This is a genomic window from Cellulomonas phragmiteti, assembly GCF_016862775.1.
GTDB lineage: Bacteria > Actinomycetota > Actinomycetes > Actinomycetales > Cellulomonadaceae > Cellulomonas > Cellulomonas phragmiteti.
Genome location: NZ_BONP01000027.1, coordinates 1 through 48,221, shown reverse-complemented (window position 1 = coordinate 48,221; position 48,221 = coordinate 1). Strand labels below are relative to the sequence as shown.

Annotated in this window: 41 protein-coding genes; 5 read left to right on the top strand and 36 right to left on the bottom strand. The window is 74.7% G+C overall.

From position 1 onward, the window contains the following. Positions 1-549: 549 nt before the first annotated feature. The 3 genes from Cph01nite_RS16580 to Cph01nite_RS16570 form a co-directional block, all read right to left on the bottom strand. Positions 550-1,482, bottom strand: a complete 933-nt coding sequence (locus Cph01nite_RS16580; RefSeq protein ID WP_203675797.1) for a tetratricopeptide repeat protein — start codon at positions 1,480-1,482, stop codon at positions 550-552. A 142-nt stretch (positions 1,483-1,624) separates the two neighbouring features. Continuing rightward, complete coding sequence (locus Cph01nite_RS16575; RefSeq protein ID WP_239069325.1) at positions 1,625-2,686, bottom strand: DUF8094 domain-containing protein; 1,062 nt, start codon at positions 2,684-2,686, stop codon at positions 1,625-1,627. Beyond that, entirely contained in the window at positions 2,683-4,701 is a 2,019-nt protein-coding gene (locus Cph01nite_RS16570; RefSeq protein WP_203675796.1) for a hypothetical protein, read from the bottom strand. The genes Cph01nite_RS16575 and Cph01nite_RS16570 overlap by 4 nt, the downstream gene beginning before the upstream one ends. A gap of 331 nt (positions 4,702-5,032) precedes the next feature. On the opposite strand from Cph01nite_RS16570, the gene Cph01nite_RS16565 reads away from it, so the two are divergent. Then, positions 5,033-7,318 carry a coiled-coil domain-containing protein gene (locus Cph01nite_RS16565; protein ID WP_203675795.1) on the top strand — a complete coding sequence of 762 codons (2,286 nt, stop codon included), beginning with the start codon at positions 5,033-5,035 and terminating at the stop codon, positions 7,316-7,318. 3 nt (positions 7,319-7,321) lie between these two features. Further along, positions 7,322-7,801 carry a hypothetical protein gene (locus Cph01nite_RS16560; protein ID WP_203675794.1) on the top strand — a complete coding sequence of 160 codons (480 nt, stop codon included), beginning with the start codon at positions 7,322-7,324 and terminating at the stop codon, positions 7,799-7,801. A gap of 27 nt (positions 7,802-7,828) precedes the next feature. Here the strand turns inward: Cph01nite_RS16560 and Cph01nite_RS16555 are convergent, their stop codons facing one another. The 6 genes from Cph01nite_RS16555 to Cph01nite_RS16530 form a co-directional block, all read right to left on the bottom strand. After that, the gene (locus tag Cph01nite_RS16555; RefSeq protein ID WP_203675793.1) at positions 7,829-8,581 is read right to left on the bottom strand and encodes an alpha/beta fold hydrolase; all 753 of its coding nucleotides are present in this window, start codon (positions 8,579-8,581) and stop codon (positions 7,829-7,831) included. A 68-nt stretch (positions 8,582-8,649) separates the two neighbouring features. Continuing rightward, positions 8,650-9,522, bottom strand: coding sequence for an HAD family hydrolase (locus Cph01nite_RS16550; RefSeq protein WP_203675792.1), 873 nt, complete (start codon positions 9,520-9,522; stop codon positions 8,650-8,652). Between the two features lie 5 nt (positions 9,523-9,527). Then, positions 9,528-9,833, bottom strand: a complete 306-nt coding sequence (locus tag Cph01nite_RS16545) for an Rv1322 family protein (RefSeq protein ID WP_203675791.1) — start codon at positions 9,831-9,833, stop codon at positions 9,528-9,530. Positions 9,834-9,937: 104 nt separating this feature from the next. Further along, entirely contained in the window at positions 9,938-11,386 is a 1,449-nt protein-coding gene (locus Cph01nite_RS16540; RefSeq protein ID WP_203675790.1) for a GH1 family beta-glucosidase, read from the bottom strand. Between the two features lie 168 nt (positions 11,387-11,554). Next, entirely contained in the window at positions 11,555-13,828 is a 2,274-nt protein-coding gene (gene yicI, locus Cph01nite_RS16535; RefSeq protein ID WP_203675789.1) for an alpha-xylosidase, read from the bottom strand. Beyond that, positions 13,825-15,864: a beta-galactosidase gene (locus Cph01nite_RS16530; RefSeq protein ID WP_203675788.1), complete on the bottom strand. Its 2,040-nt coding sequence runs from the start codon at positions 15,862-15,864 to the stop codon at positions 13,825-13,827. The genes yicI and Cph01nite_RS16530 overlap by 4 nt, the downstream gene beginning before the upstream one ends. A gap of 281 nt (positions 15,865-16,145) precedes the next feature. Here Cph01nite_RS16530 and Cph01nite_RS16525 point away from each other — a divergent pair, with 281 nt between their 5' ends. Next, positions 16,146-17,153, top strand: coding sequence for a LacI family DNA-binding transcriptional regulator (locus Cph01nite_RS16525; protein ID WP_203675787.1), 1,008 nt, complete (start codon positions 16,146-16,148; stop codon positions 17,151-17,153). Between the two features lie 32 nt (positions 17,154-17,185). Here the strand turns inward: Cph01nite_RS16525 and Cph01nite_RS16520 are convergent, their stop codons facing one another. The 3 genes from Cph01nite_RS16520 to Cph01nite_RS16510 all read right to left on the bottom strand — a co-directional run bounded on the left by Cph01nite_RS16520 (position 17,186) and on the right by Cph01nite_RS16510 (position 20,882). Next, positions 17,186-18,196: a carbohydrate ABC transporter permease gene (locus tag Cph01nite_RS16520; RefSeq protein WP_203675786.1), complete on the bottom strand. Its 1,011-nt coding sequence runs from the start codon at positions 18,194-18,196 to the stop codon at positions 17,186-17,188. Then, the gene (locus Cph01nite_RS16515) at positions 18,193-19,113 is read right to left on the bottom strand and encodes an ABC transporter permease (protein ID WP_239069324.1); all 921 of its coding nucleotides are present in this window, start codon (positions 19,111-19,113) and stop codon (positions 18,193-18,195) included. Before Cph01nite_RS16515 ends, Cph01nite_RS16520 begins: the two co-directional genes overlap by 4 nt. Positions 19,114-19,223: 110 nt before the next feature. Further along, positions 19,224-20,882, bottom strand: a complete 1,659-nt coding sequence (locus Cph01nite_RS16510) for an extracellular solute-binding protein (RefSeq protein WP_203675785.1) — start codon at positions 20,880-20,882, stop codon at positions 19,224-19,226. Between the two features lie 336 nt (positions 20,883-21,218). On the opposite strand from Cph01nite_RS16510, the gene Cph01nite_RS16505 reads away from it, so the two are divergent. Next, positions 21,219-24,119, top strand: a complete 2,901-nt coding sequence (locus Cph01nite_RS16505; RefSeq protein WP_203675784.1) for a glycoside hydrolase family 3 C-terminal domain-containing protein — start codon at positions 21,219-21,221, stop codon at positions 24,117-24,119. Positions 24,120-24,153: 34 nt separating this feature from the next. On the opposite strand, the gene Cph01nite_RS16500 is transcribed toward Cph01nite_RS16505, so the two are convergent. The 23 genes from Cph01nite_RS16500 to Cph01nite_RS16390 form a co-directional block, all read right to left on the bottom strand. Continuing rightward, on the bottom strand, positions 24,154-25,401 hold the full coding sequence (locus Cph01nite_RS16500) for an N-acetylglucosamine-6-phosphate deacetylase (protein ID WP_203675783.1): 1,248 nt from the start codon (positions 25,399-25,401) through the stop codon (positions 24,154-24,156). Positions 25,402-25,480: 79 nt separating this feature from the next. Beyond that, positions 25,481-25,924 carry a hypothetical protein gene (locus Cph01nite_RS16495; protein ID WP_203675782.1) on the bottom strand — a complete coding sequence of 148 codons (444 nt, stop codon included), beginning with the start codon at positions 25,922-25,924 and terminating at the stop codon, positions 25,481-25,483. Positions 25,925-25,984: 60 nt separating this feature from the next. Next, positions 25,985-26,680: an endonuclease NucS gene (gene nucS / locus Cph01nite_RS16490; protein ID WP_203675781.1), complete on the bottom strand. Its 696-nt coding sequence runs from the start codon at positions 26,678-26,680 to the stop codon at positions 25,985-25,987. Between the two features lie 28 nt (positions 26,681-26,708). Further along, the gene (locus tag Cph01nite_RS16485; protein WP_203675780.1) at positions 26,709-27,158 is read right to left on the bottom strand and encodes a DUF2550 family protein; all 450 of its coding nucleotides are present in this window, start codon (positions 27,156-27,158) and stop codon (positions 26,709-26,711) included. A gap of 30 nt (positions 27,159-27,188) precedes the next feature. After that, entirely contained in the window at positions 27,189-27,476 is a 288-nt protein-coding gene (locus Cph01nite_RS16480) for a F0F1 ATP synthase subunit epsilon (protein WP_203675779.1), read from the bottom strand. A 47-nt stretch (positions 27,477-27,523) separates the two neighbouring features. Continuing rightward, positions 27,524-29,008: a F0F1 ATP synthase subunit beta gene (gene atpD, locus Cph01nite_RS16475; protein ID WP_203675778.1), complete on the bottom strand. Its 1,485-nt coding sequence runs from the start codon at positions 29,006-29,008 to the stop codon at positions 27,524-27,526. Positions 29,009-29,078: 70 nt separating this feature from the next. Then, on the bottom strand, positions 29,079-29,975 hold the full coding sequence (locus tag Cph01nite_RS16470) for a F0F1 ATP synthase subunit gamma (protein ID WP_203675777.1): 897 nt from the start codon (positions 29,973-29,975) through the stop codon (positions 29,079-29,081). Between the two features lie 2 nt (positions 29,976-29,977). Continuing rightward, entirely contained in the window at positions 29,978-31,606 is a 1,629-nt protein-coding gene (gene atpA / locus Cph01nite_RS16465) for a F0F1 ATP synthase subunit alpha (RefSeq protein WP_203675776.1), read from the bottom strand. Positions 31,607-31,670: 64 nt separating this feature from the next. Continuing rightward, positions 31,671-32,486: a F0F1 ATP synthase subunit delta gene (locus tag Cph01nite_RS16460; RefSeq protein ID WP_203675775.1), complete on the bottom strand. Its 816-nt coding sequence runs from the start codon at positions 32,484-32,486 to the stop codon at positions 31,671-31,673. Continuing rightward, positions 32,486-33,070, bottom strand: coding sequence for a F0F1 ATP synthase subunit B (locus Cph01nite_RS16455; protein WP_203675774.1), 585 nt, complete (start codon positions 33,068-33,070; stop codon positions 32,486-32,488). The genes Cph01nite_RS16460 and Cph01nite_RS16455 overlap by 1 nt, the downstream gene beginning before the upstream one ends. 4 nt (positions 33,071-33,074) lie before the next feature. Then, positions 33,075-33,284 carry an ATP synthase F0 subunit C gene (gene atpE / locus Cph01nite_RS16450; RefSeq protein ID WP_264158687.1) on the bottom strand — a complete coding sequence of 70 codons (210 nt, stop codon included), beginning with the start codon at positions 33,282-33,284 and terminating at the stop codon, positions 33,075-33,077. A gap of 92 nt (positions 33,285-33,376) precedes the next feature. Further along, a complete protein-coding gene (gene atpB / locus Cph01nite_RS16445) occupies positions 33,377-34,096 on the bottom strand; it encodes a F0F1 ATP synthase subunit A (protein ID WP_308439450.1) in 720 nt (239 codons plus the stop codon). A gap of 183 nt (positions 34,097-34,279) precedes the next feature. Continuing rightward, entirely contained in the window at positions 34,280-34,780 is a 501-nt protein-coding gene (locus tag Cph01nite_RS16440; protein WP_203675773.1) for a Cg1360 family ATP-synthase-associated protein, read from the bottom strand. Positions 34,781-34,803: 23 nt separating this feature from the next. Then, on the bottom strand, positions 34,804-35,934 hold the full coding sequence (locus Cph01nite_RS16435) for an MraY family glycosyltransferase (RefSeq protein WP_203675772.1): 1,131 nt from the start codon (positions 35,932-35,934) through the stop codon (positions 34,804-34,806). Next, complete coding sequence (locus tag Cph01nite_RS16430) at positions 35,931-36,674, bottom strand: L-threonylcarbamoyladenylate synthase (RefSeq protein WP_203675771.1); 744 nt, start codon at positions 36,672-36,674, stop codon at positions 35,931-35,933. The genes Cph01nite_RS16435 and Cph01nite_RS16430 overlap by 4 nt, the downstream gene beginning before the upstream one ends. Continuing rightward, positions 36,671-37,591 (bottom strand): peptide chain release factor N(5)-glutamine methyltransferase, encoded by a 921-nt coding sequence (gene prmC / locus Cph01nite_RS16425; RefSeq protein WP_203675770.1) that lies wholly within the window; start codon positions 37,589-37,591, stop codon positions 36,671-36,673. Before prmC ends, Cph01nite_RS16430 begins: the two co-directional genes overlap by 4 nt. After that, entirely contained in the window at positions 37,588-38,652 is a 1,065-nt protein-coding gene (prfA, locus tag Cph01nite_RS16420) for a peptide chain release factor 1 (RefSeq protein ID WP_203675799.1), read from the bottom strand. Before prfA ends, prmC begins: the two co-directional genes overlap by 4 nt. Positions 38,653-38,805: 153 nt before the next feature. Continuing rightward, positions 38,806-39,021, bottom strand: a complete 216-nt coding sequence (rpmE, locus tag Cph01nite_RS16415; RefSeq protein WP_203675769.1) for a 50S ribosomal protein L31 — start codon at positions 39,019-39,021, stop codon at positions 38,806-38,808. 134 nt (positions 39,022-39,155) lie between these two features. Beyond that, positions 39,156-39,641 carry a type II toxin-antitoxin system PemK/MazF family toxin gene (locus Cph01nite_RS16410; protein WP_203675768.1) on the bottom strand — a complete coding sequence of 162 codons (486 nt, stop codon included), beginning with the start codon at positions 39,639-39,641 and terminating at the stop codon, positions 39,156-39,158. A gap of 108 nt (positions 39,642-39,749) precedes the next feature. Then, on the bottom strand, positions 39,750-41,756 hold the full coding sequence (gene rho, locus Cph01nite_RS16405; protein ID WP_203675767.1) for a transcription termination factor Rho: 2,007 nt from the start codon (positions 41,754-41,756) through the stop codon (positions 39,750-39,752). A gap of 348 nt (positions 41,757-42,104) precedes the next feature. Continuing rightward, complete coding sequence (gene thrB / locus Cph01nite_RS16400) at positions 42,105-43,073, bottom strand: homoserine kinase (protein WP_203675766.1); 969 nt, start codon at positions 43,071-43,073, stop codon at positions 42,105-42,107. A 6-nt stretch (positions 43,074-43,079) separates the two neighbouring features. After that, positions 43,080-44,171, bottom strand: coding sequence for a threonine synthase (gene thrC, locus Cph01nite_RS16395; protein ID WP_203675765.1), 1,092 nt, complete (start codon positions 44,169-44,171; stop codon positions 43,080-43,082). A 35-nt stretch (positions 44,172-44,206) separates the two neighbouring features. Next, the gene (locus Cph01nite_RS16390; RefSeq protein WP_203675764.1) at positions 44,207-45,523 is read right to left on the bottom strand and encodes a homoserine dehydrogenase; all 1,317 of its coding nucleotides are present in this window, start codon (positions 45,521-45,523) and stop codon (positions 44,207-44,209) included. A 257-nt stretch (positions 45,524-45,780) separates the two neighbouring features. On the opposite strand from Cph01nite_RS16390, the gene Cph01nite_RS16385 reads away from it, so the two are divergent. Further along, positions 45,781-46,455, top strand: a complete 675-nt coding sequence (locus Cph01nite_RS16385; RefSeq protein ID WP_239069323.1) for a biliverdin-producing heme oxygenase — start codon at positions 45,781-45,783, stop codon at positions 46,453-46,455. A gap of 63 nt (positions 46,456-46,518) precedes the next feature. Here Cph01nite_RS16385 and Cph01nite_RS16380 read toward each other — a convergent pair. After that, positions 46,519-48,221, bottom strand: a 1,703-nt coding sequence (locus Cph01nite_RS16380; protein WP_203675763.1) for an HtaA domain-containing protein, incomplete at its 5' end; no start/stop codon positions are given.

Sequence of the window (48,221 nt, the reverse complement as noted above, 5' to 3'; positions counted from 1 at the left end):
GCTGGACCCTTTCGGGCCTGTCTGGAGGCAACCGTTCAAACTTAGCCGATCCGGTTCTCCCGGTCAAGTCCGCCTCATCGGCGACCTGACTGTTCGTACCCCGGGCGCTGCGATCATGTCCAGCCACCCGCTCGCCGGCCCCGAAGGGCTTCAGCGGCTGGATGACCGTACCTGATCGCTCGACCTGGTTCGACCTGCTGCTCGGGCCCCGTGGGGCTTCGCCAGCTGGGCGACCGTACCCGATCGTTCGACCTGGTGCGGACCCGTCCTCGCCACCCCGGAGGGCCGGCGACTGGAGGACCGTACCCGATCTGCTGACCGGATCGATCTGTCCTCGTGCCGTCGTCCGTCCGAGCGCAGAGCGCTGTCCGGAGACGTTCACGGGGGGTGCCGTCCCGGGGGACCGACCACCGAGTCGTGCTCGGTGTCCGTTCCTCCCTGCCGGGCGGCCGGGAGTACGTTACGCAGCCGACGGCGTCGGTGCAAGTCCGCGCTCGGCAGCCGCTCGCAGCACACCGTGCCGCCGCACTTCCCGCCCCGCGGTGCGCCTCAGTACAGGGCCGAGGCCAGGGCACGACGCGCGGCGACGACACGGGGATCGTCGGTCCCGAGCACCTCGAACAGGTCCACCAGCCGCAGCCGGACCCGCTCCCGCTCGTCGCCCGCGGTGCGCCGCACGAGGTCGACGAGCCGCGCGAACGCGTCCTCGACCGCTCCGGCGAACACGTCGAGGTCTGCCACCGCGAGCTGGGCGTCGACGTCGTCGGGGTCCGCCGCCCCGGCCTCCCGCACCGCGCGCGGGTCGAGGGCGGACGTCCGCTCCATCAGACCGACCTGCGCCAGCCCCGCACGGGCCATGGCGTCACGCGGGTTCTCCCGCAGCGCCTGCTCGTAGGCGAGACGGGCGGCCGGCAGGTCGTCGCGCTCGATCGCGTCGAACGCTGCCTGGTGCAGCGGCGGGAGGGCGGGCTCCGGCTCCTCCTCCACGGGCTCCGCGGCGGCGACCCGGCCGGTGATCCCGTTCGCCTCGGCGGCGGCGAGCAGCTGGTCCAGCACGGCACGGACCTGCTCCCGGGGATACGCACCCTGGAACAGCGGCAGCGGCTGACCGCCGAGGACGGCGACGACCGTGGGGACCGACTGCGCCTGGAAGGCCGCCGCTACCTGCGGGTTGGCCTCCGCGTCGATCCGCGCGAGCAGCCAGCGCCCCGCGTCCTCCTCCGCGAGGGCCGCGAGGTCACCGGCGACCTGCTGGCTGACCTCGCTCCACGGGGCCCACAGCACCACCACCACGGGATGCTGGGCGGAGGACTGCACGACGTCCGCGAACGTCGACTGGTCGACGTCGCGGACGTAGGCCGCCGCGGTCTCGAGCCCGCCCGGGCTGCCCGGCGGGGGCGTCGCCGGACGGGCGAGTGCGGACAGGTCGACCGCGCCGCGCGCGTCGAGGCGGGGGCGGGGCTGCTGCGACGGCTGCGACATCACGAGCTCCTCGGGGTCGTCGTGCTGGGGTGGGAGGCGACGTCGTGCCGGGCGGTCGTGCCCCGGGACGTGACGTCGGGCCGATTCTCCCTCGCCGGAGGACCGCTGCGCGGCACCGTCCGTCGGACCGGGCGCTCGGCCGTCACGACGCCGACGCGCCGGTGACCGACTGCTCCCCGGCGAGGATCTGGATCTGCGCCCCGCTGTCGGCGGGCGGGACGTACATGACCACGACGCCGGAGAAGATGCGCGTCAGGCTCGTGCCCGCGGTGGTCGCGCCGCCGGCCAGCGCCGAGTAGAACGGCTCGACGGTGATGCTGCCCCCCGTCTCGGGCAGGGTCACCGTCGACGTCGTGGCGATCTCGCTCACGACGATGGCACCGCCGTCGACGGTGCCGAGGCTGACGACAGGCTCCCCCACCGGCGCGTAGGTCTGCGTCAGCGTGGCCGCGTCCCCGAGCTGGGTGACGACGCCCGCCCGCTCACCCTCGATCGCCGCGCGGAACGCGTCGGGCGCGAAGCTCGCCACGTAGGGCGACGCGTCCCCGTTCGCCAGCACGTCGGCGTACTGCGCGACGGCGTCGAGCGGTGTCGCGAGCAGACCCTCCGCGTCGGCGGGCAGCGTCGGGCTGCCCTCCTCGGGTGCCGCCGTGGCCGGCGTCTGCACCGACGGCAGCAGCCGCGCCCAGCCCCACAGCCGGTACGGCTCGCGCGGCGTCGCCTGCCGCAGCACCAGCACGCGCGGCGCCTGCAGGTCGGCCGGCTGCTCCGTGACGACCAGCTGGGTGCGCGGCCAGGAGTCGGTCTCTGGCACGAGGAGCGCCTGCTCGTCGAACGGCAGCACGGTCGGCGGCCTGGCGCCCGCGTTCGTCACGTTCCGCACGTACTCGGCCGTCCGGATCGCGAGCGCCGGACCCTCGAGCCGCGCCGCGAGCCCCGCAGCGTCGTTGACCGCGTCGCCGGCCGCGACCACCTCCGCCACCGCGTCGAGGACCCGCTGCGCCTGCGCGACCGACACCGCCGGTGGCGCGACCGCCGGGACCGGCTCGGGCGACGGGGAGGGGAGCGGCGCCGAGCACCCGCCCAGGACCAGCAGCGGCAGCAGGACGGCCGCCGCGTGCCGGCGGCCTGCGCCGCGCGGCCGGACGGCGGATCCGCGAGCGGCCCGGCGACCGGCGGGCGAGGTCGGGTTCGTGTCGTTCATCGGCCCTCCTCGGAGGTGGGGTCGTCGGTCGGGTCCAGGCCCCACGCGCGGCGCCACGCGTCCGCGCGTGACCCGGCCTGCGGCTCGGCCGGCCCGGCGGCCCGCGGTCCGTCCGGGACCGGGGCGTCCCGCAGCCAGGCGGGCCGCGGTGCGGCCGGTGAGCCCGCACCCGGCGGTGGGCCTGCGGGGGCCGGGCGGCGGGCACCGTCGGGTCCGCCCCCGCGACCGGCGACGGCACCCGGAGCAGGAGGCACCGGGGTCCAGCCGGGACGTGCCGCGCTCCCGGCGGGACCCGGCGCGGGTGCCGCCGTCACGGGAGCGGCGGGCACGGGTGCGGCCGGGCCACGGCGGCCGGGCGCCGCAGTAGGCGCCGCCGGGCCACGGCGGCCGGGCGCCGCGGTGGGTGCCGCGGGAGGCGCCGCGGGCCGCGTCTGCGGCCGGAACGCGTCCGGCGAGCCCGGCGCGCCGGGGGCGGGCGGCGCTGACCCGGGCCGGTCGGCGGGGCTCGGTCCGAGCCAGGCGGGCCGCGCGTGCGGCTGCCCCGGGGCGGGCGCGGACCCGGCGCCGCCCGGGGTGCCGGGCGTGGTGGGCGTCGTGGGTGAGGTGGGTGCTCCGCCCCAGGGGGACGGTCCGGCACCGCCGACCGTCCACCGCGGCGCACCCGTGGGACGCGCCCGCGCCGGGTCACCCGGAGCGCCCGGAGCTGCCGGGGTCGATCCCGCACCTCCGGCCGCGGGGCGCCCGGCAGGCGGACCTGCAGGCGGCACCGGGGTGGTCGACGGCGACCCGGGTGCCTCGCGCCACCGTGGTCGGTCCGCACGGTCGGGCTGCGGGGAGCCGACGGACGCCGCGGGTGCGGCCGGTCGGGACGGCTGATCGGCGGTCGCTGCCGGCTCCTGCTCACCGCGACCCGACCCACCGAGGGACGTCACGGCTCGCAGGGCACGACGGCCGGCCGGTGCGACCCCCGCGAGCGCACCCGCCCCGCGGGGGGTGGTGCCCTCGTCGCGGCCGGACGCTGCACCTGCACCTGCACCTGCACCAGCGGCGGCGGCGGCGGCGGGTGCCGCGGGTGCGGCAGGGACCGGGTCCGCCTCCCGGGGGGAGTCGTCGCGGGGCGCGCGCACACCGGTCTCGGTGACGGCGTGGTGCGCGGCCAGCTCGCGGAGCTGCCGGCGGGTCAGCTGGACCGGTGCGCCGTCCTCACCCACGACCGGCAGCGGCCCCGTGAGCACCGGCGTCCAGTCGGCGTCCGCGCCACGACGTCCGCGGCGGACGTCCCGCAGCAGCAGCGCGAGGGAGACGAGCACGAGCAGCGCGCCGACGGCCACGCCCGGCCACAGCCAGGGCGTCGTGACGACCTGGGGCCACGCGAGCGAGAACCGCAGCGGGCTCCCGTCGGTGCTCGCCGCCAGCACGCTCCAACGGCCGGGCTGCGCCGTCCACGTGATCTCGGCCTCGCCGTCACCGGTCTGCTCGACGACCCACAGGTCGGATCCCGTCGGGTCCGGCACGACCGCGGCGACCTCGCCCTCGACCGGGGCCTCCCCCTCGACGGTTGCCTCACCCTCGACGGGCGCCTCGCCCTCGACCGGGGCCTCCCCCTCGACGGGCGCCTCACCCTCGACCGGGGCCTCCCCCTCGACCGGGGCCTCCCCCTCGGCGGGGGCCGTGGCCTCCGCGGTCGGAGCGGGCGCGGACACCTGCTCCGCGGCCAGGTCGTGCCAGCCGGCCAGGCCCGTGACGCGCTCGTGGGCGTCCTCGCCGACCCAGCCGGCGACGTCCGTGTCCCGGCCGATCGCCAGCACCACCGGGCCGTCGGCCTCGACGCGGATCGTCACCTGGGAGGCGGCGAGCTCAAGCACGCCGGGGTCGGTGACGACGAGCGGCTCGTCGGACCGGACGTCGGCCAGGAGCACGTCGTCAGCACGCCAGAGGGTCGCCGAGGCGACCCCGAGGGCGATGACCACGACGCCCAGGAGTCCCACCAGGGCGACGACCAGTCGCTTGCGCACGCACAGTCCTCTCCGCAGACGAACGACCCAGGATAGGCAGACCGGTCGCAGCAGGCCGAACCGGGACGGGCGACGACCTCGATCGACACGCCACCTCCACGCGTCGGCCACGACGGCCGGCCCAGGTGGGACGAACCGGTGCGAACCGGGCGCGGCACCCGCGTCCCACCCCCCGCCGACACCGGGCAGGACGTCACCGCGACCGCGCCCACGAGACGAACACCCCTGGTCACGGCAGGTCGGCGGCGTATCCTGGGCCAGGGGCACCGGCCCGTCGAGGAGGACCTCGACCACCGCCGCCCGCCGGGCCCCTCTCCCAGGAGGATCACCCGTGCCCGAAGCCCGGAACCCGTTCCCCGTCGTCAACTTCCGCGGCTACGACCGCGACGCGGTCGACGAGACGCTCACCTCGCTCGAGAAGGCCCTGGCCGACGCGCGCGCGCAGGTCGAGGCGCTCGACGCGGAGAAGCTGAAGGTGGCGGGCGAGCTCTCCGAGGCGCACCGGCAGCTCCGTGAGGCGGAGCGGCCGACCTACGCCGGCCTCGGCTCGCGCATCGAGCAGCTGCTGCGGTCGGCGGAGGAGCAGTCCTCCGACGTCATGAGCCAGGCCAACGCCCAGGCCGCCGACGCGCTGGCGCGCGCCAAGCTCGCCGCCGGGCAGCTGCGCGCCCGCGCCGAGAACGAGGTCGCCGAGCTGCTCGCGACCGCACGGCGCGAGGCCGAGGAGATCCGGGCGACCGCCGCGGCGGAGACGGAGAGCTCGGTGCTCGCCGCGCAGCGCCGGGCCGAGGAGCTGGTCGGGTCGGCCGAGCGCGAGGCCGCCCGCATCCAGAGCGCCGTCGCCACGGAGGAGAGCGACCGCCGCACGTCGCTCGAGCGCGAGCTCGGGACCCTGCGCGCCCGCGTCGAGCACGAGGCCACGCAGCTGCGGATCGCGACGGAGCGCACGGCGACCGAGCTGCGCACCCGCACGGAGGCCGAGACGACCGCGCTGCGTGAGGAGACCGAGCGCTACGCGCAGGACCTGCGGCAGAGCGCGGACCAGGACACCACCGAGCTGCGGCAGCGCACGGAGGCCGAGGTCGCGGCGCTGCGGGGCGAGGCCGAGCGCTACGCCGCCCGCGTGCGCTCGGACGTCAACGCCGAGGTCGCCGCGTGGCGGCAGGCCGCCGCCGAGGAGACCACCGCGCTGCGCGCGTCGGCCGCCGAGTACGCCGACGCGACCCGCGCCGCCGCCGACCGTGACGCCACGGCCCTCCAGCAGCGGGTCGCGGCCGAGGTCGCGGCCCTGCGCACCGAGGCGGAGCAGTACGCCGCGTACGTGCGGGCCACGGCGGAGCGCGAGGCCAGCGAGCTGCGCGCCTCGACCGGCGACGAGATCGCCCAGGCGCGCGCCGAGGCCGAGGACGCCGTCGCGACCCTGCGCACCGAGTCCGAGCAGTACGCCGCCCAGCTGCGCGCGCTCGCCGACCGCGAGACGACCGAGCAGCGCGAGCGCTCCGGCTACGAGGTCGCGCACCTGCGCGAGACCGCGCAGCGCGAGACCGAGGAGCTGCGGGCGACCACCGACCGCGAGACTGCCGAGGCGCGCGCCGCGGCGGACCGGGAGACCACCGAGCTGCGCGAGCGGACGCGCCTCGAGGTCGAGCGCCTGCAGACGGAGGCGCGCCGGGCCATCACGGAGGCCACGACGCAGGCGCGCACCCGCGCGGACGAGCTCGTCCGACGGGCCGAGCAGCAGCTGGCCGACGCCGAGCTCGCGATCGCGGCCCAGCACGAGGCGGCGGAGCGTCACGACGCCGAGCGCCACGAGGCGGCCCGCGCCGAGACCGAGCGCCTGGTCGCGGACGCCGAGGCGCACGCGTCCGAGGCGGAGGAGCGGGTCGCCAAGGCGCTCGCCCACGCCGAGAAGGTCCGCGTCGACTCGGAGAGGCAGGCCGCCGAGCTGCTCGCGAACGCGCGGCGCAACGCCGACCGTGCGGTCGCCGAGGCACGCGAGCACGCGGAGAAGCAGATCTCGGACGCGATGACCGAGTCCGAGCGCGAGCGCAGCACCGCGATGCGTCAGGTCGAGGACCTGCACCGCCAGCGCGAGTCGATCACCTCCTACCTCGACGAGCTGCGCCACCTGCTCGGCTCCAACCCGGACCGCGCCGCCCTGGAGAAGGCCGGGCGGATCGAGGAGAAGATCGCCCAGGAGCTGACCTCGGCACCATCGGGGTCCGACGACGGCGCGGCGCCCGCGTCCGCGACGTCCGACGCGCCCGTCGGTGGCGACGGACCGGACGCCCGCCAGGAGGCGCCGCAGGACACCGCTGCGGTCACCCCGGCGGACGACGCCGCGGACACCGCTGCCGGGCGGGCGGAGCAGCCGGCCGCCGCGCAGCCGACGGGCAATGCACCGGGTGCGGGCGACCGCCCGTCCGCCGACGCCCCGGCCCGTGGGAACGGCACGCCCGACACCCCGGCCCGTCCGGCGCGTCCCGCCCGGCCGGCCCGGTCGTCCAAGGCACGCCCCGCCCCGGTGTCGGCCGCCATCCCCGTGGTGCCGTCACCCGCGGTCCGGGAGCAGCAGGCGGACGAGGCGTCGCGCGACGCCGCGTCGGGCTCCCGCTGAGCCGTGCCCGTCCAGCAGCCCGGACCGGGCGGTCCCGGCGACCGCCCGGCACCCGGCGACGGTCCCGACGCGGCGGCGCTCTGGCGCGCGCAGCGACGTGAGGCGGCGGGCGCCCACGCGGAGGCGCTCGCCGCACGTCAGCGGGCCGAGTCGGCACGGGCCCGCGCGATGATCGAGCAGTTCCTCGTCGACGCACGTGCGCGGGGCGTCGACCCGGTGCCGCTGCACGTGCGCTCGTACGACGGGGGCGCGCGCTACCGCACACCGCTGACCGGGTGGTACCTGCGACGCGACGAGACGGTCGGCATCGACTCCTCCGGCGAGTTCTACGTGCTGACCACCCCGTCGAGCCTGGTCGCCCGGATCCGCGGCGTGCAGCCCACGCCGCAGGACCCGCCGCTGGTCATCGGCGCGGGCGGCAAGGACGGGGAGTCGATCGACCTGCCGGACGCGCTCGCCCGCGTGCTCGCCGGCGAGGTCTGAGCGGGGCGACGCCCCGGGTCGGCGGACTCAGGCCGTCGTGCCGTCGGCGCGTCGTGCGAGCTCGACCAGCGCCGTGCGGACGGCGGCGGGGTCCTCGACCGCCGACAGGTGCCCGGCGCGCGGGACGACGACCAGCAGCGCCTGCGTGACCGCCGCCGCCATGTGCTCGGCGGCATCCGTCCCCGTCACGGAGTCCTCGTCCCCGACGACGACCGTCACCGGCCCGTCGAAGGCCTGGAGCACCGCGGTCCGGTCCGGGCGCGCCGCCATCGCCCGCTGGGACCAGGCGACCCGTGCGGGGTCCTGCTCGCCGATCCACGCGCTCACGCGCTCGACGACCTCGGGCCGGGCGGTACGCGTCGTCTCCCCCAGCAGCACCTCGACCATGCCCCGCACGGGGTCGACGGTGCCGGCGGCCTGCACCTCGTCGGCGACGCGCAGCCGCTTCGCTGCGGCGTCGGGGGCGTCGGCGGTCGACTTGGTGTCGACCAGCGCGAGCCCGGCCACGAGGTCGGGGTGCCGCTCGAGCAGCGCCAGCGCCACGTAGCCCCCCATGGAGAGGCCGGCGACCACGGCCGGGCCGCCGCCCGCCGCGCGGATCGCGTGCGCGACGTGGTCGGCCGCGGACTCGAGCGACGGCTCGGGCAGGTCCTCGCCCGCGGGGACCGGCAGGTCGGGGGTGAGCACGTCGCGCGTCCCTGCGAGGTCCGCCGCGACGTCGTCCCACATCCGGTGGTCCAGGGGGAAGGCGTGGAGCAGGACGATCGGGGTCGCGGTCATGCGTCCTCCAGGGTGCGGTCGGGATCCGGGAGCGGCGTGCTCGTCACCGGTGCGCGTCACCGTCGACCCTAGCGAGCGTCGTCCTCGCCCGCGGCCCGGGAGCGCGCCGCGGCGGCGGCACGCTCCAGCAGCACCGCGACACCGTCCTCGGCGTTGGACGGCAGCGCGTGGTGCGCCGCGGCCCGGACGGCCGGGTGGGCGTTGGCGACCGCGAACGCCCGGCCGGCCCACCCGAGCATCGGCAGGTCGTTCGGGGCGTCGCCGACCGCCCACACCTGGGCCGGCGTGATGCCCCGGGCGGCCGACCACGCCGCGAGCGTGGCCGCCTTGGTGACGCCCGGCGCCGCGATCTCGCCCAGCGCTCCCGCCGCCGACGACGTCACGTGCGCGAGGTCCCCGATCACGGCCTGCGCGTCGGCGACGAACGTGTCGGCGTCCTGCGCCCGCCCGGGCGCGCGCAGCAGCAGCTTGAGCGTCGTGGCCGGCAAGACGTCCTCGATGCGCGCCGCGCTCGGGCTGCCGGGCGGCACGTCGTGCTCCGTGACGAACCCGTGCTCGGAGGCGAACCCGTCGGCGCTCTCGGCGGCGAGGTGGACGGCGTCGTCACCCCACGCGGCGCGCAGCCGGGCCGCGACGGCCGCGACGCGGTGCGTGTCCATGCCGTGCTCCTGCAGGACCCGCAGGCCGGCGACGTCGACGACCGACGCCCCGTTGGCGCAGATCGCCACACCGTGACCGGCGACGTGGGGGGCGAGGTCGGCGAGCCAGCGGTGCGGCCGCGCGGTGACGAAGACGACGACCACGCCGGCGGCCTCCGCGTCCGCGAGCGCCCGGGCGGTGCGCGCCGACACGGTCCCGTCCGGGCGCAGGAGCGTGCCGTCGAGGTCGCTCGCGACGAGGCGCACGTCGTCGTCGGGACCTGCCGGGCGCGGACGGGGCACGGCGGTCACCGACGCGTCGGCCCGCGTCGCGTGCGGGCCCCCCAGCAGGCGGTGTGCCAGTGCCGCCGCTCCTCGACGCCGTCGCCGCGCCACGAGTCGGTGCGCCAGGCGACGACGTGACCGCTGCCCGCGGGGACCAGCTGGTCGCAGCCGGGGCAGCGGTACTCGCGGTCCGAGCCGCGCACCTGCTGCACGACCCACTCGCCGTCGGGTCCCGTCTCGGCGCGCCGGCCCCCGCTCGCGCGCTCGACGTCGAGCGGCACGTACGGCGCACCGTACGGTCGGCGCTCGGAGCGGCGGGAACGTGGCACGGCCCCATCCTCCCCGCGGGACGACCACCGCACCAACGGCGCCGCCCGGGACCTGCGGCCGGCGCGCGCACGCGCCGGCCGGCGAGGTCCCGGGCGGCGGGGTGTCACAGGGTCGCGGCAGACTCCGGCGTGGGGACCGCGCCCGTGCGCACCAGCTCGCGGTACCAGCGGGCGGAGTCCTTCAGCGTGCGGACCTGCGTGTCGTAGTCGACGTGCACGACGCCGAAGCGGCGGTCGTAGCCGTAGGCCCACTCGAAGTTGTCGAACAGCGACCAGACGAAGTAGCCACGCACGTCGACGCCCTTGTCCCGGGCCTCGCCGACGGCGTCGATGTGGTCGTGCAGGTAGGCGACGCGCTCGACGTCGTGGACACGGCCGTCCTGCGTGACCGTGTCGTAGAACGCGGCGCCGTTCTCGGTGATCGCGAGCGGGAGCTCGGGGTACCGCTCGTGCAGCTCGAGCAGCAGGTCGACGAGCCCCTGCGGCTCGATGTTCCAGCCCATCGCGGTGTACGGCCCGGGCTGCTTGAGCCACTCGGAGCGGTCCGCACCGACCCACGGGCTGACGACGGACGAGCGGTGGCCGTCCGGGCCGGGCTTGCCGTCACCGACGGGGGGCGTGCCGTCCTGCACCCGACCCGTCGAGTAGTAGTTGACGCCCAGCAGGTCGATCGGGACGCGGATGAGCTCGAGGTCGCCGTCCTGCACGAACGACCAGTCGGTGACCGCGGCCGTGTCCGCGAACACCTGCTCGGGGTAGGCCCCCTCGAGGATCGGACCGAGGAAGACCTCGTTGGCGACCGTGTCGATGCGGCGCTTGGCCTCCACGTCGGCGGGCGCGGGCGAGGCCGCGCGCGTGACGTGCAGGTTGAGGGTGATGGAGACCGGGGTGTCGGCGCCGAGCTCGTCGCGGATGGCGGTGGCGGCCAGGCCGTGCGCGAGGTTGAGGTGGTGGACGGCCGCGAGCGCGGCGGCCGGGTCGGTCACGCCGGGGGCGTGCACGCCGGACCCGTACCCGAGGAAGGCCGAGCACCACGGCTCGTTGAGCGTCGTCCACAGGTGGATGCGGCCGCCCAGGGCGCGGGCGACGACGCGCGCGTACTCGGCGAACGCCACGGAGGTCGCGCGGTTGGTCCAGCCGCCCTCGTCCTCGAGCGCCTGCGGCAGGTCCCAGTGGTACAGGGTGACGACGGGCTTGATGCCCGCGGCGATCAGCCGGTCGACGAGGTCGGAGTAGAAGTCGAGCCCCGCCTGGTTGACCTCGCCGGTGCCGGTGGGCAGCACCCGGGACCAGGCGATCGAGAAGCGGTAGGCCTGCAGGCCGAGGTCCTGCATGATCGCGACGTCCTGCGGCACCCGGTGGTAGTGGTCGACGGCGACGTCGCCGGTGTCACCGTTGAGGACCTTGCCCGGCGTGTGGGAGAACGTGTCCCAGATCGAGGGGCCGCGGCCGTCCTCGTGGGCGGCGCCCTCGATCTGGTAGGACGCGGTCGCCGAGCCCCAGAGGAAGTCGGCGGGGAACTGGCGGCCGGACGGCCTCGTCGTGCTGGTCATGGCTGGGCCTCCGGGAGGTGCGCGGGTGGTCGTGCCGGCGGACCCGTCGGGTCTCGCGCCGCCTGGCGCGGCATCGGTGCCACGCAGATCGAATCGATACGATACACGGGGTGGGACCGCTCCCGCATCCCCCGGCGTCGTCCCACCCCGCGCGCCGGCGCGCTCGGCTCACAGCGTGAGCTCCACCTCCCCGGTCCCGGCGGGGACCTCGACCCGCTGTCCGCCGTCCGGGTGGACCGCCCACGCGCCCGGCGCACCCAGCGCCCGCACGCGGACCCGCGACCCCTCACGCCGCACCTCGAACGTCGCCTCCCCGTCGCCGCTGGGCACCCGCGACGTGGAGCGGTGACCGTCGGGCAGCTCGAACAGGTGCAACGTCACGCCGTCCGCGTGGTCGCGGTCCGGGCGGTCGGCGCGGGCCCCCACGGGCAGCACGGTGCCGGGCCGCACGTAGAGCGGCACCGAGTCGAACCCGTGGCGCTCGTGGACCCACCGTGGCCCCGTCACCTTCTCCCCCGTGAGCAGCGACGTCCACGTGCCGTCGGGCACGTACACGTCCACGTCGCCGCCGGCGGAGAACACCGGGGCGACCAGGAGCGACTCCCCGAGCATGTACTGCGTGTCGACGGTCGCGGCGCCGCGATCCTCCGGGAACTCCAGCACCATCGGCCGCATCACCGGCAGGCCCTCCTCGTGGGCGACACGCCCCGCCTGCGACAGGTACGGCATGAGGGACATCTTCAGACGGGTGAAGCGCCGCGTGACGTCGACGGCCTCCTCGTCGAAGGCCCACGGCACCCGGTAGGAGTCGGAGCCGTGCAGCCGGCTGTGGGAGGACAGCAGGCCGAACGGCAGCCACCGCTTGAAGACCGCGGCGTCGGGCGTCCCCTCGAAGCCGCCGATGTCGTGGCTCCAGAAGCCGAAGCCGGACAGCGCCAGGGACAGGCCGCCGCGCAACGACTCGGCCATCGACACGAACGTCGACTCGCAGTCCCCTCCCCAGTGGACGGGGAACTGCTGCCCGCCCGCGGTCGCCGAGCGCGCGAACAGCACGGCCTCGCCCGGGCCGCGCTCGGCCACGAGCAGGTCGAACACCGACCGGTTGTACAGGTGCGTGTAGTAGTTGTGCATGCGCTGCGGGTCCGAGCCGTCGTGCCACACGACGTCCGTCGGGATGCGCTCCCCGAAGTCGGTCTTGAAGCAGTCGACGCCCTGGTCGAGCAGACCACGCAGCTTGCCCTGGTACCAGGCCGTCGCCTCGGGGTTCGTGAAGTCGACCAGCGCCATGCCCGCCTGCCACATGTTCCACTGCCAGACCGAGCCGTCCGGGTTCTTCACCAGGTAGCCGCGCTCCTTGCCCTCGGCGAACAGGACCGAGCGCTGCGCGATGTACGGGTTGATCCACACGCAGATCCGCAGCCCCCGCTCCTTGAGACGGCTCAGCATGCCGGCAGGGTCGGGGAACGTCGCGGGGTCCCAGATGAAGTCGCTCCAGTGGAACTGCCGCATCCAGAAGCAGTCGAAGTGGAACACGCTCAGCGGCAGGTCACGCTCCGCCATGCCGTCGACGAAGTGCGTGACCGTCGCCTCGTCGTAGCTCGTGGTGAACGACGTGGACAGCCACAGCCCGTACGACCAGTCCGGCACGCGCGCCGGGCGTCCGGTCAGCGCCGTGTAGCGGCGCAGGACGTCCTTGGGCGTCGGGCCCGCGACGACGTAGTACGTCAGCGACTGCCCCTCGACGGAGAACTGCGCGCGCGACACGACCTCCGTCCCGATCTCGAACGACACCCGCTCGGGCTGGTCGACGAACACGCCGTACCCGGCGTCGGACAGGTAGAAGGGCACGTTCTTGTACGCCTGGTCGCTGGCGGTCCCCCCGTCGGCGTTCCAGATGTCGACGGTCTGACCGTTCTTCACCAGGGAGCCGAACCGCTCCCCGAGGCCGTACACGTGCTCCCCGACGCCGAGCGTCAGCTGCTCCCGCACGAAGTGCCGCCCGTCGGCGTCGGTGAGGACGCCCACGCTGCGGGCCATCGAGGACGTCAGCACGCGCCCGTCCGCGACGAACTCGACCGACCAGTCGCCCTCGGTCGCGACGCGCGCCTCCAGCGGACCCGACCGCAGCGTCGCCACCGGCGCGCCGTTGAGCTGCGGCGTCGTGATCTTCACGTCACCGACGCTGCGGTGCAGCTCGAAGCGGGGACCCCGGCCCAGACCGCCCTGGAAGTGCTCGACGGTCACGCCCACCACGCCGTCCATCGGCGAGTGGAACGACACGGTCACGAGGGGCCGGTTCAGGGTGTCGCCGCGCGTGGTGATCGGCGCGGTGGACGCGTAGACGGTGAGGGTGTCCTCGCCGGCCACGACCTCGTCGACGTGCCGCGGGCGCAGCTCGGTGACCCCGGGCAGCAGCTGCCAGTAGCCGTCGGTGAACTTCATGACGTCCTCTCGATCAGAGCCAGTGCACCGTGCGCCGCCAGCGGCACCCGGTCGGCGACGTCCGCGCCGCTCAGCAGGTCGTGCCAGGTGCCGGCGGCACCGTCGAGCTCCACGGCACGCGGCCCGTCGCTCGCGTTAAGGCAGAAGACCACGTCGCCGCGCCGGACGACCTCCACGTCGGGACCGGCGTGGACGCCGGCAGGTCCGGCGACGCCGGCCGCGGCGAGGCACGCAGCCACGACGGCGTCCACGCCGTCCTGCGCGAGCAGCGCCCCGACGTACCAGCCCTCGCCACCGCCGTCGTGGCGCCGGCGCAGCACCAGCGGGCAGCCGTCGAGGTCGCCTCCCTCGACGGTCGCCAGCGCCTCGCCGTCGTCGACCCGCAGCCGCTCCGCCCAGTCGTGCACCGCGACGTCGCCCAGCAGCTCGGACCGCACCCGCACGCCCGCGGGGGGCAGCGGCACCTGCTCCTCGCCCGAGCCGCCGACGAGATCGGCGAACGGGACCGGGAACCGGCCGCGGCGCACGTGCCCGTCGCGGTCGACGACGCCCGAGAACGGCCCGACCAGCAGGACGCCGCCACGCTCGACCACCCGCCGCAGGCCAGGCACGTGGGCGTCGTCGACGAGGAAGAGCTGGGGCGCGACGACGAGGTCGTACGCGTCGAGGTCCGCGCCCGGGGGCACGACGTCGACGCCCACGCCGCGGGACCACAGCGGCCGGTAGTACGCCAGCACCTGCGGCAGCACCCGCAACCGGGTCGAGGGCCCGCCGGGCTCCTCGGCCGCCCACCAGCTCGACCAGTCGAACACCAGCGCGACCCGTGCGGCCACGCGCGTGCCGACGACCTCCCGCAGGCGCACCAGCTCCGCGCCGTGCGCCGCGACGGCGCGGTGCAGCGCGGTGTCCGGGCCTGCGTGCGGCACGAGGGCCGAGTGGAACCGCTCGGCGCCGACGACCGACGCGCGCCACTGGAAGAAGCAGGACCCGTCCGCCCCGCGGGCGATCGCCCGCAACGAGTCCAGCCGCAGCTGGGCCGTCGTCTTGGGGACGTTGTGCGGACGCCAGCTGACCGCGCCGGCCGCCTGCTCCATGACCATCCAGGGGCCGCCGCCCGCGAGGCCGCGCGCCAGGTCGTGGCTCAGGGCGACGCGCACGACGTCCTCGGGCTCGGCGGGGTCCCCGTAGACGTCGTCGGCGACCACGTCGAGGTGGGGGGCCCAGCGCCAGTAGTCCGTGGGCCGGTGGAAGCCCATGAGGTTGGTGGTGACGGGGACGCCCGGCGCGTGCTCCGCGATCACGTCGCGCTGCTCGAGGTACAGGGCGAGCAGCTGGTCCGACGCGAACCGCCGGTGGTCGAGGGTCTGGGTGGGGTTGACGAGATAGGGCGCGGCGCGCGGCGGGACGACGTGCGCCCACTCGTCGTACCGCTGGCTCCAGAAGGCGGTGCCCCAGGCCCGGTTGAGCTCCTCCAGGCCGCCGTACCGCGCCCGCAGCCACCGGCGGAACGCGTGCGCGCAGTGCTCGCACCAGCACACCTGGCCGTACTCGTTGCCGACGTGCCACATGCGGACCCCCGGGTGCGCGCCGTACCGGGCGGCCAGGACCCGCACCACGGACAGGGCACGCTCGCGGTAGTGCGGCGAGGAGGGGCAGAAGTGGTTGCGGGACCCGTGGGACATCCGCACGCCCTCGGCCGTGACCGCCCGGGCGCTGGGCCAGAGCACCCCGAGCCAGGGCGGCGGGGAGGCGGTGGGGGTCGCGAGGTCGACGAGGATGCCGTGCTCGGTGGCGAGGTCGATCACGCGGTCGAGCCAGTCGAGCTCGAACCGGCCCGGGCGCGGCTCGAGCGTCGCCCAGGAGAAGACGCCGACCGTCACCACGTTCACCCCGGCGTCGCGCATGAGGGCGACGTCGTCGTGCCACACCTCGGGGTGCCACTGCTCGGGGTTCCAGTCGGCGCCGTACAGGAGGCCGACGGTGTCGCTGAGGGCGGCCAGCGGCGCACGCGCTCGCGAGGCACGCAGCGTCGTCATCGTGCGGACCCCTTCCCGTCGTGGCGCCGGATGCCACGGTCGAAGCGCTTCGCCAGCCTAGGGCGAGTATCCGTCGTCCAAATGGGCACAAGAACCCCACCCGGACCCGGACAGGTGACCAGGAGGCGGGCGAAGCGCTTGCGTCGCCGGACCCGTCGCGCCACCTGCCCCTGCACCCCGTCGTCCGCCACCGACGGCCCCGGCCTGCACGCTAGGGTGAGCCGGATCGCGCGGTAGGGGCGCTCGTCGTCGAGCGCGCAGCACGTGACGGACGGAGCGACGTGGCGACCACCATCGACGATGTGGCACGGGCAGCGGGGGTCTCGACCTCCACCGTCTCCTACGTGCTGTCCGGCAAGCGGCCGATCTCCGCGCCCACCCGGCAGCGGGTCGAGCGGGCCATCCGGGAGCTCGGCTACCGGCCGCACGCCGGAGCCCGCGCACTCGCGTCCAGCCGCACCAACGTGCTCGCTCTCATGGCTCCCCTGCGCGTCGACGTCAACGTCTCGGTCATCATGCAGTTCGTCACCGGAGTCGTCACGGCCGCGCGCACCTTCGACCACGACGTGCTGCTGCTCACCGCCGACGAGATCGCCGGCATGGAGCGCGTCGCGTCCGGGTCGATGGTCGACGCCCTGGTCATGATGGACATCGAGGCCGACGACCCCCGCGTGCCCGTGCTCGCCGGGCTCAGCCAGCCCGCCGTCCTCATCGGCCTGCCGCGCGACCCCGAGGGGCTGTCGTGCGTCGACCTGGACTTCGACGCCGCCGGCCAGCTCGCCGTGCGGCACCTCGCGCGCCTCGGGCACCGGCAGATCGCGCTCGTCGGGTCGCCGCGTGCCGTGCTCGAACGTCACACCTCGTACGCCGAGCGCATGATCCGCGGCTTCACGCAGGGCGTGGCCGAGGCCGGCGTCGAGGGCCTCGTCGAGCCGTGCGAGTCGTCCTCGACCGGCGCGGTCGACGCCGTCGACCGCGTGCTGACACGGATGCCCGACGTCACCGCGCTCGTCGTGCACAACGAGGTCGCCCTGCCCTGGGTGCTCTCCACGCTGCGCGACCGCGGTCGGCACGTCCCGGACGACGTCTCCGTGGTCGCGGTCTGCCCGCCGGACGTGGCCGTCGGCCAGCCCCTGCCGCTGACGAACATCGACATCCCCGCGCACACGATCGGCAAGGTCGCGGTCGAGATGGCCATGGCGCGCGTCGAGCGCGACGAGCCCGCCGAGACGCGGCTGCTCGCCCCGCAGCTCGTCGAGCGCGCCAGCACCGTCGCCGCGCTGCGCTGAGGGCCGCTCGGCCCCGGGGTGCCCCACGTCCGTCAGCCCTTGATGGCGCCGAAGATGACGCCCTTGGTGAAGTGCCGCTGGACGAACGGGTAGACCACGAGGATCGGCACGATCGCGAGCACCATGACGGCCATCTTCACCGGCAGACCGGTCACGGCTCCTGTCGCGACGTCCACCTGCCCGACGCCCGAGCCCGGGAGCGTCACCCCCTGCAGGACGTACGAGCGCAGGACCAGCTGCAGCGGCCACTTGGCGTTGTCGTTGATGTACAGGATCGCGTTGAAGAACGCGTTCCAGTAGCCCACGCCGTAGAACAGCGCGACCACCGCCACCACGGCCCGGGACATCGGCAGCACGACGCGCGCGAGGATCCGCCAGTCCCCCGCGCCGTCGATGCGCGCGGCGTCCAGGACGGCAGGCTCGAGCCCCATGAAGAAGTTGCGCAGGATGAGCACGTTGAACGCCGAGACCGCGCCGGGCAGGATCAGCGCCCAGTAGGTGTCGATCAGCCCGAGGTTGCTCACCAGCAGGTACGTCGGGATCATCCCGGCACCGAAGAACATGGTGACGAGGAAGACGAACAGCAGCGGGCGGTGCCACAACGAGGACGGACGCGACAGCCCGTACGCGGCCAGCACCGAGACGACGGTCGACAGCACCGTGCCGACCGCGGTGATCCCCGTGCTCACCAGCGTCGCGCGCAGCACGATGCCGCCCGACAGGATCTGCCGGTACGCGTTGAACGTCAGCTCACCGGGGACGGTGACCAGCCCGCCCACGCGGATCGTCTCGGCCTGCGTCGACAGGCTGGTGAGGACCACCGTCCACAGCGGGATCAGGACGGCGAGCACGACGCCCGCCAGGACCAGGAACTTGACGACCGCACCGAGCGGGCTCGCCGGCTCCTCCCAGGGCGCGCGGTGCCGCGAGCGGCGCCGGCGCCGGGCGGCCGCCGCGCGGCCGTCGGCCGTCTGCGCGAGGTCGCGCGGGACGAGCGCGCCGCCGGCGTCGATCTGCGGTGCGTGACCGCTTCCGGTGCTCATGACTTCTGGTACACCCCCGACTCGCCGAAGACGTGCGCGAGCTTGTTGGCGCCGAGGACCAGCGCCAGGCTGACGACGCCCTTGACGAGGCCGGCCGCGGCCGCGAAGCCCCAGTCCCCGTAGATGACGCCCTGGTAGTAGACGAACGTGTCGATGACCTCCGCGACGTCCGCGCCGACGGCGCCGCGCTGCAGGATGAGCTGCTCGAACCCGACGGTGAGCGCGTCGCCCAGGCGCAGGATGAGCAGCAGCACGATCACGGGCCGCAGCGCCGGCAGCGTGATGTGCCACATGCGGCGCCACCGGTTCGCCCCGTCGACCGCCGCGGCCTCGTACTGCTCGGGCGAGACCGTGGACAGGGCGGCGAGGAAGATGATGATCCCCCAGCCCGCGTCCTTCCAGACCGACTGCATGGTCAGCAGGACGAGGAACGTGTCGGGGTTGGTCATGAGGTCGAAGCCCGACCCGAGCCCGGCGTCGCGCAGCGTCTGGTTGATCAGGCCGGCACCACCGAAGATCTGCTGGAAGATCGTGACGACCAGCACCCACGAGAAGAAGTGGGGCAGGTAGACGATCGACTGGATCGTCGTGCGGATCTGCGGCGTGATCACGCTGTGGAGCAGCAGCGCCAGGACGATGGGGACCGGGAAGAAGAACACGAGCTGGAACGCGGTGATGAGCAGCGTGTTCTGCACCGCGTCGATGAACAACGGGTTCGAGAAGACGCGCTCGAAGTTGGCCCAGCCGACGAACGGGCTGCCCAGGAACCCCGTGTACGGCGAGTAGCTCTGCCACGCGATGACGTTGCCGAGCATCGGGACGTACGCGAAGACGCCCAGCAGCAGCACGGCCGGCAGCACCATCACCAGCAGCGCGCCGTCGCGCCGCAGGCGCGTGCGCAGGGAGAGACGACGCACGGGTGGCGACCCGCGGCGGGACCGCGCGGACGTGCCCGCGGGATCCCGGACAGGGTCCGGCGCCGCGGCGGCTCCTGCGCCGCCGCGGCGCACGATCTGACCGATGCTCGTCACTGCGCGTCCAGGATCTCCTGGTAGAACGTCCGCAGCTCCTCGCCGCCGGACGCGCGCCAGGTCTCGACGGCGGCGTCGAGGTCGGCGAGGGACTTGCGGCCGCGCGAGATGTCCTTCTCGAGGTCGGCGAACGGCTGCCCGATCGACGCGTACTGCGAGGGCTCGACGATCTGCTGGGCGTAGAACAACGGGTCCGCAATGTACTCCGCGGCCTTCTGCTGCCAGGTCGACGACGCCTCGACGAACCCGGGGTACTGCACGCGGGTGTTCGCGATCGGGCCGTCCACGAGGAAGATGTAGGTCGGCTGCAGCTCCGTCGCGGCGAGCGCCGTGGGTACCGGCAGGCCGTCGTCGCCCCGGGTGTAGTGGACGCCCTCGACACCGTTCTGCACGAGGTCGAACTCCGTCGTGCCGAAGGGCGCCGCGAGCACGTTCGCGAGCGCCAGCAGCTCGGTGATCCGCGCCGCGTCGTCGCTCTTCTTGAGGAACGAGAAGATGTTGGCCGGGTTGCCCTTCCACAGCACGGGCGTCCCGCCGTCCGCGGCGAACGGGTCGAAAGGCTGCTGCCAGTAGCCGGGGTTGCTCGCGAGGTTGTCCCGCAGCGCCTCGTGCCACGCCCCGAGGCCGTCGCTCATGATCAAGGACGACCCGGACTGGAAGCGCGTCTTGGCCTCGCCGCTGTTGTCCGCGACGGCGTCGGGGTGGACCGAGCCCGACGCGAACAGCTCGGCGTTCCACGCCAGCGCCGCGCGGTACTCCTCGGTCTCGACGCGGTGTACGAGCCGGTCGCCCTCGAGCCGCCACTTCGGCGGCACGGCGTGCATGGCGGCGGCGGTGACCCACAGGTCCTCGGCGCCCCACCGGCCGCCGCCGGTGAGCTCCGCGGCGAGGTCCAGGAGGTCCTGGCCGGTCCGCACGTCCGGTGCGATACCGAGCTCCTCGAGGACGTCCTGCCGGTAGAACGTCGCGTCGGTGATGATCTCGCCGGGGAACGGCAGCCCGTACAGGCGTCCGTTGAAGACGCAGAACTTCCAGGCGTCCGTCGGGATGTTCGCGAGGTTCGGGTAGTCCTTGACGCGGTCGCCGCCGAGGTGGTCGGTCAGGTCCTGGAAGAGGTTGGGCACGATCTCCGAGCCGAAGCGCGGCGGGATGTTCCAGGTCGGGATGCACACCCAGTCCGGGACGTCCTTGGCGGAGGCGAGCACGGTGGCGAGCTTGTCGCCGTAGGTGTTGCCGTCCGTGATCTGGAACTCGATGCTCGCGCCCAGCATCTCGTTGACGGCCTCGTAGTACTGGTTGCCGTCACGCGGCGGGATCGTGCCCCACAGGGGCGTCATGGCCGTGAACGTGGAGCCGCTGCCCGGGGGCTCGGGGACCGACTGCACGAGCTCCGTGGGCAGCGTCGCGAACCCGGGGGTCGAGCCGTTGACGCCCGGGAAGTCGGGTTCGACGTAGTCGACGGGGACGTACGTCGGCAGGACTCCGGCGGCCGGTGCGGCGCCCGGGGCGACGGCAGGGGGCGCGTCGCCCGAGCTGCACGCGGTGAGCAGCGACGGGACCCCGGCGACGGCGGCGCCCGCGGCGACCATGCCGAGGAACGACCGGCGACGGACCGGCAGGTCCCCGACCCGCCCGGCAGTGGTGGTGGTGTTCATCAGCGCCCTTCACTCCCTCGTGGATGTGGACGTGCTGTGGTGCTGCGGCGGAGCATCGGGCTCGTGACGGGTCCTCGGTGACCCGGCCGGCACTCCCGCAGTCGAAGCGGTTCGATTTCGTTCGCCTTCGAGAATCTAGGGCATGGCCGCCGAATCAGGCAAGACACCCGCGACAACGCACGGAAGGTTGTCAACGCGGGACGATTCGACCACCATGTCTGACCGAGGGACTCGTGTCGATGCGTCGAAACGGTTCGACCTCGATCGACCTGGATCGACGCCGACCACCCACGACACGAGCCCGCACGCCCCCGGACGACGACGACGAGGAGCGACGTGGCCCACGACGTCCCCGGCACCACCCCTGCGCCCACCCCCGCACCCGCCTCGGCACCCGCGGCCTCCGCGGCACGGCCCTGGCTCGACACCGGCGCCCCGGTCGCCCAGCGCGCCGCCGCCCTGCTGGCGGCGCTGACGCTGCCCGAGAAGCTCTCCCTGCTGCACCAGCACGCACCGGCCGTCGACCGGCTCGGCCTGCCGGCGTTCCGCACCGGGGCCGAGGTGCTCCACGGCGTCGCCTGGCTCGGCACCGCCACTGTCTTCCCGCAACCGGTCGGGCTCGCCGCGACCTGGGACCCCGACCTGCTCGAGCGCGTCGGGGCGGCCGTCGGCACCGAGCTGCGCGCCAAGCACGCCGCCGACCCGAGCGTCTCGCTCAACGTGTGGGCACCCGTCGTCGACCCGCTGCGGCACCCCGCCTGGGGGCGCAACGAGGAGGGCTGGTCGAGCGACCCTCACGTCACGGCGTGGCTGGCCACCGCGTACGCCCGCGGGCTGCGCGGCGACCACCCCGTCTACTGGCGCACCGTCCCGACGCTCAAGCACTTCCTCGGCTACGACAACGAGACGGACCGCGCCGTCACGAGCACCCAGCTGCGCCCGCGCGTGCTGCACGAGTACGAGCTGCCCGCCTTCCGCGGGCCGGTCCGGGCCGGCGTCGTCGGTGCCGTCATGCCGTCGTACAACCTCGTCAACGGACGCCCGGCCCACCTGTGCGGCGAGCTGCTGGACGAGCTGCGCTCGTGGACCGACGCGTCGCTGCTCGTGGTCTCCGACGCCGCCGCACCGGGCAACGTCGTGACCTTCCAGCGGTACCACGCCGACCACGTCACCTCGCACGCCGCGCTGCTGCGCGCCGGCGTCGACTCGTTCACCGACAACGACTCCGACGCGGGTCCCACGCTCACCCGCCTCACCGCCGCCCTCGAGCGCGGCCTGCTCGCCGAGGCGGACGTCGACCGCGCGGTGCTCCGCCAGCTCGAGCTGCGGCTGCGCACCGGCGAGCTGGATCCCGACCTGGACCCCTGGCGCGTCGGCCCCGACGCGATCGACCTGCCCGAGCACCGCGCGCTGGCCCGCGAGTCCGCCGCGCGCGCCGTCGTCGTGCTGGAGAACGACGGCGTCCTGCCGCTGGCCCCCGACGCGTCCGTCGCGGTGGTCGGACCGCACGCCGAGCGCGTGCTGCACGACTGGTACTCGGGCACCCCGCCGTACCTCGTCGGGCTGGCGACGGCCCTCCGGGAGCGGCTCGGCGAGCGGCAGGTGCTCGTCGCCGACGGCGCCGACCGTGTCGCCCTGACGTCCACCTCGACCGGCCGGGGGGTGCGCGCGCTGGCCGACGGCACCCTGGTCGCCGACGCCGACGCCGACGCCGACGCGCCCGCGGCGCACGACGTCACCGACTGGGGCGACGGCCTGCTCACGCTGCGGGACGTCGCCCGGGACCTGCTCTGGAACGGCGGCGCCTGGGTGGTGCGTGCCGACGCGACGCGCGTCGGCGGGTGGGTCGCGCAGGAGTCGTTCCGACGCCGGCAGCACGGCGACGGCACGTGGTCCCTGCAGCACGTGGCCTCCGGACGCTGGGTGCGCGTGCAGCACGACGAGGCCGGCACGCTGGTCGCCGAGGCCCACGACGTCGCCCACGCCGAGCGCTTCGCGGTCGACGTCCTGCGCGACGGCGCCCAGGACGTCGCACGCGCCGCGGCCGCGGCCGACGTCGTCGTCGTCACCGCGGGCAACGAGCCGCACCTGCATGGCCGGGAGACCGAGGACCGCCCGCACCTGCACCTGCCCGCGCCCCAGCTCGCGCTGTGGCGCGCCGCACGCACGGCACACGCGCGCGCCGTCCTGCTCGTCGTCTCGTCCTACCCCTACGTGCTCGACGACGCGGTGCAGGACGCGCCCGCCGTCGTCTGGTCCGCGCACGGCGGGCAGGAGCAGGGGCACGGGCTCGCGGACGTGCTGCTCGGCGACACCGAGCCGACGGGCAGGCTCGCGCAGGAGTGGCCCGCGGACGCCGAGCAGGCCGGGGACCTGCTCGACTACGACATCCTCGCGACGCGGACGACCCCCTGGTACGCCCCGTCGCCGCCGCGGTACGGGCTGGGACACGGCCTGACGTACGGCGACGTCGAGTACGTCGGGCTGCGGCTCGACGCCGGCCCGGGCCCCGTGGGGCCCGACGACGAGGTCCTCGCGCACGTCACCCTGGCGCACTGGGCCGGCCGCCGGGCGCACGAGCTGGTGCAGCTCTACGTCAGCGCGCCGACGCACCGGCTGCCGTACCCCCACCGGCTCCTCGCGCACACGCGCACGGTCGTGGATCCCGGGCAGCAGGTCGAGGTCGCCCTGCCGGTCCGCGTCGCGGACCTCGCCGTGTGGGACGTCACGCGCGACCGCTGGGTCGTGGAGCCCGGCCGGTACACGCTCAGCGCGGGACCGTCGAGCGCGCGCGACGCGCTGCGGGTCGGGCTCGACGTCCAGGCGGACCCCGTCCCGCCGCGCGACCTGCGGTCCGTGCCCGTGCGGGCGGCGGACGCCGACGAGCTCACCGGGGTCGACCTCGCGGAGACCACCCCGGCCACGGGCACGTGCGTCCAGGTGCGACGGGGCCGGGCCGCGGGTGACGTGCTGCTGCGGGACTGTGCGGTCGCCGGCGCCGTCGAGCTGGAGGTCACCGTCGCCCGCACCCGCGCGGGCGCCGCGTCCGTGGAGGTCCTCGACGGACCGGCGGGTGCGGTGATCGCGCGCGCGCAGGTTCCCGCCGGCGGCGGCCGCCACGACTGGTGCACGGTCCGCGTCCCGTGGGCGGCGCCCGGCGGCGCGGCCGGGAGCGTGCAGGACGTCCGGCTGCGGCTCGTCGGCGCGGCGCGGCTGGCGACGGTCCGGCTCGTCTGAGCGGGCCCCGGCCCGGTCGGTCGACCCAGGCCGGTCAGGCGACCCAGGCCCCCGCGCGCGCGACCCGGACAGGCCGCAGGTCCCCGCTGGTGACGAGGAGGTCCGCACGACGCCCGGGCACGAGCGCGCCCACGTCGGGCCGGCCGAGGACCTGCGCCGGGGTCGCCGACGCCGCCCGGACGGCGTCGACCACCCGGACACCCGCGGCGACGGTCGCGCGCACGACGTCGAGCAGGTGGGCGACGCCGCCGGCGATCGCCCCGACGTGCACGGTGCCGTCCGGGGCGTGGGCCAGCAGGCGGGCGACGCCGTCGGCCACACGCACCGCCTTCGGCCCCAGCCGGTAGTCGCCGTCCGGCATGCCGGCCGCCGCCATGGCGTCCGTCACGAGCACGGCACCGTCCGGCCCGACGAGGTCCATCACCGCCCGCACGGTGCCGGGTGCGAGGTGCGTGCCGTCGGCCACGAGCTCGACGACGAGCTCGCCGCGGGCCGCCGCCGCGAGGCAGGCCGCCACCGGGCCCGGGTCGCGGTGGTGCAGCGGCCGCATCCCGTTGAACAGGTGCGTCGCCGTCGGACGGGGGCCGCGCGCCCGGGGCGACGTCGCGAGCAGGTCGAACGCCCGCACCACCGCCGCCTCCACCTGCTCGGCCGACGCGTCCGTGTGCCCCACCGATGGCAGCGCACCCGCCTCGACCAGCGCGCCGAGCACGTCGTCGCCGCCGTCGGCGACCCCCGGGACCTCGGGCGCGAGCGTCATCGTCCGCAGGTGCCCCCGTGCCGCCGCGGCGATCTCCCGCACCAGGTCGGCATCACCCGCCAGCATGTCGTCCGGGCTCTGCGCGCCGCACCGCGCGCGGGACAGGAACGGGCCCTCGAGGTGCAGGCCCGCCACCACGCCCGCGTCGGCGGCATCGGCCAGCAGCGCGGCACGGGCCAGCAGGACCTCGCGCGGGGCCGTGACCAGCGACGCGACGAGCGTCGTCGTGCCGTGCCGCAGGTGCTCCGCCGCGGCCCGGCGGACGTCGTCGGGGCCGGTCGCGTCGGGGAAGCTCGCGCCGCCGCCGCCGTGGCAGTGCAGGTCCACCAGGCCCGGCAGCACGTGCGTGCCCGGCGGGGGTGCGGGGGGCAGCGCCGCGGCCGGCACGTCGCCCGCGGCGCCGACCCAGACGACGAGCCCGTCCCGGACCGCCACGACGCCGTCGAGCACCACGGCCGTCGGGGTGACGACGTCACCGCGGACGAGCAGAGCACCGCTGAGATCGGGCAGGTCGCTCACCATGCGCACATCATCGCGCAGGAGCCACGACGCGCACCGGGACCTGCCGGCCCGACGGCGTCCGGCTCAGCGGTCGTCCGGCTCAGCGGTCGTCCGGACGCCCGGGCACGTCGCGCGCGTCGCGCCGCCGGGCGACGAGACCCGCGACCGTGCCGCCCACGATCCCGCCGACCGTCGGCAGCCCGACCATCTCCCACGCGAGCGCCGGACCCAGCTGCCACGGCCACGCCGCGAGCAGCACACCCGTCAGCGCCGTGCCGACCGCCGCGCCCCCCACGAGCCCGAGGGCGGTGTAGAGCCCGGGCGAGGAGCCGAACCGGGCGAGGACGGCGCGCGCCAGGACCACCAGGGGCACGGCGCAGAGCACCGCCGGGCCCGCCGCGTACAGCAGCCACAGGGACGGGACGGTGACGACCGGCGAGCCGGGCCCCTGCGCGAGCAGGATGCCCACGGCGCGGACCAGCCACACCGTCAGCACGGCCGCCACGACGCCGGCCACGGCCGGTGCCGTCCAGAGCCGGATCACGCGCGCCCGCCGCGGACGGGCCGACCGCGCGTCCCCGCGACGGTGCTGGGCACGGCGCCCTCAGAACAGGCGCGAGTCGACGTCGTCGACCCCGCGCATCGCGTCGTAGTCGAGCACCAGGCAGGAGATGCCGCGGTCGACCGCGAGCACGCGCGCCTGCGGCTTGATCTCCTGGGCCGCGAAGACCCCGCGCACCGGCCGCAGCAGCGGGTCCCGGTTGAGGAGGTCGAGGTAGCGGGTCAGCTGCTCGACACCGTCGATGTCACCGCGCCGCTTGATCTCCACCGCGACCGTGCCGCCGTCGGGCGCCTTGGCGAGGATGTCGACCGGCCCGATGGCGGTCGGGTACTCGCGCCGCACCAGCGTGTGCCCGGAGCCCAGCAGGGCGATCTGCGCCGCGAGCAACTCCTGCAGGTGCGCCTCGACGCCGTCCTTCACCAGGCCCGGATCGACCCCCAGCTCGTGGGCCGAGTCGTGGTGCACGTCGAACAGGTCGATGACGAGGCGGTCGTCGGACTTGGCGTGCTGCACCGTCCACACCTGGGTCACACCGGCGGCGGCCTGGTCCGCGTCGGGCTCCGCCACCGCCAGCGAGCAGGGCGGGCTCATCCAGTTCAGCGGCTTGTACGAGCCGCCGTCGGAGTGCAGCAGCACCGACCCGTCGGCCTTGACCACGACCAGCCGGCGCGCGCGCGGCAGGTGCGCCGACAACCGACCCGTGTACCGCGCGGCGCACTCCGCCACCACCAGGCGCATGTGCGCTCCTCCCGATCTGCTGCGGACCTCAGATGACCTTGCCGACCCGGGACGGCGTGGCCTCCAGCCACGACGTGAAGCCGGCGTAGGCGTCTGCGGACATCTGCAGCCGGATCTCGCGGGGACCACCCCCGGACGACGGGACGACCCGGCAGTGTGCCACGACCGCCTGGGGGCGCCCCGGGACCGGCGGCAGGACGGTGCGCTCCAGCACGACGATGCTGCTGCGCGACCACGTCCGCGCCGGCCGCGGCATGATCGACGACCGCCGCCACCAGTAGAGGGTCACCGCCCCGTACTGGCCGACACCGCGCGCCGACGACGCGGCGCCCGCGGCGTCACCCTCGACGAGGAGGCACGAGAACGACCCCACGCGACGCGACAGCGCCCGGGTCCGCGAGAGCCAGACGGCCCCGACGACGCCGACGAGGAGGACCGACGACGCCACGAGGACGGCGAACCACGCCGCACCGCTCACGCCGCGACCTCCACGTCGCCGTCCGCCGCGTCAGTGCCCGGTCGCGGCAGCCGTGGTCGCCTTCGCGACCGAGTCGACCACCACCGTGACCTGGTCGGAGTCGACGGACATGAAGCCGCCGTCGACGTGCCAGGACAACGTCGCGCCACCATCGACCGGGACCACACGGACCGCGCCGGGGCGCAGCACCGACAGCAGCGGCGTGTGCCCCGCGAGGATGCCGACGTCACCGTCCGCCGCCGGTGCCGACACCTGGCGCGCGGACCCGGACCACACCTTGCCGTCCGCCGCGACGACGTCGACCTCGAGCTGTGCCACCGTGCTGCCTCCTGTGTGCGTGGGGTAGGTCGTCCGTGCCCGAGGGCTCAGACGCCGTACTCCTTCTGGATGCGGGCCCAGTTGCGCTCGAGGTCCTCGAGGCCGCCGATGTTGAAGAAGGCCTGCTCGGAGATGTGGTCGAACTCCCCGTCGGCGATCTTCTTGAACGCCTCGACGGTCTCGCTCACGGGCACCGTCGAGCCGACGACGCCGGTGAACTTCTCCGCCATGTAGGTGTTCTGGGAGAGGAACTGCTGGATGCGGCGCGCGCGCGCGACGATCGTCTTGTCCTCCTCCGACAGCTCGTCGACGCCGAGGATCGCGATGATGTCCTGGAGCTCCTTGTTGCGCTGCAGGATCGACTTGACCCGCGTCGCGACGTCGTAGTGCTCCTGGCCGACGTACCGCGGGTCGAGGATCCGGCTGGTCGAGGCCAGCGGGTCGACGGCCGGGTACAGACCGCGCGAGGCGATCTCACGGCTCAGCTCCGTGGTCGCGTCGAGGTGCGCGAAGGTCGTCGCCGGCGCGGGGTCGGTGTAGTCGTCGGCCGGCACGTAGATGGCCTGCAGCGACGTGATCGAGTGACCGCGCGTCGAGGTGATGCGCTCCTGGAGCTGGCCCATCTCGTCCGCGAGGTTGGGCTGGTAGCCCACCGCGGACGGCATGCGGCCGAGCAGCGTGGAGACCTCGGAGCCCGCCTGCGTGAAGCGGAAGATGTTGTCGATGAACAGCAGCACGTCCTGCTTCTGGACGTCGCGGAAGTACTCCGCCATCGTCAGCGCGGACAGGGCGACGCGCAGACGCGTGCCCGGCGGCTCGTCCATCTGGCCGAAGACGAGGGCCGTCTTGTCGAAGACGCCCGCCTCCTCCATCTCGACGATGAGGTCGTTGCCCTCACGCGTGCGCTCGCCGACACCGGCGAACACCGAGACACCGCCGTGGTCCTGCGCGACGCGCTGGATCATCTCCTGGATGAGGACCGTCTTGCCGACGCCGGCACCGCCGAACAGGCCGATCTTGCCGCCCAGCACGTACGGGGTGAGCAGGTCGATGACCTTGATGCCCGTCTCGAACATCTGCGTCTTGGACTCGAGCTGGTCGAACGCCGGGGGCTTGCGGTGGATCGGCCAGCGCTCGGTGATCTCGAGCTTCTCGCCCTCGGCGAGGTTGAGCACCTCGCCGATGACGTTGAAGACGTGCCCCTTGGTGACGTCCCCGACGGGCACGGAGATCGGCTGACCCGTGTCGCGCACCTGCGCACCACGGACCAGGCCGTCGGTCGGCTTGAGCGCGATCGCCCGGACCAGGGAGTCGCCGAGGTGCTGCTCGACCTCCAGGGTCATGGTGAAGCCACCGGCGGCCTCCCCCTCGCCCTGCGTCGAGAGGTCGATGTCGACCTCGAGCGCGTTGTAGATCTCCGGGATCTGGTCCGGCGGGAACTCGATGTCCACGACGGGCCCGATGACCCGCGCGACCCGGCCGACGCCGGGCGTGCCGGTGGCGGCCGTCGCGTCGACGGTGGTGGCGGTCATGTCTGCCTCGCTTCGCTCGTCCGGGCCGCTGGGCCGCCCGGCTGGGGTCGGTGTCGTGCTGTCGTGCGTGTCAGGAGGACGCGAGCGCGTCGGCTCCCGACACGATCTCGCTGATCTCCTGCGTGATCTCGCCCTGGCGCGCCTGGTTGGCCAGTCGCGTGTAGGTGCGGATGAGGTCCTCGGCGTTGTCGGTCGCGGTGTGCATCGCCCGCTGGCGCGCGGCGAGCTCGGAGGCCGCCGCCTGCAGGAGGTTCGCGTAGATGCGCGTGCGCACGTAGCGCGGCAGCAGCGCGTCCAGCACCTCCTCCGGGCTGGGCTCGAACTCGTACAGCGGCAGCGCGTCGTGCTCGCCGACGGCGGCGACGCCCTCCACGACCTCGAGCGGGAGCATCCGGATCACGCGCGGGCGCTGCGTCACCATGTTCACGAACTGCGTGAACACGACGTGCACCTCGCCCACGCCGCCCTCCTCGACCGGCGCGGTGAACGCCGCGAGCAGGGCGTCGGCGATCTCGTCGGCGATCTGCGGCGTCGGGGCGTCCGAGAAGCCCGTCCACTGCCCCGCCAGCTCGCGCTGCCGGAACCGGTAGAACGCCACGGCGCGCCGTCCGGCGACGTAGAGCGCGACCTGCTTGCCCTCGCCCTCGAGCCGCTGGACGAGGCGCTCGGTCTCCCGGATGACGCTCGCGGAGTACGCGCCCGCCATGCCGCGGTCCGACGCGACGAGCAGCACGGCCACCCGCGGCACGTCGTCCCGCTCCACGAGGAACGGGTGCGACACGTCGGAGTGGGTCGCCACGGCCGACACCGCACGCGTGATCGCACGGGCGTACGGCGTCGCCATGGCCACGCGGTCGCGCGCCTTGCCGATCCGGGACGCCGCGATCAGCTCCTGCGCACGGAACATCTTCTTGAGCGACTGGGTGCTCTTGATCCGCGCCTTGTAGATGCGCTGCTTGCCCGCCATGCTCAGCCTCGCTTCTGGCGGACGATCTGCTCCTGCTCGACCTCCACGTGCTCGTCCTCGACCGCCCCGCCCACGAGCGGGGTGCCGTCGAACGTGAGGAACCCGTTGCGGAAGTCCTCGATCGCGTCGCCGAGGGCCGACTCCGTGGCCTCGTCGAGCTTGCCGGTGCTCGCGATCGTGGACAGCACGTCGGTCTTGCGACGCAGGTGGTCGAGCATCTCGGACTCGAACCGGCGGACGTCCTCGATCGCGACGTCGTCGAGCCGGCCCTTGGTGCCGGCCCAGATCGCGGCGACCTGGTCCTCGACCGGGTACGGCGAGTACTGGCCCTGCTTGAGCAGCTCCATGAGGCGCGCCCCACGGGTCAGCTGGGCGCGGGAGGCCGCGTCCAGGTCGGACGCGAACATCGCGAACGCCTCGAGCGAGCGGTACTGCGCCAGGTCGAGCTTGAGCGTGCCGGAGACCTGCTTCATCGCCTTGACCTGCGCGGCGCCACCGACGCGGGACACCGAGATGCCGACGTCGACGGCGGGGCGCTGGTCGGCGTTGAAGAGGTCCGACTGCAGGAAGATCTGGCCGTCGGTGATCGAGATGACGTTGGTCGGGATGTACGCCGACACGTCGTTCGCCTTGGTCTCGATGACCGGCAGGCCCGTCATCGAGCCCGCGCCCAGCTCGTCCGAGAGCTTCGCGCAGCGCTCCAGCAGGCGGGAGTGCAGGTAGAAGACGTCACCGGGGTACGCCTCGCGGCCCGGCGGGCGCCGCAGCAGCAGCGACACGGCACGGTAGGCCTCGGCCTGCTTGGACAGGTCGTCGAAGACGATGAGGACGTGCTTGCCCTGGTACATCCAGTGCTGGCCGATGGCCGAGCCGGTGTAGGGGGCGAGGTACTTGAAGCCGGCCGGGTCCGAGGCGGGAGCCGCGACGATCGTCGTGTACTCGAGCGCCCCGGCCTCCTCGAGCGCGCCGCGCACGGCGGCGATCGTCGAGCCCTTCTGGCCGATCGCGACGTAGATGCACCGGACCTGCTTGGTCGGGTCGCCCGAGTCCCAGTTGGCCTTCTGGTTGATGATCGTGTCGATCGCGATCGCCGTCTTGCCCGTCTGGCGGTCGCCGATGATGAGCTGGCGCTGGCCGCGGCCGATCGGGATCATCGAGTCGATGGCCTTGAGACCGGTCTGCAGCGGCTCGTGGACCGACTTGCGCGCCATGACACCGGGGGCCTGCAGCTCCAGCGCGCGGCGCGCGTCCGTCGCGACGTCGCCCAGACCGTCGATCGGCGCGCCGAGCGGGTCCACGACGCGACCGAGGTAGCCGTCACCGACGGCGACCGACAGGACCTCGCCGGTGCGTCGGACCTCCTGGCCCTCCTCGATGCCGGCGAACTCGCCGAGCACCACGACGCCGATCTCCCGCACGTCGAGGTTCAGCGCCAGGCCGAGCGTGCCGTCCTCGAAGCGCAGCAGCTCGTTGGCCATGGCCCCGGGAAGGCCCTCGACCTGCGCGATGCCGTCGGCGGCGAGCGTCACGCGCCCGACCTCCTCGGCGACCGCGTCGGTCGGCTGGTAGGACTTCACGAAGCTGTCCAGCGCGGCGCGGATCTCCTCCGGCCGGATCGTCAGCTCAGACATCAGCGGTAACTCCTGTCGTGTCCGCCCGGTGCGGACCGGCGGGTGGGTGAGTCGTGAGTGGGCGTCAGCCGGCGAGCCGGCGGCGGGCGTCGTCCAGGCGTGCGCGAACGGTCGTGTCGATGACGTCGGCGCCCACCTGGATCCGCAGCCCGCCCAGGGCTGCGGGGTCGACGGAGACGTTGAGCTGGACCTGACGCCCGTAGCGGCGGGTCAGGAAGGTCTCGACCCGGGCACGCTGGGCGGTGGTCAGCACGCTCGCGGCGGTGACCTTGGCCACGAGACGACGGCGACGTGCGGCCGCCACCCGCCCGAGCTCGATGATCGCTGCGGTCAGCGACCGCTTGCGGGGCACGGCCACGGCGCGCGAGACCAGGGTGAGCGTGGCGGGTGCCACCTTGTCGGCGAGCAGGTCCCGCACGAGAGCCAGGCGACGCGACACGTCGGTCCTGCGGTCGGCCAGCGCCGCCCGGACCTCACGGTTGGCCACGAGCAGCCGGTCGACCCGGAACAGCTCGTCCTCGACGCGCTCGAGGTCCCCACCCGCCTGCGCGGCTGCGAGGACCGCGACCGCGGCGAGGTGCGCGACGGCGTCGAGCAGGTCGAGCTCGCTGGACCAGCGTCCTCGCACCATGCCGGCGAGGAGGTCCACGACCTTCCCGTCGACCCGGCCCCCGAGCACGCCGGTCACCAGGGCGGCCTTCGCCTCACCCGTGGCGCCCGGATCCGTGAGCGCGCGGCGCAGGGACGAGTGCGCCTCGAGCAGGTCGACCACCGCGAAGAGCTGGTCGCCGACCGTCGCCGCACCGGGCCCCAGGGCGGCGAGCACCGGCTCGAACCGGTCCTCCGCCGCCGTCAGGGCCTGCTCGCTCGCGCCACGCATCAACGGCCCCTGACGCTGTCCGCGCCCGGTGCCTCGACAGGCGCGCCGAGGTTCTCGTCGAGCTCGTCGAGGAACCTGTCCACCACGCGGGCGGCACGGGCGTCCTCGGAGAGCGACTCGCCGAGGATCCGCGCTGCGAGATCGGTCGCCAGCGTGCCGACGTCCGTGCGCAGCGAGATCTCCGCGGCCTTGCGCTCCGCCTCGATCTGCCGGTGGGCGTTCTGCACGATCCGCTCGGCGTCGGCCGCAGCCTTCGCCCGCAGCTCCGCCAGGATCGTCTGGCCCTCGGCGCGCGCCTCCTCACGGACGCGCGCAGCCTCCAGACGCGCCTCGTCGAGCTGGGCGCGGTACTGCTCGATCAGCGCGGCAGCCTCCTCCTGGGCGACCTCGGCGCGCTTCAGCCCGCCCTCGATGAGCTCGGTGCGCTCGTCGAGGATGCGCGTGAAGACCGGCAGCACCTTCTTCCAGAAGACGTAGCCGATGATCGCCGCACAGACCGCCGACCACAGGACGTCGTAGAACGGCGGGAGGAGCAGCGAGCCGCTGCCCTCCTCTGCCGCCAGGACGAGAGTCGTCGCGATCATCGGATCAGAAGACGAATCCGGCGGCGAAGCCGATCAGACCGAGCGCCTCGATGGCCGCCAGGGCGATGAACATGTTGGTGCGCAGCAGGCCGGCCACCTCGGGCTGGCGTGCGGTCGCCTCCTGCGTCTTGGCGACCATGATGCCCAGGCCGATGCCGGGGCCGAGCGCGGCCAGGCCGAAACCGATCGTTGCGATGTTGCCCGTGATCTCCACGAGTGTTCTTCCTTCCGGTTGGCGGGGCCGGACCCTCGTCCGGTTCCTCCGACGTCCTGGGTCGACGGCCCGGCGGGCCGTCGACGCGGGGGCTAGTGCGCCTCCTGCGAGATGCTGATGTACACCGCCGTCAGCAGCGTGAAGATGTACGCCTGCAGCGCGGCGATGAAGATCTCGAAGAGCGTGAAGGCCAGACCTGCGGCGAGCGTGACCACGCCGATCGCCTTGAGCGCGCCCGCCGCCTCGAAGAAGAGGAAGTGGGTGGCGGCGAAGCACAGCACGAGCAGCAGGTGCCCGGCGACCATGTTGACGAGCAGACGGATCGTGAGCGTCGCCGGCCGCAGGATGAAGGTCGAGATGAGCTCGATCGGCGTGAGGATGATGTACACCGGCCACGGCACGCCCGAGGGGAACAGCGTCGTGCGCAGGTACCCGAGGGCCCCGTGGGACCGGATCCCGACGACGATGAACGCGACGAAGGCGATGACCGCCATGACGAGCGGGAAGCCGATGAGCGACGAGCTCGCGATGTTCAGGCCCGGGATGACGCCCGTGATGTTCATCGCGAGCACGGCGAAGAAGATGGTCGTCAGCAGCGGGATGTACCGGCGTGCGGTCGCCTTGCCGATGATCTCCTCGGCGATGTTGACCCGCACGAAGTCGAGGGCGAGCTCGGCCACGTTCTGGCCGCGGCCGGGCACGAGGCGCGCGCGCCGGGCTGCCACCAGGAAGAGGGTGACGAGCACCACGGTCGACAGGATGCGCACGAGGATGATGCGGTTCAGCTCGAACGCGGTGCCCTCGAAGAGCACGGCGGGCGGGAAGAACTCCGCGATCGTCGGCGCGTGGAACCCGCCGTCCTGCGACGCGGCGAACGGCAGGATCGTCGAGAGGCTGGACAGAACGAACTCCTGTGGTCGTGTGGTCTGCCGACGCGAACGCGGATGCGAGCGCGGCCCGGCACCTGGACGTCGTGGATTCGGGGGAAGCGTAACCTATCCCGGGCCGTCACCATGACCCGCGTCCGCGGTCCCGGGCTCTTGGTCCCGCCTCGTCGTGACCGGTACCACGTACGGTGTCCGGCTGGCCCCGACCGCGCGGTAGTCCGCGAACGCGGAGCCGACGACGCCGAGGGTGAGCACCACCACGAGGACGCCCGGGTGGTAGAAGTCCATCCCCCGCAGCACGGCGAGCACGACCACCAGCACGACGACCTTCACGAGCCACGCGCCCATGACCAGCGCCGACATCTGCCCGAGCCCGGAGCGGACGGTGCGCAGCATCGACCAGATGGTCGTCCCGGAGAACAGCAGGGCCAGCGCGGCCCCCACGAGCGCTCCCCAGACGCCGGCCACGCCGGCGACCAGTCCGCCGACGACCACCCCCAGCACGACGAGCACGGCAAGCAGGACGAGCAGGTCGCGCAGCGCCCGGTGGAGCACCGCGCGGATCGCGGCCTGCGCCTCGGGGGCCAGGGGGTCGGCCGGGCTGGTCACGGTGGTCTCCGATCGGTCGGTGATCAGGTGCGGGTCGCGTGCTCGGCCTCGTCGGGGACGGGCGCACGGCCCGAGCCACGCAGGGGGCCGAGGGTCAGGGCGGTCGCGACCACCACGCCGACACCGGTCGCGACGAGCACCGTGGTGGTCGACAGCACGGCCAGCGCCGCGACGCCGAACGCCAGGACGGCGGTCCACACGTACATGATGAGCACGGCGCGCCGGTGGCTGTGGCCGAGAGCCAGCAGCCGGTGGTGCAGGTGCAGGCGGTCGGGGTGGAACGGGCTCTTGCCCTGCAGCACCCGCCGCAGGATCGCCAGCCCCATGTCCAGCAGCGGGAGCACGAGGACCGCGACCGGCAGCAGGATCGGCACGTACGCGGGGAACCGCACGCGGTCGACGACCGCCGCCGGGTCGATCTGCCCGGTCACCACGATCGCGGCGGCCGCCATGACGAACCCGAGCAGCATCGAGCCGGAGTCCCCCATGAAGATGCGGGCCGGGTACAGGTTGTGCGGGAGGAACCCGACGCACACCCCCACCATGACCCCCACCACGAGCGTCGCGAGGTTCGAGTAGTCGTCCCGGCTCGTGTTCTGCGTCAGCAGGTACGCGTACAGGAAGAACGCCGCGCCGCCGATCGCCAGGACGCCGGCGGCCAGCCCGTCCAGGCCGTCGACGAAGTTCACGGCGTTCATCGCCACCACCACGGACACCACGGTGACGAACACCGCCGTGCGCGCCGAGCCGCTGAGCACGCCCCCGATGGGCAGCGTGTAGAGCAGCACGCCCTGCCACGCGAGGAACCCCGCGGCGAGCACCTGCCCCATGAGCTTGGTGAGCCAGTCGAGGTCCCAGATGTCGTCCGCCACACCGAGGGCGCACACCAGCGCGGCGCCGCCGACGATGCCGAAGATCGGCCGCGGGTTGGCGTACACCGGCTCGAGGAACGCCAGCTGCGAGCCCATGAGCAGCGCGACCAGGAGGCCGGCGAACATCGCCATGCCCCCCAGGCGCGGCGTCGGGATGGCGTGGACGTCACGGTCGCGCACGGCGGTGATGGCACCCCAGCGCAGGGCGCACCACCGCGCGAGCGGCGTCGTCAGGTAGGTCACCACGGCGGCGATGACCGCGACCAGCAGGTAGGTCCTCACGGCGCGGGGGCCTCCGGCGGGGCGTCGTCGGCCGGCGCGTCGTCGGTCGGGGCGTCGTCCGGCTGCGCGGGCGGGACCGCGTCGGCTGCGGGCCGCGGGGCCATGACGGGCGCCACGGCGGCCAGCGCCGCGAGGTCGATCGCTCCGAGGCGCACGACGCGCAGGACGTCGCCCGTCGCGTCGACGATCGTCGAGGCGACCCCGCCGGGCGCGGTCCCGCCGTCGAGGAACACCGGCACCTTGGCCCCCAGCTGCCGGTACGCCTCGGCGGCGGTGGTGGCCGCCGGACGGCCCGTGAGGTTCGCGCTGGACACGGCGAGCGGTCCCGTGCGGCGCAGCAGCGCGAGCGCGACCGGGTGGTCCGGCATGCGCAGGGCGACGGTGCCGCGCGTCTCCCCCAGGTCCCACGCGAGCGAGGGCTGGGCCCGCAGGATGACGGTGAGGCCGCCGGGCCAGAACGCCTCCGCGAGCGCACGGACCGCGTCCGGCACGTCGGTGGCCAGCCCGTCGAGCGTCCGCACGTCCGGGATGAGCACGGGCGGGGGCATCTGCCGACCGCGGCCCTTGGCGTCGAGGAGACCCTGCACGGCGCGCGGGTCGAACGCGTCGGCGCCGATCCCGTAGACCGTGTCGGTGGGCAGGACGACCAGCTCGCCACGGCCGACGGCGTTGACCGCCTCGTCGATCGCCGGGCCCCAGGTCGCCGGGTCGGTCGCGTCCTTGATCCGGATGAGGCTCACGCGGGCGAGTCTCCCACGACCGGGTGCGCGACCCGCCGCGCGACGAGCGTGCGGGGCCGACCGGTGAGGTCCGGCACCGTGCGCACGTCCTCGAAGGCGCCGGTCGCGGCCGCTGCCGCACGCGCTGCCGCGTCCTGGACCTCCGCGTGCTCCATGACCAGCAGACCGCCCGGTGCGAGCAGCCGCGCCGCGGCGGCGATGACCGCCCGCGGCACGTCGAGCCCGTCGGCGCCCCCGCCGTAGAGGGCCACGTCGGGGTCGTGGTCCCGCACCTCGGGGTCCAGCGGCACCGCGTCGGGCGGGATGTACGGCGGGTTGGAGACGACGACGTCCACCGTCCCGTCGAGGTCGGCGAGCAGCCGGGGGTCGCAGGCGTCGCCCTGGACCACGCGCAGCCGAGGGCTCGCGATCGCGCCCGCGTTGGCCCGCGCCAGCCCCACGGCCGCGTCCGCCAGGTCCACCGCGACGACGCGGCTGCCCGCCACCTCGGTGTCGACGGAGATCGCGATCGCGCCGGTGCCGGTGCACAGGTCGACGACGAGCGGCTCCGCGCCGCGCGCCGCGCGCGCGGCGGCCTCGTCGATCGCGATCTGCGCCACCGTCTCCGTCTCGGGTCGCGGGACGAACACGCCCGGCTCGACGCGCAGCGTCACGTACCGGAACACGGTGTACCCGACGACGTGCTGCAGGGGCTCGCGCGCCCGCCGTCGCTCGACGAGCTCGGCGTACTCCGCCGCGAAGCCGTCGGGCAACGGCGGCGGGAGCGCGAGCTCGACGCGGGGCAGCCCGAGGGCGAACGCCGCGAGCGCGAGGGCGTCGTGCCGGGGGGACGGGACGCCGGCCTCGGTGAGGACCGTCGTCGCCCCGTCGACGAGGGCCCGCAGACCGGGGACGGTGGGCGCGACCCCGCCGCTCACGCGGCGCCACCGCCCGCCGCGGCGAGGCGCGCTGCGTCGTCCGCGTCGACCGCGGACGCGATGACGGCGCCGAGGTCGCCGTCGAGCACCTGGTCCAGGTTGTACGACTTGTAGCCGGTGCGGTGGTCCACGATGCGGTTCTCGGGGAAGTTGTACGTCCGGATCCGCTCCGAGCGGTCCACCGTGCGCACCTGGGAGCGCCGCGCCTCGCTCGCCGCGGCGGCGGCCTCCTCCTGGCGCGCGGCGAGCAGACGTGCGCGGAGCACGCGCATCGCCTGCTCGCGGTTCTGCAGCTGGGACTTCTCGTTCTGCATCGAGACGACGATGCCCGTGGGCAGGTGCGTGATGCGCACGGCCGAGTCGGTCGTGTTGACGGACTGCCCGCCCGGACCCGACGAGCGGTACACGTCGATGCGCAGGTCGTTCTGGTCCACCTCGACGTCGCCGTCGTCGTCCGCCTCGGGGAAGACCATGACCCCGGCCGCCGACGTGTGGATGCGCCCCTGCGACTCGGTGACGGGCACGCGCTGCACGCGGTGGACGCCGCCCTCGTACTTCAGGTGCGCCCACACGCCGTCCTCGGGCGGGCCGGCCGTCCGGGCCTTGATCGCGACCTGCGCGTCCTTGACGCCCCCGAGGTCGGACGGCGTCGCGTCGAGGACCTGCACGCTCCAGCCCTGACGCTCGGCGTACCGCGTGTACATGCGCAGCAGGTCACCGGCGAACAGCGCGGACTCCTCGCCGCCCTCCCCCGCCTTGACCTCGAGGATGACGTCGCGCGCGTCGTCCGGGTCCCGCGGCACGAGCACGCGGTGCAGCCGATCGGCGGCGTCGGCCGCGGCGGCCTGCAGCGCCGGCACCTCGACCGCGAAGGCGTCGTCCTCCGCGGCGAGCTCGGCGGCCGCCTCGGCGTCCTCGGCGGCAGCGCGCCACTGCCGGTACGCCTGCACGACGCGCCCCAGCTCGGCGTAGCGCCGGCCGAGCCGCCGCGCCCGCGCCGCGTCGGCGTGCACGACGGGGTCGGAGAGGTCGCGCTCGATCTCCGCGTGCTCCACGAGCATGGCCTCGACGCCGTCGAGCTGGTCCACGGGCTGTCCTCCCACCGGTCACGGACGCGCACCTGTCGGGCGCGGACACAGCAACAGCGCCGGTGCGCGGGCGGACACGACCATGGAGGGCCGTCGTCCGCCGGTCGCACCGGCGCTGTGGAAGAGCTAGTTGGCCGGCTTCTTGCCGTAGCGGGCCTCGAACCGGGCCACGCGGCCGCCGGTGTCGAGGATCTTCTGCTTGCCCGTGTAGAACGGGTGGCAGGCGCTGCAGACGTCGGCGTGGATCTTGCCGTCCTTCACCGTCGAGCGGGTGACGAACGTGCTGCCGCAGGTGCACGTGACCTCGGTGACCACGTACTCCGGGTGGATGCCAGACTTCACGGGAGTTCTCCTTGGGGTTTGCCTCCGGGTCCGGACGCGCGTCTCGCGCCGGTGAACCGCAGACCGACGGACCATTGTGCCAGAACGGCGCACGGGCGTGAAACCTTCCCCGCCGCGGATGCCTGCTGCTGGGGTCAGGACGCGCGCCCGAAGGGGCCGCGGGCGCCGGCCGCCTCCCGGTACCAGGCGACGAGCGCCTCGCCCGCGTCGCCGGACCGGCGGCGCGCGGCCGACAGCGGCAGCGTGCGGGGACGCAGGTCGATCCAGCTCGCGCGCGTCAGGCCGGGGAACCCGGGCGGCAGGCGCACGTGGTCCCGTCGCGCGCTGCGGTCCTGCGACGTGAACCGGGCGACCTCCCACGTGCGCCGGTCGACGGCGAGCACCAGCACCGGCCGGTCCTTGCTGCCGGTCCCGTCGTCGAACGGCACCTCGGCGAACCAGATCTCCCCGACCCGCGGCACGCCCCACGACGTGCCCGGCGTGCGTCGGCGCGGACGTGGACGTGGGCGGCGACGCCGCCCCCTGACCACCAGCGCGACCACGAGCAGCAGCACCGCGAGCGCCAGCGCCTCGGGACCGGCGAGCGCGGTCGCGGGGTCAACGGCGTCGAACGGCGGCACGGGACCAGGCTAGCGGGCACGGCCGTCCGGGAGCCGCCGGGGGGCCGGACGCGCCGACGGCCCCGTCCCCCCGGGGAGGGGGCGGGGCCGTCGGGGGTCGTCGACGGGTCAGACGACCTTGCCGACACCCTCCTCGAGGGCGGGGCCGTTGTGGCCCGGCGTCGTCTTCTGCACCTGCAGCAGGAACTCGACGTTCGACTTGGTCTCGCGGAGCTTGCCCAGCAGCAGCTCGATGGCCTGCTGCTGGTCCAGGCCACCGAGCACCCGGCGCAGCTTGTAGATGATCTTCAGCTCGTCGTTGCTCATGAGGACCTCCTCGCGGCGGGTGCCGGACGCGTTGACGTCCACCGCCGGGAAGATGCGCTTGTCCGCGAGCGAGCGCGACAGCCGCAGCTCCATGTTCCCGGTGCCCTTGAACTCCTCGAAGATGACCTCGTCCATCTTCGAGCCCGTCTCGACCAGGGCCGAGGCGAGGATCGTCAGCGAGCCACCGTTCTCGATGTTGCGCGCCGCACCGAAGAACCGCTTGGGCGGGTAGAGCGCCGAGGCGTCGACACCACCGGACAGGATCCGGCCCGACGCCGGTGCGGCCAGGTTGTAGGCGCGCGACAGGCGGGTCAGGGAGTCGAGCAGCACGACCACGTCCTGGCCGAGCTCGACCAGGCGCTTGGCCCGCTCGATCGCGAGCTCCGCGACGATGGTGTGGTCCGAGGCGGGCCGGTCGAAGGTCGAGGCGATGACCTCGCCCTTCACGGTCCGCTCCATGTCGGTGACCTCCTCGGGCCGCTCGTCGACGAGCACGACCATGAGGTGGACCTCGGGGTTGTTCGTGGTGATCGCGTTCGCGATGTGCTGCATGATGATCGTCTTGCCCGCCTTGGGCGGCGCGACGATCAGCCCGCGCTGGCCCTTGCCGATGGGCGCGACGATGTCGATGACGCGCGGCGTCAGACGACCCGGCTCGGTCTCCAGGCGCAGCCGCTCCTGCGGGTACAGGGGTGTGAGCTTGCTGAACTCCGGGCGCTCGCGCGCCTCGTCGGCGCCCGCGCCGTTGACGGAGTCGAGGCGGACCAGCGCGTTGAACTTGTTGGGCCGGTTGCCCTGCGGCGTCTGCTCGCCCTCGCGCGGCTGGCGTACGGCACCGGTGATCGCGTCGCCGCGGCGCAGGCCGTGCTTCTTGACCTGGTTGAGCGAGACGTACACGTCGTTGGGCCCGGGCAGGTAGCCCGTGGTGCGGACGAACGCGTAGGAGTCGAGCACGTCGAGGATCCCGGCGACGGGCAGCAGCACGTCGTCCTCGGTCACCTCGACCTCGTCCAGGCCCGCCAGGTCGCCCTGGCCGGTGCGCGGACGCCCGCGCTTGCGGTCCCGGTCGCGGTCACGGAAGCGGTCGCGCGAGCGTCGCCGACGCCCGCCGCGCTCGTCGTCGTCGAGGCGGTCGCCGGAGGCCGGCGCACCGGCGGTGGCCGCGGCACCCTGGGCGGCCTGGCCGCCGTTCTGGCCACCCTGCCGGCGGTCGCCCTGCTGACGGTCGTTCTGCGGACGGTCGTTCTGCGGACGCTCGCCCTGCTGACGCTCGCCCTGCTGACGGTCGTCCTGCTGGCGCTCGTCCTGGTCGTCCCGCTGCGGGGCGTTCTCGGGACCTGCGGGCGCACCCGCGCCACGACCCGCGCGACGCGACCGGCGCTCGCCCGTCACGGTGCTCACGGCGTCCGTGGCGCGCGCGGCCCGGTCGTCCCGCTGCTCGGCCGGCGCGAGGCGCGCGTCGAGCGCCGCCTCGAGCCCGGCGAGGGCGTCCCGGCCGCCCCCGGCGCGCTCCCGGGAGCGCGCGGGGCGCTCCGCCGGGGCGTCGTCCACCGGCGCGCGCTGCGCGGAGTCCTCGTCGACCACGGCCCGTGCACGGCGCGTCGTCGCGCGCGTCTCGAGGGCCTGGGGCCGCTCGCCGCCGGAGCGGGCCGCGGTGATCGCCTGCACGAGGTCGCCCTTGCGCATCTTGCTCGTGCCCTTCACGCCGAGCTGCGAGGCCAGCGCCTGGAGCTCCGGCAGCCGCATCGCGGCGATGCCGGGACCCGAGCCGCCCGTGGTGGTCGTGGCGGCGTCGATGGTGTCTGTCACGAAGGATCCTTCCCCCTCGTCGGGGCCCGCCCGGTCCGCCCGGGAGGGGGCCTGCGCCCGGTCGGCATGACCTGACGGAGTGGTGCCACGCGCGCTGCGTACGACGACGTCTGCTCACGCTGGCGGGGTGTTCCCCTCGTCGTCGACTCGGGTGACCGTCCGGCGGGATCCAGGAGATGGTCGGGAGCCGGGGACCGGAGGAGGTCCACCGGCGGATCACTGGCGGATCCACAGGGGGCCGGAGGACGAGGTCCGGGGAACGCGCTCAGCCTAGCACCGTGGTCACGGCCGCCGGTCCGGCCCTGCGCGGTTCACCCCGCCGGGGACCCGCGGCCCGCAGGACGCGACTCAGTCGAGCATCGCCGTGACCGAAGCGCCCTCGACCGCCACCGGCAGCGGCAGCACCCGCCAGCCCGCCATCACGCCGCCGAACGCCGCCGCGATCGCGGCGTCCGCGTCCGTGCCGCCGTCGTCCCGACGTCGCGCCAGGACGAGCACGGTCGGCCCGGCGCCGGACACCACGGCCGCTACCCCCTGCTCGCGCAGCGCGTCGACGAGCGCGAGCGAGGCGGGCATCACGCGACGCCGGTACCCCTGGTGCAGCCGGTCACCCGTGGCCGCGAGGAGCAGGTCGGGCCGGCGCCCCAGCGCCTCGACGAGCAGCGCCGACCGACCGGCCTGCCACGCCGCGTCACCGTGGGGCACATGGGCGGGCAGCACGCCGCGCGCCGCGTGCGTCGAGAGGTGGCCCGGCGGGATGATCGCGACGGGCGCGACGTCGGGGTGCACCGCGAGCCGCGCCGCGTGGACCGCGCCCGCAGGTCCGTCCTCCCCCTGGGCCGGCTCGGCGTCGTCGGACCAGGCGACCGTCAGCCCGCCGAGCAGCGCGGGCGCGGCGTTGTCGGGGTGGCCCTCGAGCCGCGTCGCGAGCGCCAGCGCGACGTCGTCGTCGAGCGCCTCGGGCTCCGCCACCAGCCCGCGCGCCGCGAGCACCCCGGCGACGACCGCCGCCGCCGACGACCCCAGCCCGCGGCCGTGCGGGACGCGGTTGCGGCAGACGAGGTGCAGGCCGGTCTGCGGCGCGCCGACGTGGTCGAGCGCGGCGCGCAGCGCGCGCACCACGAGGTGCGTGTCGTCGCCGGGGACGGTGCCGGCACCTTCCCCCTGCACCTCCACGCGCACGTCGGCGGTACCGAGCGCGCGCACCTCGAGCTCGTCGTGCAGCCCCAGCGCCAGCCCGAGCGCGTCGAAGCCCGGTCCCAGGTTCGCGGACGTGGCGGGGACACGGACCCGCACGTGCGCCGAGCGCAGCCGCACGGCGGCTCAGCCCAGGCCGAGCGCGTCGGCGATGGACACGACGTCCGTGGTGACCCGCATGGGCTGCACCTCGTCGCCGTCAGCCGTGCGCAGCGCCCACTGCGGGTCCTTCAGGCCGTGCCCCGTGACGGTGACGACGATGCGCGCCCCCGCGGGGACCAGGCCACGCTCCGCGCGCGCCAGCAGGCCGGCGACACCGGCCGCGGACGCCGGCTCGACGAAGACGCCGACCTCGGCGGACAGCACGCGGTGGGCCGCGAGGATCTGGGCGTCGGTGACGGCCTCGATGACGCCGCCGGACACGTCGCGCGCCTCCTCGGCCTGCTGCCAGGACGCGGGGTTGCCGATGCGGATCGCGGTCGCGATGGTCTCCGGCGTGTCGACGGGGTGGCCGAGCACGATCGGGGCGGCGCCGGCGGCCTGGAAGCCCCAGACGGCCGGGGTCCGGGTCGCAACGGCGGGCAGGTCCGCGCCCGCGTCGAGCCCTGCGTACTCGCGGTAGCCCCGCCAGTAGGCGGTGATGTTGCCCGCGTTGCCGACCGGCAGGCAGTGGATGTCCGGGGCGTCGCCGAGCGCGTCCACGATCTCGAAGGCCGCGGTCTTCTGCCCCTCGATGCGGTCGGGGTTGACGGAGTTGACCAGCTCGACGGGGTACGCCTCGGCGAGCTTGCGGGCCGCGACGAGGCAGTCGTCGAAGTTGCCGTCGACCTGCAGCAGCCGCGCGCCGTGGGCGATCGCCTGGCTGAGCTTGCCCATCGCGATCTTGCCGTCCGGCACGAGCACCGCGCAGACCATGCCGGCGCGCGTCGCGTACGCGGCCGCCGACGCCGAGGTGTTGCCCGTCGACGCGCAGACCACGGCGCGCGCGCCACGCGCGGCGGCCGCCGAGATCGCCGTCGTCATCCCGCGGTCCTTGAAGGACGCCGTCGGGTTCATGCCCTCGACCTTGACGTGCACGTCGGCACCCGTGCGGTCCGAGAGCACCGGGGCGTGCACGAGAGGCGTGCCGCCCTCCCCCAGCGTGACGACGCGCTCCTGGACGCGGGCGGGCAGACGGTCGGCGTACTCGGCGATGACGCCGCGCCACTGGTGGGCCATGGGGGTTCGGTTCCTCGCGTGGGTGGGGTGGGTGGTCACAGGACGGGCAGCACGGACACGACCTGGCGCACCACGGGGAGCGCCGCCACGGCCTCGACCGTGGCGCGCACCGCACGCTCGGGAGCGGTGTGCGTGGTGATGACGAGCGTCGCCGAGGCGTCGTCACCCGTGAGCTGGGGGGTCTGGCGCACGGACTCGATCGACACGTCCTGCGCGGCGAGCTCGGCCGCGACCCTGGACAGGACGCCCGGGCGGTCGTCGACCTCGAGCCGGACCTGGTAGCGCGAGCGCGCCTCGCCGCGGTCGAGGACCGGCAGGTCGGCGTGGGACGACTCGACGGGGCCCTTGCCGCCGAGCACCCGGTGCCGGGCGACCGAGACCAGGTCCCCGAGGACGGCCGACGACGTGGGCGCGCCGCCCGCGCCGCGCCCGTAGAACATGAGCTCCCCCGCGGCCTCGGCCTCGACGAAGACCGCGTTGAACGCCTGGCGCACGCCGGCGAGCGGGTGGTCGGCGGGCACGAGCGTGGGCTGCACGCGGACGAGGACACCGTCGCGGCCCTCGGCCGTGCGCGCCCGCTCGGCCACCGCGAGCAGCTTGAGCACGTGGCCCGTGCGCTCGGCCCAGGCGACGTCGGCGGCCGTGAGAGCGGTGATGCCGGTGCGGTCGACGTCGTCGAGGGCCACCCGGGTGTGGAACGCGAGCGAGGCGAGGATCGCGGCCTTGGCGGCGGCGTCGTACCCCTCGACGTCCGCGGTCGGGTCCGCCTCGGCGTAACCGAGCGCCTGGGCCTCCTTGACGGCCTGCTCCAGGTCGAGCCCCTCGGTGGTCATCGAGTCGAGCACGTAGTTGGTGGTGCCGTTGACGATGCCGAGCAGCCGCTGCACGGTGTCGCCGGCGAGCGACTCACGGACCGGCCGCACGATGGGGATCGCGCCGGCCACCGCGGCCTCGAAGTAGAGGTCCACGCCCGCGGCGTCCGCCGCCGCGTAGAGGGTGGGGCCGTCCTGCGCGAGCAGGGCCTTGTTCGCCGTCACGACGCAGGCGCCGGCGCCGAGCGCCGCCAGCACCAGCGACCGTGCGGGCTCGATGCCGCCCATGAGCTCGACGACCACGTCGGCCGAGCGCACGAGCGCGTCGGCGTCGGTCGTCAGCAGGTCCCGGTCGACCACCTCGTCCCGCTCGGCGTCGAGCGAGCGGACGGCGATGCCGACGAGCTCGAGCCGGGTGCCGACGCGGGCGGCGAGCTCGTCGCCCTCCGTGACCAGCCGGCGCACGACCTCCGTCCCGACGACGCCGCAGCCGAGGACGGCGACGCGCAGGGGCGGACGGGAGCCGGGGGTGAGGGCCACGACGGGTGCCTTCCGAACGGGCGGTCGACGGGGGCCGCGGGGGTGGGACGTCGAGGTCGGGCGATCGCGCGAGGCGCTGCCCGGCCGACGCCCAGGATAGGGCGCGGGCGTACGGCGCGGACGTGACGTCCGGGCTGCGGGCGCCGACGACCTGGACACCCACTCTTGTTAGGAGAGCCTCACCTGATCTAGCGTGGCGTCCTGACAGAGCGTCAGCAAGGCAGCCGTCCCCCACCGGACCACCGGGAGCCCCCACCGTGACCACCACCCCCACCGAGCCGGTGCTCGACGCCGCCCCCGCGACGCCGTTGTCGGCCGCGCTGCGCGCCGGCACCCGCCAGGACCACGAGGACGCCGAGCGCTCCGTCTTCGTCGAGCACCTCGTCGGTGGCAGCCTGCCGCTGGCCGGGTACGTCGACCTCGCCGCGCAGCAGCACGCCGTCTACACCGCGCTCGAGGCAGCGGGCGACCGGCTCGTCGCCGCAGGCACGCACGGCGACCTGGTGTTCCCCGAGCTGGTCCGCGTCCCGGCCATCGAGGCCGACCTCACCCACCTGCTGGGCGAGGACTGGCGGACGCGGGTGCGCGTGCTGCCCGCCACGGCCGCGTACGTCGCACGCCTCGCGGCGGTCGGCGACGACCTGCCTCACTACGCCGCGCACGCCTACACCCGCTACCTCGGTGACCTGTCGGGCGGCCAGGTGCTGCAGCGGATGATCGCGCGCCACCACGGGCTGTCGGGCGCGGGGGTCTCGTTCTACGACTTCCCGCAGATCCACCGGCTCAAGCCGTTCAAGGACGTCTACCGCGAGCGGCTCGACGCCCTGGACCTCGACGCGGGGCAGCGCGCGGCGGTGGTCGCGGAGGCGCGGCTCGCGTTCCGGCTCAACCGGGCGATGTTCGCGGACCTCGCGGCGGCGCACGGGCTGTAGCCGACGACGCACGAGGGGGGTGGCACCGTGCGGTGCCACCCCCCTCGTGCGTGCGACCGGGCGCTAGACCGCGGCCCCCCGCCGGCGCCGGGCGAGACCGACCAGCAGGGCGCCGACCAGGACGAACCCCGCCCCGACGCCGGCCGACGCCGCCGCGTCGGCTCCCGTCGCGGCCAGGCCCGTGCTCGCGTCGCACTCCACCTGACCACCCAGCGGGAGCGTGAACGCGACCATGTCGAGCGGCTCACCGGCCGCGTAGAACCCCGCGAACCCCGCCGCTCCTGCCGCCGTCAGCGTCGCGGGCACACCCGTGTACGCCACCCTGCCCTCGCTCGTCGACCGCGAGCCCGCCGACAGCGCCAGCGTCGCGAGCGTGACGCGCGACGCGCCGTCGGGCGACGTCACGGTCGCCGTGAGGGTGGCGGACGACGCGCTCGTGACCTGGACGCGCGGGTCGGCGATCGTCAGGGCGAGCTGGCCGCCGTGGCCCGCGAACGCCACGCTCCCCGACCACGACGCAGCGCCCGCGGGGCCCCCGGGGTCGATGCGGCCCGTTCCCCCCGACCAGGTCCACGGACCGCTGCCCGAGACGCCCGAGGCCGTCACCGTGCCACGCGCCACCGGCCCCGTGACGTAGGTGCGGAAGCTGTCGCGCACACCCCAGGTGAGGGTGGCTCCGGACACGGACCGGGCGACGCACCGGGCCGGGGCGGCCGTCACGGTGACGGCCTGCCGCAGGGTGCGGCCCGCGCCGACGACCACCAGCGTGTGCCGTCCCGCGGGCGTCGCCGCCGGGACCGTCACGGACGTCGTCACCACGCCCGACGCGTCGGCGACCAGGCCGCGCGCCAGCACGACGGGGTCGGAGTGCAGCTCGACCCGGACACCGGCCTCGCCCGGCGCGAAGCCGTCCGCCGTGAGCGTCAGCACGCCGCCCGCCACGACGGCACCCGAGGTGAGGCCCTCGACGACGAGCCCGGAGGTGGGGCCGGGCACGACCGGCGCCGGCACCGCCGGGAGCTGCGGCATCCCCTCGAAGGACAGGGGCGTCGCGGTGTCGAGCGACCGGTCGCTCGACCCGTGCGCCGCCATGGTGACGACGTGGAACGGTGTGACGGCGTGGTCGTAGGCCGTGCCGCCGCCGACGTACGTCCGGGTGAGGCCCGTGAAGCTCACCGTGAACGTGCCGTCCGCGGACAGCGGCGCCGTGCCGGCGGTCGGCGACGTCACGCGGGTGCTGACCCACGTGGCGGCCTGGAACCTCGACGCGTCGAGGTACCACGCGTCACCGACCAGCGGGCCGACGGCCACGTACAGACCGGCGCCGCCGACAGCGGCACCGAAGCCGGCACCGCGGACCGTGAGGTCGAGCGTGCCGTCGGTGCGCAGGACCCGCTCGAGCGTCACCGACGGGCCGGCGGGCTGCGGTGCCGGCGGGGTGGTCGGGTCGGGCGTGGGCGCCGGGGTGGGCACCGGGGTGGGCGTGGGCCCGACGGTCGGCGTCGGGACGGGGGTCGGCGTGGGGGCCGGCTCGACGAACGTCAGCGGCGTGAACGTCTCGTACGCCGCCGCCGTGGACCCCGACCCCGCGTACGTGTAGATCCCGTACCGCGCACCGGCCACCGGCGACTTGGCCTCCACGACCGCCCGGTCCACCTCCAGCACCGCGGTGAACGACCCGTCCTCACGCAGCTCGACCGCACCGGCCGACGCCCCGCCGACCACCGCCACCGAGTCCGCCGGCACCGCCCAGCTCATCGCCCCCG

What these genes read in the sequence shown, in the direction of transcription:
- Cph01nite_RS16580 (WP_203675797.1), bottom strand. Translation starts at nt 1,482, where the DNA reads ATGTCGCAGCCGTCGCAGCAGCCCCGCCCCCGCCTCGACGCGCGCGGC.
- Cph01nite_RS16575 (WP_239069325.1), bottom strand. Translation starts at nt 2,686, where the DNA reads ATGAACGACACGAACCCGACCTCGCCCGCCGGTCGCCGGGCCGCTCGC.
- Cph01nite_RS16555 (WP_203675793.1), bottom strand. Translation starts at nt 8,581, where the DNA reads ATGACCGCGACCCCGATCGTCCTGCTCCACGCCTTCCCCCTGGACCAC.
- Cph01nite_RS16540 (WP_203675790.1), bottom strand. Translation starts at nt 11,386, where the DNA reads ATGACCAGCACGACGAGGCCGTCCGGCCGCCAGTTCCCCGCCGACTTC.
- yicI (WP_203675789.1), bottom strand. Translation starts at nt 13,828, where the DNA reads ATGAAGTTCACCGACGGCTACTGGCAGCTGCTGCCCGGGGTCACCGAG.
- Cph01nite_RS16530 (WP_203675788.1), bottom strand. Translation starts at nt 15,864, where the DNA reads ATGACGACGCTGCGTGCCTCGCGAGCGCGTGCGCCGCTGGCCGCCCTC.
- Cph01nite_RS16520 (WP_203675786.1), bottom strand. Translation starts at nt 18,196, where the DNA reads ATGAGCACCGGAAGCGGTCACGCACCGCAGATCGACGCCGGCGGCGCG.
- Cph01nite_RS16510 (WP_203675785.1), bottom strand. Translation starts at nt 20,882, where the DNA reads ATGAACACCACCACCACTGCCGGGCGGGTCGGGGACCTGCCGGTCCGT.
- Cph01nite_RS16500 (WP_203675783.1), bottom strand. Translation starts at nt 25,401, where the DNA reads ATGGTGAGCGACCTGCCCGATCTCAGCGGTGCTCTGCTCGTCCGCGGT.
- nucS (WP_203675781.1), bottom strand. Translation starts at nt 26,680, where the DNA reads ATGCGCCTGGTGGTGGCGGAGTGCGCCGCGCGGTACACGGGTCGGTTG.
- atpD (WP_203675778.1), bottom strand. Translation starts at nt 29,008, where the DNA reads ATGACCGCCACCACCGTCGACGCGACGGCCGCCACCGGCACGCCCGGC.
- Cph01nite_RS16470 (WP_203675777.1), bottom strand. Translation starts at nt 29,975, where the DNA reads ATGGCGGGCAAGCAGCGCATCTACAAGGCGCGGATCAAGAGCACCCAG.
- atpA (WP_203675776.1), bottom strand. Translation starts at nt 31,606, where the DNA reads ATGTCTGAGCTGACGATCCGGCCGGAGGAGATCCGCGCCGCGCTGGAC.
- Cph01nite_RS16460 (WP_203675775.1), bottom strand. Translation starts at nt 32,486, where the DNA reads ATGCGTGGCGCGAGCGAGCAGGCCCTGACGGCGGCGGAGGACCGGTTC.
- Cph01nite_RS16455 (WP_203675774.1), bottom strand. Translation starts at nt 33,070, where the DNA reads ATGATCGCGACGACTCTCGTCCTGGCGGCAGAGGAGGGCAGCGGCTCG.
- prfA (WP_203675799.1), bottom strand. Translation starts at nt 38,652, where the DNA reads ATGCTCGTGGAGCACGCGGAGATCGAGCGCGACCTCTCCGACCCCGTC.
- thrC (WP_203675765.1), bottom strand. Translation starts at nt 44,171, where the DNA reads ATGGCCCACCAGTGGCGCGGCGTCATCGCCGAGTACGCCGACCGTCTG.